Consider the following 47,734-nt stretch of genomic DNA (forward strand, 5'->3'; position numbering starts at 1 on the left):
AGACCCGCCTCCGTGAACAAAGTACGTTCACTTTCAGGCGCCACGAACAAAATACGTTCGGTCTGGGAGACCCGCCTCCGTGAACAAAGTACGTTCACTTTCAGGCGCCACGAACAAAATACGTTCGGTCTGGGAGACCCGCCTCCGTGAACAAAGTACGTTCACTTTCAGGCGCCACGAACAAAATACGTTCGTGGTTATTGACCAATACGGTCAACCGGGTGTATAATGAAATTGACCAGAGTAGTCGGTTTTGTTTGGGAGGTGATTATTTGGAGGATTTATTTAAGGGTTTTGATCCCGAAAAGCGGGATAGGATTGTCAATGCGGCGCTTAAGGAATTTAGTGTGAACACGTTTAAAAAAGCGTCTACCAACAATATCGTCAAAGAGGCCGGTGTGTCAAAAGGACTGCTTTATCATTACTTTCACAGTAAGAAGGAGCTCTACGACCATCTTGAGACCTTTTCCCTAACCACCATGATCGATACCATTTTGGAACATCTGGACTGGGCAGAAAAGGATATTTTTGAAAGAATCAAACAGATCGCGATCATTAAGGCCGGTGTACTGAACAAGTATCCGTACATGGCGGCTTTCACAAAAAATCTCTTCGCGGAGAAGTCCATGGAAGAGATAAAGGCGATCATCGAAGAGCACTCGCCGGATATTAACCATGAAATCTACACTAAAGGAATCGATTTTTCGCTATTTAAAGAAGACGTTCCACCGGACAAGGCGATTAAAATGATTCAGTGGACGATCGAGAAATACGGCGAGGAAAGAGTCGCCGCTATGAACTTAAGTGATCAGGCGCTTGACTTCGACCAGCTGATGAAAGAAGTCGACGAGTATCTTAAAGTGCTAAAACTGGCATTTTACAAATAAAAGGAGGCATGTTTGATGATTAGTGTTAAGAATCTGCATCATTCTTATAGCAAGGATGACAAGTACGCTGTTAAAGATGTAAGTTTTGAAGTAGCCGAGGGAGAGGTATTCGGGTTCTTAGGACCATCAGGCGCCGGTAAGTCGACTACACAAGGAATCCTAACAGGACTTTTGCAACTTCAAAAGGGTCAAGTGTCTGTGGCTGGATACGATGTAAAGAAAATCAAAAACGAAATGTTCAACAAAATCGGCATGTCATTTGAGCAGTCCAACGTCTACAGCAAGATGACCGCAAAAGAAAATCTGGACTTTTATGCAAAGCTATTCGATGTCGAAACGATGGATTCTCAAAAACTTTTAGAGATGGTCGGTCTTGGCGACAAGGCCAACTTGAAAGCCGGCGAATTTTCAAAAGGCATGAAGCACAGACTTACCTTTGCAAGATCGATGATCAACAAACCTACCTTATGGTTTTTAGATGAGCCGACAACCGGATTAGACCCTGCAATCGCAGCTGAAATCAAAGACATCATCAAGGCCAGGCAAAAAGAAGGCGTCACTATCTTCTTGACCACGCACAACATGTATATCGCCGATGAACTTTGCGACAGGGTCGCATTCATCGTCGACGGTGAGATCAAACTGATCGATTCACCTAAAAATCTTAAACTGCAATACGGCGAAAAGTTTGTAGATGTAGAGTATATCAAAGACGACAAGGTTGTCAAAGACACCTTCTCCACCACCTTGGACGAAGACAAGAAAAGACTTCAAGAAGTCATCGGAAGCTACGAGATTGTCACGATGCACACCAAAGAAGCGACTCTTGAAGAGATCTTCATCAAAGTAACCGGAAGGGGGCTTATCTAATATGAAGTTATGGTATAGTTTCACCAAAGAGCTGAAACTATCGTCTAAAAGCTGGTACTTTTATATCGAAATCGGTATGGCGATTGTCTTTTTAGTAATCTTGCTTTTCGTAGTTCCCGAAAATTTCAACGACAAATCCGGTGAGTATATCTACATGGATCTTCCCGATACGTATGTCGAGTATATGTTCGATCAGACAAGAAACGAGGATTTGGATCATCAGGAGCAAATCGTAGAACTCGAGATAAACGACAGGACCGTCACAGCCACACTTTTTATCACCAGCGACAAAGAAATCTATTATTTGGATGATAAGCAAGCGGTTTTCGACTTTGCGGATATCGAAAAGAAGTTCGCTGCTGACATGTATTTGAACGACAAAGGTGAGATAGCCTACACTTACTACCTGCAGGGCTACGAAGCGGACCGCCTAAAAAATCTTTACTTGGTGTTCCACAACAAAGTCGCAAGTCTTGGAGACATCAAGACCCATGTTGAAGCGCAAGAAGTAAGGGTGATGCACGAAGGGTTTAAGGACATGTCCGATAGGGAGAGTTTCATACCTGTCTTCCTGACATTCAACGGCAGTCTGATGGGCCTATTCATCATCGCCGCGTACATCTTCCTGGATAAGCAGGAAGGCATCATCAAAGCTTATGCTGTCACGGCATCCACCGTGTGGCAGTATCTTTTAAGCAAGGTCGGAGTGCTTTCAGTCACTACATTGATCACAAGCCTCATCATGGTGATTCCGATCATAGGATTTGATATCAATTACGGTCTTCTGATCTTGTTTCTGATCACCTCAGGGTTATTCGCATCCTCACTGGGGCTAGTGCTGACAAGTTACTTTAAGGATTTCATGCAATCTTTTGGAGCGCTGTTTATCGTCATTATTTTCTTCATGTTGCCGAATATAGCCTACTTCATTCCTAGCTGGGATCCCGTCTGGATGAAATTCATTCCATCCTACTACATGATCCAGAGCTTCAAGGAAATCATACTCCCATCGACCGATGTGAACTTTGTACTGATGTCTTCTTTAGGTCTGTTTATAGCTGGATCGGTTCTTTTCACCTTTGCAAACTACAGATTTAAAAAAACACTAACAATTTGATGCCAGAAAGGAGGATCAGATGATTAAAAAAATACTTGCGATCTTTACACGAGATCTGAAAGTGAGCCTTAAAGATTTCATCTCACTTTACATCATTATCTTTCCACTCTTATTTGCGATTGTCATCAATGTATTCACCCCTGGCATCAACGATTCCACAGTGAATCTCGCAATGCTAGCATCCGACGATGCCAAGCAGATCGCCTATTTGCAGGATTTTGCCAAAGTCGAACTCTTCAGTTCTGTCAAAGCCATCGAAAACCGAATCGAAAAGCGAGACAATATCATCGGGATCATCCCCGAGGAGGATAGCTATTACCTGCTGCTTCAGGGTAACGAACCGGAAGGTATTGTCGAATTTGCCAAAGCCTTAAGGGCGTTCTACGACTACGGCGTGACCGTGGAGGATTCAGAAGCCACAATATACGATTTCGAACGCTCCACTCCACCACTAAAAAAAGTACTGGTCAGTGCGGCGATCATGTTCATCTCGGTTCTTGGCGGCATGCTGATCGCCATCAATATCGTCGAGGAAAAAGTCGACAACACCATCAGCGCGATCCACGTGACACCGATCTCAAGAATCGGCTACATCATAGGAAAAAGCGCAATCGGCGTCATCGTACCGATCATAGGTACAGCTCTGATGCTTATCTTTACAGGATACACCGAAATCAATTACGCTCAGGTATTCGTCCTACTGCTTACATCTTCAATCATCAGCCTGCTGGTCGGCTTTATCGAAGGACTTACCAATGATGATGTGATGAACGCCGCGGGAAATATTAAAATTTTATTTTTACCGCTTCTCGGCTCAGTAGCAGGGTATGAATTACTTGCAGACAAATGGCAACCGTTTTTCTACTGGATACCATTTTATTGGACTTACAGAGGCAACGATTTGGTTTTATCGAATTCAGGTACATGGGGACAGATTTTAATGTATGCCGGATTCGTTGTAATAATCAGTGCGGTGGTATTTGCGCTACTCGCACCAAAAATTCGAAAAGGTCTAGAATAAGGAGGGTGTTATTATGAACGCATGGCCACTATTAGGTTTACTCTTATTAGCGTATGCAGGACTTGTCGTATGGATCACCGTGAAAAAACCGCCTAAGATTTGGGGCATGGCTAAAATCAAAGGCTTCATCAAGGTAATGGGAGAAAAAGGAACCGAGATATTCTTCTATGTATGGGCAGGGCTCGCAGTAGCGGTAGCCATCTGGCTATTCACACTTTAAACCTATCAGGGTAGACTACAAGTCTACCCTATTTTTCTGCCCTCTCTTCCAACCCACCGTACGGGTAGGCTTTATGTCTACCCTCTCTTCCAACCCACTCAAAAAAAAATAAAAAACCAGTCAATCCGAAGATTAACTGGTTCTAATTCACTTAAATATTAATTATTTAGAAGTGATGTTTTCAGCTTGAGGACCTTTAGGACCTTGAGCCAATGTGAAAGTAACTTCTTCGCCTTCTTCAAGCGTTTTGTAACCTTCTTTGTTGATTTGTGAGAAGTGAGCGAAAACGTCTTTACCGTCTTCTCCAGTGATAAAACCAAAACCTTTTTCGCCGTTAAACCATTTTACTATTCCGTTCATCATAATGTGAACCTCCAAATTTAAATTTCCCTAAGTTCCATGTAAAAACGTTCATCAATCAAAATTTGTTGTTCATAATATGTCTTATCTTAAGAACTGAACTTCAACAATACTCGAATTAATATATTTTACGTGCTTAATTAAGGTACTCCTGAATGATACCATGATAACTATCAAAGTGCAAGGCTTATTCAAAAATAAAACCTTGGTTATTTCAAAAAAACCTTGAACATCCTGCAATCACACAATTCTCTGAATGTATATTTTTATAACTTTCCATACGATCCTACCGTTTACATCAATCCTCACAGAAATCATTTCTCTGACTGCTCCTTTTGATACGTCTCATAAAGGAGACTATAGCAGTTGAGGTCTACAAATTCGCCGTCTTTGATCATATGCTGCCTCTGGATACCCTCGAAGGTCATCCCAAGCTTCTGAAGCACGTGGTTTGAGGCTTCGTTTCGTTGAAACGCCCTACCTATCACCTTGTTAAATCCCAAGTCATCAAAACAGTATCGTATGACCGAGTTCATCGCTTCGGTGGTGATTCCGCGGTTCCAGTAGTTCTTATTAACCATGAAGCCAAGTTCCGCCCACCTATGTCTGAAGCTCCACTGAACAAAACTTGCGGTACCGATCAGTTTATTTGAAGACCGTTCCTCGATCGCCCAGAAATAGTACCCCTTTTCATCTTGGTAATTAGTCGTCACCTTCGTCACAAAATCACCAGCATCCTCCAACGATTTAAAGGTATCCAGCGTGATATGTCTAGTGACATGCGTATCACACCCTATCTCATAAAAGTCCAAGACATCGTCAGGTCTAAAAGCTCTCAAGACAAGTCTTTGTGTACCAAGTACAGGTAATTCCCAAGCTTTACCGCTCATCGTCTTCCCCCTATGTATCCTAAGTTGTTCTTTTTAACCTTAATTTTTCGATGGATCGTCGAAGACTCCCTGATTCCTTGACTTCGATCACACATCTGGCCTTGTTTTTCACCGCAAGATCGATAAACGTCAAAATCTCCAGATCACCTGTGAAGAGTTCCATATGATTCTTTTTAGCCATTCCGTCATGGATATGAAAATGACTGATCTCGTCCATGCGGTTCTTATAATAAGCCTTATCCTTGTAACCGCTAGCGATGTCGTGCCCGATATCATAAGTCAGACCGAAACAGTCCGATTCAAGTAGCAGGTCCGTACACTTTTTGATAAAACCCTTATCGTGTATCCCCGTATTCTCCACACAGATCAGAATTCCAGCATCTCCTATCGCCTCTTCAACACGTTCTCTAAACGATCTGATGTGTTCGAGGTACACGGCTTCATACTTCTCATACAGAAACACCGCTTTTGAAGGCAGCTTAAAATGGATTCCGATGGAGAGGTGCATGTTGATCAGTTTAATATCAAGCGCCTTCGCAATATCGATGGCAGTCATCACATGCTTTTGGTATCCTTCCCTCAGTACAGGATCAAGCGCCCCGACATCGGCACTCTCATTCACATGAAGCGTCAGTTCCACTCCATATCTATGCATCAGATTCTTAGCCGAACCAAGGTCCATCGCCGAGTCGAACATCGGCAGATTCATATTCAGTTCTACAAAATCAAGCCCTAGCTCTTGACACAGCACCATATTTTCTTCTAGAGTCGCGTATTCAATCAAAGACGGCATTCCAAGTTTCATCTCAACAAACCTCCATCAAACATCAAATGGCGCTCGCACCATTTGTGTTACAGTTCTGCGTGTAGCACTAGCTGTTCAAGAAGTCATAGACCTCACTTTTTATCTTATCAAGCTCAAACCTTGCAATTTGCTCATTTGTATACCTCTCCTGCAGGGCGCTCACCCACACGGCACCAAGGTAATACCCTAAGTCGGCAACGCCTTCGAACTTGGTCCAATCACCATAAAAATCTTGCGCGGACTTACCTTCCACAAGTCTCTCTTTGTATACGTTCTTCAGCCTATCAAGGTTTCGTCTGCAGTAGTCAAGCCACTCGCCATCGTCCTGATGGTAATCGCCGTTTCCTTGCAGCAGTTGCTGGTTTTTTTGAGCAAAACCTTCAATGTAGAGTCTCCACGCCCAGGTGTCTTCCATCGTGTCAAAGTCCTTGCTTATGCTTTCACCACGCAGGATACGGTGGGCATCATGGGCAAGTTCGTGACTCACAAGTCCTAGCATCTGATCCTCACCCTGCCAGCCTAGTTCCGCGATCTTGGCAGCTCCGATTAGCATCGCGCCCTCACCATCGATCATAGCGGCCCAGCCCGCCGCATTTGCCAACCCCATATAATAGTATAAGGCCGTATCCTCTTTTCCACCGCAAAGTTCATGAAACGCAGTTTCGATTTTAAAAACCGCCTTCTTAAAATTGACATGCGCTTCTCTCATAGCCGGTAATTTTACAGTCAGTGCCTCATGCATGATCGGAACCACCCTCTCAAGGTCGCCCTCCTCAAGGTCCGATTCGCAGAGATCTCTTATCTTTGGCATGTTCTCCATGTACGTTTTCCACAGTGGCAATAAATTATCGCTGTTTCCGTCATAGGCACTCGCCATCGCCTCTATTCCATCCATCGTATCGATTATTCTCATCGCTTCTCCCATGCTTCCTTTCCAAAGACCACCGCGCTGTAATCATTGATTCTAAGGCCTTTCAGACCATGTTCTTTCAGATAAGTCTCAAAGACCTCTCTTTTTACCGCATAGGATTCCCTATCGTAATGCGGGCATATCCTTTCGTCTACAAGCCCCAGACACTCCACCACTTCGACAACCTGATGATCTTCTGCCACTAGATAATCAAGACCGAAGCAGATCGCACCCGCACTGATACCAGCTAGAATGCTCTTTTTTTCAAGCGCTTCATAGAAGAGGGCGCCCATATCATGCCTGATCAGCTGCTCCATCAAAAGCATTACAGAACCCCCGCCGATGATGATCATATCTGCATCCAGTACGCTTTCTCTGATACGCTTCTCACTCAAATTTCCTTTTATCAATAGCAGCGGTTCCACCACACAGTCGAACCGCCCTTCAAAACTCGCCTTCGCCAACCTGAAATTCTTCTCCTCATCATTACCCGCAGTCGGCAGGTACAGAATCCTCACATAAGCTGATCTGGACATTTCGATCAAGTGCTTTTCTATCTCACCAAACCTATCCAAATCACCAATCCCACCAATCGCAACAATCTTCCCCATAGTCTCCCCCTTTTCACCCCATAAAAAGATGAAACTTCTTCATCGACTTATCTTTTGAGCTCCGATGATTTCAATCTCTTTTTCCATCGGATGCTTCATTGTGACAAATCGAATTTCGTACGTCACTTCACTTTTCCCTTTTTCAATCATGCCTTTGTCAATCACTATTATCTTATTGCCTTCATAAAGTGGTGGTATGCTTTGCATCCTACTCAGGCTACTAAACACCATATCAAGTCTAGCATCATCAAATAGGATGTATACCATCTCACAGACAACAGGCACTTCAAGAACGAATTCGATCTTATCGTATTTTTCGATTACCTCGACCGCTCTTTTGGTTTGAAGCTCTTCACTCGCCTTCATCGTTTCAACCACTTCAGGCTGAAGAGTTAACGCTTCAGTATGGATACTTCGGAGGATAAGTTTATCACTTCCTAGGTTAACAACCTTATCCAGCGGTGTGTTTATCCTATCCCTCAATCGGCTAGGTTTGATTTCAATAAAATCCGTCTCATATTGAAGATGAAAGACCATTCTTTTCAGATCTATGAACTCCCTCGGTAAGCGGTATACCAGTATTTGCTTGCCAGCAGATTCCCAGTTTATCTTTCCGTTTTCCTTGAGCTTCATAAGCTCGGGAACACTCTCAAGCGGTTGAAAAGTCCGTTGCATCACTTTATGGCATACATTATCCAGTCGGTTGACATCTCGCTTATAAAGCGTATCGTTGATCGTCACCGTGATCTTTTGCAAACCAAGCAACTCAATTTTCGGTCCTAAACCTGTCTTCATTTCATCCTCATTTACTAGGAACAGGTCGTTGTTGGAGTAAATTGAGACTTGAAGTTCATTTCTTTTGATTTGCACCTTATCGATAAAACATTCATAACCACCGATGATATAGAATTCAGAAACCATGACCGTCGTGATTTCCTCCTTCTTCCCTGTGCCAAAGAACTTTCCAAAGTCAACCACCTTCACGCCCCCCATTCTTCACCAATCATCAATCACCAATCAATCCTTTTCCCACCATCCGAACTTCCTACCCAACCTATCCGCATTCCCATAAAACACCTCACCTTGCTTCTCCTCAGGTACCACAAGTTTCAATATTCTAAGGGTCTCTGTGATGCTCTCTGTGGGATAGTCTGAACCGAACATGATCTTGTCATAACCTATCTCGTCAAAAACCACTTTGATCTTGTCAATGCCAAAATATGCTTCAAGTTTCGGCATGACACCAGATGTTTCAAAGTACACGTTTTCGTAGTTTAGGTACTCCATGTCATAGAAGTATTTCACGCCACCGAAGTGGGCGATGATAAAGGTCGTCTTATGGAATACCCTAACCACTTTTTCTATCGCTCTCGGGTCGCTATCGTCTTGTAGTCCGGGCGATGATCCCGGGTAGCAATGAATGATCACCGGAATCTTCAGTTCTCCCGCCAACCTATAGATAGGCAAAAGTCGCCAATCGTCCGCCTTCACCCCCAAGTTTTGAGGATGAATCTTGATCCCTTTGAGCCCCTTGCTATGATAGTATTCAATTTCCGATTCCATTTCTTTTATTCCGCGATAAAAGTGCGCCCTTGTGATATCGATATCGATAAATCCGACATAATCCGGATGAGTTTTCACTATTTCAACCAAATAGTCATTCATCGCCTTCACAGGCTGCCAAGAGATATCATTGATCGGCATCAGGCATGCTTTTTCCACATGATATTCCTGTAGACCTTTTGTGACTGTTTCAAAGGTGACATCCACATCTCCCGCGCACATGATTCCGCATTCAAGGCTATGCACGTGCATATCTATAAGTTTATCCTTCATTTGCTTCTCCCTGATTTACAGTTCTGTTCTTATGTGTTTCATTGACACGTCTCAATTTATTCATTTGTATTTGCCCTCTAATTATATAAAAAAACTCCAATTACAGGTGGAGTTTAAGGTAAATGTAATATTACTTGTTTTAGGTTTTCAGCAAGTCGTATCCGGGTATGAGTAAATCATCATTTAGTCGAAAGGAGTGTAGCAATGAATAGGAAGATGCTACTTTTTATCATCGTTATCTTTGTTTTGGTAGCACTGTTTCTGCGATTTTCAGGAACGGACAACCCAGTTCTCAGTACCGATGAACAGATCACTTTGCTGGAATCAAGAATAGAGATGCTCACCATAGAAAACACCAATTTGAAACAACAGATCGACGATAACAATCAAAGGATTCAGTCACAAAGCGATGTGCTGGAGGCACTCAAGGCCCAGATCGAATTGCTGCTTGATAGCGAAAACGGATTGAAAACGGGACAGGATCTTCTGGCCTACCGTTTGAAGAAACAGGTGGAACTTATCACCACAGGATTCGACGCAAAGGATCTTCTGGCTGTCTACAGCGGCGATATCGACAGCTATGAGCCTGTCGTTCTATATTATGTCCAAGAAGAGACAAAACTGAACACGTTGGATAATCTGAACCTTTTGGCACAGATCCTATCTACAGAGCAATTCAACAACCTACCGATCACCATCGTAAAGATCGATGAAGAAAATATTCTTCATGTCGATCTTTCAGAAACGCCAGAAGAGAACAATCCGATCGGCACCTCAAAAACTTGGCAAAACTTTTACTTCCAAGGCTCTACGGGAGGTATGATCACCACAATCACCCTAATGGAAACCTTTTTACAAAAGTCTATGGATTCAGACGACTGGATCGACGGAGTGGTTTTTTCTTACGAGGGGGAGTATGGTTATTTAAGTGACCATGTGGAATATCTTTTTGACGGCGTGCATGTAAGAGAAACAAAATAGACTCCGACTGTTGATAAAGCCTATTTTCTGTGTCATTTTAAAAAGCAGCACGCTTATGTATGTCTATATACGATGCGCCCGCTGCTTTTCTCATTCTCAGAATACTGAACCTAAATTGTTTTTATCATCGTATACTTCTCAAAGTTTACAGGGTAGTCCTTTATGGTTGAAATCACATGGTAACCAAGCCTTTCATATAAGCCCTTCGCCTGAAATGATGTCGTTCCTAAAAAGCTTTTTCCGTACCCTTTACCGGCTGCGTAGTTTTCTACCTTTGCCATAAGTTCAGTAGCGATATTCATTTTTCTATACTTTTCATCAACCCATAAAATAGATATATATAAATAGTTATTACCAAGTGCGGCAATGACTCCACCAACTACGACTGGGCCGTCTAGCGCGACAAACTGTACTGCTTCCTCAATCTTCTCATCTAGTATGGTCAACTGGCTCTCATTTAGCTTTTCATCGAAAAATGCTTTATACGGATCTTCTTTTGTCGTGTAGATAGCTACCTGATAGTTATGTTCAAGCTCTTTTACTTGCATCGAGTCGTCAATCAGCTCATGAGATTCAAACCCTTTCGGGCAATCTGGTATGGCTCCAACAGACCGAAAGCCAAACTCTCTGAATAATCTAATCATTTCAGGATCATGATCCATATGATACATTCCCTTTATACCAGTATCATATCGTTTATAGGTTTCGTTGAGCAGCAGATGGAAAATCGACTCATCCTCAAACCAGATATGGTCGATTCCCGCCCAATTCCAGTAGTAATAGCTATGGGCCGCCCCGACCACTTTTTCATCTTTCAGCAGATACAGATTGAACTGACTGTATTCAAATGTACCGGTAGCCGCATCATTGTGTCTTCCCAAACCTTGCCCGATTAACTCTCTATATTCCAAGCCTTCATTTTTAATATAATCGATTTTCATATAATCCCCCTTATGCAATACGTGCTAGTGTCAACTATATTATATTTGCCAGAAGTTTATCTGTAAATGAAACAGTTGCTTATACTCATTTAATCGCACCGCTTTGAAGAGAACTGGCACAAAGAAAGCGGCTATTCGAGAGCTGGATTGACTATTGCTTGTTTTTCATACTAAAAGAGCTATCCGCATAGCTCTCATACTGGAGACAAAGTCTTCAGGATGGCAGGCTGTAGAGAAAGTTTAAGTTTAAGGAAAAAAAAACCCTGCGGGCGTAGCGTATAGACATACGTAAGCGTGCAGGGTTTTTGAATTGATGCAGAAATTGGACTTTGTCTACGGCCTGAGAGCTACCAGATTAGCTCATTTTTCCTTGCCTGTTTATTTCGGAACTTCAAAAGTGCAGCTTCCAGCATTAGCCTTTGGGAAATCCAATTTGCCCACCAGCTCATCGATGCTGTTGTAGCCGTTTTTCATCATCCAGTTTTCAAGGTCGTTCAACACTTCCTCTGTGACTTTCGGGTTCACAAAGTTTGAAGTACCTATCGAAATCGCACCGGCACCCGCAAGAAGGAATTCCACAGCGTCTCTGTAGTTGGCGATGCCGCCCATCCCTATGATTGGAATCCCGACGACGCTTGCCGCCTCATAGACCATTCTCACAGCAACTGGCTTCACAGCTGGTCCGCTGAGTCCACCGATGCCTCTTGCAAGAATCGGTTTTCTCGAGTCGATATCGATCACCATGCCCGTAAGGGTGTTGATCATGGAAAGGCAGTCCGCACCGCCGGCTTCTGCAGCCAGAGCGATATCCTTGATGTCTTTTACATTAGGAGACAGTTTGACGATCAGATGGTGCCCTGTCGCTTCTCTGACCTCTTTTACCACCCTATAGACCATATCGGGGTCTGTACCGAAAGCAAGACCGCCGGCCTTTACGTTCGGGCAGGAGATATTGAGTTCTAGGGAGTGAACTCCCTTAACAGAAGTAAGCTCAGCAATTCTGCAGTATTCTTCGATATTTGTGCCGTTGATGTTTGCGATGACTTTGGTATTGAACTCACCCAACCACGGCAGGTCGTTTTTTAAGAAGTACTCCACGCCCGGGTTTTGAAGCCCGACTGAATTCAACATGCCCATGGCAGTTTCAGCCACACGTGGTGAATCGTTGCCTAACTTAGGCGCAAGAGTCAAGCCCTTGACCATGATCGCACCGATGTTGTTTAAATCCACATATTCACTATACTCCCTACCAAAACCGAACGTTCCTGACGCTACGGTGATTGGATTGTGGAGCTTTAATCCGTTAAGATCCACACTTAAATCTGGCTTACGCATCAAAAAGCACCTCGCTTCCCCAAAATACCGGTCCGTCTTTACAGACACGTTTGTTCCAATAGCCTTCAGGCATCGTGTCGTCTTTCACCTTGCAGGTGCAGACCATGCACGCACCGATTCCACACGCCATACGCTCTTCCATCAAGAGTTGGACAGGCACGTTTTTAGTCATGCACATTTTAGCGACCTTCTCGATCAGGATATGGGGACCGCAAACATAGACCATGTCAAAGTCGTTTTCTTCAAGCGCCTTGGCTGTCAGATCGGTTACATAACCCTTATGGTCATAATCCACGTTTTCAGACGCGATTTGAAGCACATCCGCCACACCGTCGAATCTTTCCACCAGGTAGGCCTCATTTCTAAATCCGAGTTGCACGGTGATATGGGCGTCCGTATCCCGTTTTAACGCTTCTGATAAGACGGCCTGCGGTGGCACGCCGATACCGCCACCGATAACAAGCACCTTCTTGTGCTCGGGATCAATGCTATATGTGTTCCCCAGCGGTCCTTGCACTTCCACAAGGTCTCCAGCTTTTACCTCGCTGAGTATCTTTGTGCCTTCACCCTTGATGATGATTGTAAAATCAAAGGTTTCTTCATCAAAATTGCTGATACTGATCGGTCTTTTCAGGTAAGGCATGGCCTTCGTATGAAGGTTGAAAAACTGACTCGGCCTGATGTCGCCCATTTGTTGGGGTCTTTTAAGTTTTAGTGTGTAGACATCCTCGTTCAAGAATGTTTTGGACACTACTTCACAATTGAACAGCTGTTTCATAATGCCTCCTATTTGTACCATTTGCCAGCAGCCTTCAAGCTGTCGTTGATGTCTTGTTTCATCTCCTCAACGGCTTGAACAGCCGCTTCTTTATAGTCGTTCGAGTACCTGTCACTCAGGTAGGCGAATGTGATGCCTCTTGAAGAATTGACGATCGCCCCTAGGCCTTTTTCGTCAAAGCAGTTCACGATGTCTTTCCCGCTTGCACCTTGCGCTCCGTAACCTGGCACTAGGAAGTAAGACGTTTTAAGGATCGCTCTTAAGGTATCCGCTTGCTCCGGGTAGGTCGCGCCTACGACAGAACCGATGCTTGAGTAGCCGTACTTTCCGACTCTTTGTGAGGATAAGGCTTCGATGATATGCGCCACCTTCTCGTAGATCGTTACGCCGTCCACTTTTAAGTCCTGCAACTCACCAGAGCTCTTGTTCGAAGTTTTCACAAGGGCGAACATGCCTTTGTCGTGGGTATCGATATTGGTGACAAACTCGTTCAGGCAATCGGTTCCAAGATAAGGATTCACCGTCAGGTAATCCGAATGGAAGGCTTCAAAACTTTCACCTTCGACCTCTGTTAATCCGATGTAGGCGTCCGCATAGGCTTTAGACGTCGATCCGATATCACCGCGCTTGACATCCGCCACTACGATCATGCCTTTCTCTTTTGCATAGTCGCATGTTTCCTTGTAGGCTTTCATACCTGCCAGTCCTAACATCTCATAGAATGCGACCTGTGGTTTCACAGCCGGTACCAGTGTGTGAAGTGCGTCGATAAGACCCTTGTTGAAAGTCAAGATCGCATCCGCTGCCGCATCGACCTTGTTGCTGTATTTCATCTGAGAAGCTTCTATGATTTCTGTAGGAATCTGATTCACTCGTGGGTCGAGACCTACTACGATCGGTGCTTCCATTTCGATTATTCCCTTAATTAAACGATCCATCAACATATCATTACCCCCTGTACACTACTTTGCCGTCATACATCGTCATCACCACATCGCCAGAAACCTGTAATCCTTCAAAGGGTGTGTTCTTGCCTCTTGATACCATATTTTCATTCTTAAGCGTTCTTTCAACCGTCATATCGAAAAGTGCGAGATTCGCCTTTTCGCCTACCTTGACGCATGGGACCGGTAAATTTAACAAGACCCTAGGATTCACTGCCATTTTATCTACAATCGACGTCCAATCAAGCTTTCCTGTTTTTACAAAGTGCGAATAGGTGAATGCGAGCGATAGCTCCACACCCGAAATGCCGAATGGCGCTTTGTAAAAATCCTTGTTCTTTTCTTCAAGCGTATGAGGCGCATGGTCAGTGGCGATGCAAGTGATGGTTCCATCGATCAGCCCTTGTTCGACCGCTTGCCTATGGTCTTCGGACCTTAAAGGCGGATTGACCTTTGCAAGCGTGCCTGCTGTTTTTAGCGTTTCATCCGTCAGCATGAAGTGGTGTGGTCCTGCTTCGGCAGTTACTGCAAGACCCTGCTCTCTAGCCTCTCTGACAGCCTGTACGGCTTCTTTTGTCGAGATGTGCGCGATATGTAGTTTTGCGCCTGTCTCTTTAGCCAGCGCGATGTCGCGTCTTACGATGTTGTACTCGGCCGCTGCCGGTATGCCTGCTATTCCAAGTTCCTTGCTGACTTCACCTTCATGTACAGCACCGCCCTCTACGATATCGTGGTCCTCGGCATGGGAGATCAGCACCATGTCATGTGGCTTTATCGTATTGAAAGCCTCTTTCATGAAGTCCACAGACATGGTGGTCCTTCCGTCGTCCGTCACGGCGACAATTCCCTCTATGATCATCTCTTGAATATCCGACATTTCAAGGCCCTGAAGCCCTTTGGTGATAGAACCCGTAAGTTTCACCTCGACGACCGCCTTCTCATCGATTCTCTTTTTTATATCTCTCACTACCTCGGCGCTCTGCACTGTCGGGTAGGTGTTTGGCATCGCAAGTAGGCCTGTGACTCCGCCGCGCGCAGCTGCAAGCGTACCGCTGTGAATATCTTCCTTGTGCTCATAGCCCGGTTCTCTCAAATGCACGTGCATATCGAAGAGTCCAGGCATCAGTACCTTGCCGGCACCGCCTATCACCGCCATATCGTCCATCATCAGTACCTTTTCGGATACCTCCCTGATGATCCCATCTTCGATAAGTACACTATATACCCCGTCCAGACCCTCCGTAGGATCAACAACACGAACCCCTCTAATCAGAAATCTCATATCCACTCTCCCTCTCATTCCAGGCATCCATCATCCATCATCAATCACTAATCACTAATCACTACTCTTCTAGTCTTCAATTCTTCTATTCTCTACATAACGAAAGCCCGTGAGACTTCCGTCCCACTGGGCTTATGCTTTATTCGTATTTCGTGATTTCGTCGCAGAAACTGCAAAGATACTCTAAGGAATCCTTACTGTATAGAGTAAACTCCGGTTCAACATAGTTATCAAAGTGAGAAATACAACGTGGGTTCTTACACTTGATATACCCTTTGAGCTTCTTTGGAATCACTACTTCTTGTTTTTCAAATAATTTACCGTCTTTGATGATGTTGACTGTGATGTTCTCATCAATCAGTCCAAGGATGTTCAAATCCACATCGAACGTGTTCTCAATCTTAATGATATCTTTTTTTCCCATCGCCTGGCTGCTGACATTCATAAGCAGTACGACAGGATGATCGATCTTACCATCCACAAGTTTATTGAATACAACCAGTCCAAGACCTGCTTTCATGTGGTCAAGAACAATTCCATTTGCAATACCGTTAACCTCTAACATCGATATCCACCCCCAAGAGTTTAGTAATGAGTGCCATACGAACATACACACCAAGTTTTGACTGGTCAAAATACACAGCACGTTTATCGTCATCCACTTCATAAGTGATCTCGTTCACACGAGGGAGCGGATGCATGATGATCATGTCTTCTTTTGCGTTTTCAATACTTTTTAGTGTAAGGATATAGGAATTTTTCAGTTTCAGATAGTCTTCCTCATTGAAGAAACGTTCTTTTTGTATTCTTGTGCAGTAAAGCACATCGATCTGATCTACAACTTCCTCTAGGTGCAGGACTTCTTCGATTACAAGATGTGGGTACTTGTCGAGCAACTGGCGCTTTAAAGAAGAAGGTAGCCTAAGTTCCTCAGGAGAGATCAGAATGAACTTTTTCGTGTTGAATCGAGCAAGTGTCTTGATCAAGGAATGTACCGTTCTACCGTATTTAAGGTCGCCTTGGAATGCGACTACGTGATTTTCAAGTGTTCCTTTGTATTTTTTAATTGTGATAAGGTCTGTGAGTGTCTGTGTCGGGTGCTGGTGACCGCCGTCACCGCCGTTGATGATAGGAATTTCTGAATACTGCGCACATAGTAGCGGAGCACCCTCTTTTGGATGACGCATGACTGCGATGTCCGCATAGTATGAGATCACTCTGATCGTATCAGCAAGTGACTCTCCTTTTTTATCGGATGTTGAATTCGGATCAGCAAAGCCGATAAGGCTTCCGCCCAATCTGAGCATTGCAGAGTCAAAACTGAACTTAGTACGGGTACTTGGCTCGTAGAAGAGTGAAGCAAGAATTTTACCTTCACATACTTTTGCGTATTTCTTTGGGTTCTCATACATTTCAAGGCCTAGGTCGACAAGCTCAACCATCTCCTCGTTTGTTAAATCACCCGGTTCAATCAAGTGCCTTAATTCTGACATAATGTCCTCCTTTTGATCTCGCAGTATCATTTTAAAGGTATACTGTAATTCACATAAAAAATAACCTTTATTGCAAGGCAATAAAGGTTATCTCAAAAGACCGCAGTCTCTATTCACGATAACAATCGATTATCACCTTGTCCACCTCTCGGGCGAACTTAAAGGAATATTCAAGTTTTTTAAATTGTAACATGGGTGATAACAAGTTACAACTTAAACTTTGTTACATTTTTTTTATGATGAAAAGAACACTTTCGATCGGTTGTTTTAGCCCTTCAACCAAAATGCCGCCACTGTGTTTACAGCGGCGGCATTTATTATTCAACCTTCTCGGGTAGAAGGGAATGGTTTACTATTTCATAAATGGCAACAATCCAAGACCGTTAAGTAGTGTCAATAGAATCATGATTGGCGCTACGTATTTGATTAGGAATTTGAATGCCGGTAAGTACTTAGCAGCAGAAGTATCGCCTGTATGGCATTCTTCTTCTACATCTTTCCACTTCATGCCCCAACCGATAAATAGTGAGATCAACAAGCCACCAAGTGGTAACAACTGGTCTGTAAGTGTGATGAACCAGTCCATGATCTGCATCTTACCCATGTTCGGGAAGATCCATTCCACATTGCCAAGAGCGTCGGGAGCATAAGTAAGTGACAGGAATGCGCCAAATGCAGTAATTGCGATTGTAGCGATTAGTGTCGAAATCTTACGGTCCATACCGTGTTCTTCATCGAAGTAGGCAACGACAACTTCAAGAATAGAAATTGAAGAGGTAAGTGCCGCTACTGCAAGTAATGAGAAGAACAGGATCGCGAAGAAGTATCCGCCCGGCATTTGGTTGAATACGTTCGGTAGAGTTACAAATACAAGACCCGGGCCTGATGTAGGGTCGATATTGAACGCGAATACCGCAGGGAAGATTGCAAGACCTGCAAGAAGTGCGATTGCAGTATCTGCAATTGTAACTTGCATGGCAGTCGTTCCAAGATTCTCTTTTTTACCGATATATGAACCATAAGTGATCATGGTACCCATACCAAGCGATAAGGAGAAGAAGGCATGTCCAAGAGCGGACAGGATCGCTTCAGCGCTTAATTTGCTGAAATCAGGGCTAAGTAAGAACGATACGCCAGCACCTGCGCCTGGTAGCGTAACTGCGCGAATGTCCAAAACGATGATGATTAAAAGAAGTAATGGCATAAGGATTTTTGAATATCTTTCGATACCGTCTTTTACTCCACCAAGTACGACACCTGCTGTAAGAGCCATAAAGAGTACTTGCCATCCGATAGGCTGCCATACGCTAGTAATCAGACCACCGAAAGTGTTGCCGATATCGTCAGGTGACATACCTGCAAATGAATTGGCAATCGCCTTAAAGACATAGGCGAGCGTCCAACCTGCTACAACACCGTAGAACGATAAGATAACGAATGCTGTGAATAGGCCGATCCAACCAGTTAGGTACCAAGGTGTGCCAGGAGCGACAGCCTTATAGGCGCCAACTGTATTCTTTTGAGCTCTACGACCGATTAGGAATTCTGATAGCATAACTGGTAAACCGATAAGTGCGATACAAATCAAATAAACTAAAATGAATGCTGCGCCACCATATTTTCCTGTGATGTACGGGAATTTCCAAATGTTACCTAGGCCGATTGCCGACCCTGCTGCTGCTGCGATGATACCGAGTCTAGAACTAAACCCGTCACGAGATTTCATTTTGTTCTCCATACTAAATTTCCCCCTTCATGAAAAAATAGATTATATTTAAACGGTCCCGAACCGCTCAAAACAAAATTGTTGCTAACATGTAACAATTAATAATTATGTTCTAATGTAGCATAACCACCGACCACAAGCAATCTCTTTTTCGATAAAAATAAAACTTTATATGTATTTAGTACTTATTAAATATTTTTAACCCTACTAAAAGTTTAGCACATCCTTGGAGCCTTGACAATTGCTTCTTGCAGTATTTTAAGAATATTCCAACAACTCGACCGATTGAATAAAAAAAACACGTGATTTTGCAGTCAGTTTAGCAAAATCACGTGTTTTACACATTACATAAAACATCAAAAAAAATCAAAATTATTCAGCATTAATGATTAAACATGCATGAAAATTGCATATTAACTCATTAAACGCTCATTTTTTTCAGTAAGAAATCAACTGCTGCAAGTCCATCGACTGCAGATGAAGTGATTCCACCAGCATAGCCGGCTCCCTCACCTATGGGATATAGCCCCTTGGTGCTGACAGAACACATGAACTCATCCCTAACGATACGAACCGGAGAGGAAGATCTTGTTTCGACACCAGTCAATATGGCATCCGCACGATCGAAGCCCTTTACCTGTCTACCCATCACAGGTAGTGCCATTTTAAGGGCATCACAGATATATTGCGGCATCCAGTCGTTGAAATTAGTATAATGCACAAGCGGTGTGATGCTTGGATTCACATTGCCTAGGTTGGTCGTCATCTTATCATTTAAGAAATCCCCCACCGTTTGAATCGGCGCACCATTGTCTTTGCCTATGGAATAAGCCCTGCTTTCAAGCGTTTCCTGCAACTTAAATCCAGCTAGTGGGTGATCCGACTCGAAATCATCCGGAGTGATACTCACAAGCAGCGCGCTGTTGGAGTTCTCAGCATCCCTCTTGTGATAGCTCATTCCGTTGACTACAAGATGCTCCGGTTCGGAACTCGCGTTGACGACATGTCCACCAGGACACATGCAGAAGGAATAGACGCTCCTATCTTCATGTTTGGCCTTTACGCTATACTCCGCCGCTCCAAGTTTTGGATTGTCAGCAGACGCACCGTACTGGCACTTATCGATCATTGTACGAGGGTGCTCGATTCTGAGTCCCATGGCAAATGGCTTGGCGCTCATTTGGATACCTTGCCCATATAGCGCTTTCACGGTAGAACGTGCCGAATGGCCTATCGCAAGAAAGACATGATCCGTTTCGATCGTCTGCTTATCGGTAACCACACCTTTTACCTGATCCTTGTCTATCAGAAGTTTTTCAAAAGTCTCATTGAAATAGAAGCTTCCACCGAGTGTTTTGATCTCTTCCCTAAGATTTTTGACGATACCAGTCAAAAGGTCCGTGCCCACATGCGGCTTCTGGTCGATGAGGATATCCTCGGGAGCTCCTAGTTCAACCAGTTTTTCAAAGATGAACCTCGCCCTCTGGTCTTTGCTTCTTGTCGTCAACTTGCCGTCAGAGAATGTTCCCGCTCCGCCTTCTCCAAACTGTACGTTCGAATTCGGATTGAGCGGTCCGCCTTCCCAGAAGGATTCGACGCTTTTCTTTCTTTCATCCACCATCTCGCCGCGCTCGATGATGATAGGTTTTTGGCCCGAAAGTGCCAGATAGTAAGATGCGAACATACCTGCAGGACCAAAGCCGATGACGACCGGTCTCTTCTCCATAGATACACCTGTGACAGGTTCAAATACGTAATACTCCACTTTCAAAAGCGACTTGTTGGTCTTTAGCAGTCGCGCCTCATCCGAGACTTCAAAATCGATAGTATAGTTGTACATGATCGGTTGTTTCCTAGCATCTATCGACCGCTTGAACACCTTCCATGTTTTAATCTGATCGGTTTTTACTTTCAACTTCGTCGCCAAGCGAACAGGCAACATTTCTATCATTTCGTCAATTGGCATGACGATATTGGTTCTTAACATAAAAAAACCTCCCTTTGGTTACTTCATTATAGGAGAGGTTTAATCTTTTGTCTATGCGCTATTTGATAGAAAGTAAAATATGATAGCCCGCTTTTCTTGCGATCATCTCACAATTGCCGAAGAGCTGCTTCATCTTGTCCATGGAACTCGGCGCGCCCTGTTTTTTTTGTATGACGACAAACAGCTTTCCACCGGGGGATAAATGCTCAAATGCCTGTTCATAGATCGCATGTACCACGTTTTTACCAGCCCTTATCGGAGGATTGGTGACGACGGTGTCATATAAGCCTTCTACCTGCTCGCAGATGTCAGAAACTTGAGCCTTGGCCCTTCCAAACACACCGTTTAAAGATGCGTTTTCATTTGCAAGATTGACAGCCCTCTCGTTGACATCGACCATGGTGACCGTCGCATCAGGTGAAAATACCGCAAGGGTCACCCCGATCGCTCCGTAGCCGCATCCGATATCGAGTGTTTTTCCGATGGAAGGGCTATGCTCCAAAACCGTTTCAATCAGAAAGTGACTGCCAAAATCCACCGCATCTTTTGAAAATACCGCATTGCTTGTGATAAAGCACATCTCCTTATCTAAAATCACATGCCTTATTGTCTTTTTGACCTGCTCCGTCGTTGATTTTTCAGTATAATAATGTTCCATTGCTTCTCTCCAAATAACCCTCTCTACACATCAAACCACAGGGACAATTCACGTTTTGCAGCAGCATCGTCTGCTGATCCGTGTACGGCGTTCATCTGAACCGATGTGCCGAATAGATACCTGATCGTGTTGATTCTGGCCTTTTGAGGATTCGTCGATCCGTTAAGTTCCCTTACAAGATCAACCGCTCCATAACCATGTATCTGAAGAGCGACGACTTGTCCGCTCATCATAAATGCTTCGAGTTCAGGGTAAAAATCTCTCATTAAGTGTTCTTCATAGTGTTTTTGCAATAATTCCTTGTCAGGCCTTACCATTTTTAAATCTTCGATGGTTAAACCGTTAATTTCATAAATTCTAATGATTTCGCCTATCAGGCCTTTACTCACTGCATCCGGTTTAATCAGTACTAAAGTGTCAGACATAGGTACCTCCTTAGCATATCACGGGTATTACTTATTTCATACCCTATGACATACCGCTCAACCAACAGCAATTGCTTTTATCGGCAGAAGATGAGCTTGGCTTTGATAGCTCGAGACATCAAAATGATCATCGTCCAGGTAGCGCTTGGCCATTTCCTTGGTCAGCAGCAGGGGCATTCTATCATGGATCTCCCGTATGGAGGCAGCCGCGTCTATCGTCAAAATGCTGGCCATCGCCTTTTTTTCACAGGCGACCTCATAGACGTTGTAGACTCCCGCCATCCCGATGATGGGCTCGTCTTCGACCCATATCTTGTTTTTCATCTTCTTTGTGTCATTTAACTTTTGCCATTCGAAATAGCCACTGGCGGGAATGACACATCTTCTTTTTTCAATGGCTGTTGCAAAAAGCTTCTTTTGTATAAGGCTTTCGGCTCTTGCATTGATAACCGGTTTTTTCAGATATGGAGTGACAATGCCCCAGCTCATCGGTACCGCCTTTAAAGCGTTTTTACGTTTCACTATGGTAATGACAGCTTGCGTCGGAAAAATCTCGTACCGTTCTTCATAGGCACCCTCAAGCACCTTTAAGTCATACTGGCTTAAAATCTCATCAAAACTGACATCAAGGAAAAACCTGCCACACATCTTACTCCTCCTCTTTGGTCAAAACCTCTTTCAAATCGACCATACCAAGTTCGATCGCCCTTTCTATGACCGCTTCGTCTGAAAGGATCGTCGCATCCCCACCACTTACAAGTCCAGCCCAGCCGAACGAAAAGCAAAAGAATCCGATAAGCGTAAGTACCAGTCCCAGAACCAATCGTTTCACTGAATGTCCTCCTTCACTTTCTGAAGCACAGGCCAGACTGTCTCTCTTTCAAACCCTAGGGACCAGGCAGCGATGCCTGCAAGATTGTATTTGTGAATAAGCTGCGCTTTTCTTCCAACAGCCTCCTCGTCGTCATACCAGAATTTGATCAGCTGATTGTCCTTGAAATAGGCGAAGTAATACTGGCTGTTGGTCGCATCCCATACCCTGACCGGGTCGTAATCGTCGATCAGCTGCTGGGGTGAAGCCATGTAAACCGATTTGGATTTCACCTTCATCTGATTCGGTATTTCAAGCGATGGGGTTTCATACCAGATCCTTGTGTAAAAGGGCACCCCCAGGAGTATTTTTTCGGATGGAATGGTTTTTACAAGCTCTTCAAGATGTCCGTCCACCCATGAATAGCCGGCTACCGGGCCGCTTGTCTGACTTGAAGCCCAGTACTGGTCATAAGCCATCAGCGTAAGGTAGTCGCTCACTTCGGAAAGCCTGTCCCTGTCGTAGACGATCGACCAGTTGTCGGAACCACCTGGCACTGTCACTGCGACACTGAGAATAAGCCCCTTCTCCTTCATACGCGTTGAAAGTTCTGCAACAAACTGGACAAAGAGATCACTATCCTCAAGGAACATGTTCTCAAAATCAATGTTTATTCCTTCAACCTTGTTTATCAGCGCATAATCGATCAGCTGACCGATCATGTTCTCCCTTGCCTCAAGACTGTTCAGCACCGAACTCGTCAGTTCTGGATCGAATGAGTTATTGACTAAAACCCATAGGTCTTTTCCCTGCTTTTTTATGTTTTCATGATACAGCGGCCTGTACAGATCATTGATAGTGCCATCCTCCGCTTTTAGCGACAACCATTTCGGTATGATCACATCAAGACTCTCATGATATTCCTGTTCACTTTTATTTCCGTACAGATCCCAAGCGATCAGTAACGGCTTTAACTGCTGTTCCTCTTCTAAGACTTCCTCTTCAACTGCAAATTCTAGACCGCTTTCTCCTACCCACAAAAGTCCCTTATGATCCGTTAAGACCAAGCTAAATGATTCCTCTTGATCAAGCCATATTCCAGATTCGTTTTCAAGAGTCACCTTCTGCGTCTTTGTGTGGTCCGAATAAGCCTCTCCGCTGACCGTTACCCGTATCGAATCAGGTTCATCAGCTGTCATAAGGGTAAGCGTTTCACTTTTGGAGACTTGATAGCCTAGTCCGGCAAGTACCACCGACGATTCGACAGAGATACTATTGCCGTCGACTGCGGCTTTTCCCCAGCTTGTAGAGTCATGCAGGTTGATCAGTTCATTGTTTTGCACATCAAAACGGTACCATTTTCCGTCTTTTACAAGGCTCAGGCGCATCGACGACTCGTCGAAATCTGCATAGAACTTAAAGTATTCCTCAAGTCTTTCGATATCGGTGAGTGCATCAATGCTCAACTCATACCCGTCCGTTCTTTCACCGCTCCATACCTGTGCGACAATCGGCTCTATGATGGGGACGTCCACCTTTTCAGGTGGCTGTTCCAGAATTGAACATGCGCTTGTCAGCAGTACGATAGCTCCTAGGATGATTCCTACAACTCTTTTCTTCATAATAGCCTCTCTATTCGATAAACACCTTTTCCCCGCATGAGGGACAAGCGTAGTGATATAATTTAGTCTGATAGATGTCGCGTTCGGCCATAAGTACACCGCACTTCTTACAATACGTATCATTTGATATGCCAAAGACGTTACCTATATAGACGTAGTCCAAGTAGGTCTTTGCCAGCCTATATAATTCCTTTAGCAGTTCAACGTCCGTTTCTTTTTCGTGATAATGGTAACTCGGATAGTACCTCGATAAATGCAGCGGTATCATGCCACCCAAACCCTTGAGCCAAGAAAAGACAGACTCCCACTCCTTCAAATGGTCGTTGAATCCTGTCACGATCAAACTCGTCACTTCGACATGGGCATGTCTTGAACATAACTCGATGGTTGACTTTACTGCTTCAAACTCGCCGCCAAGCTGATCATAATCCGAAGAAGAATAGCTTTTCAAATCGATGTTCCAGGCATCCACATAAGGTATCAGGTCCATCAGACAAGTTTCTGAGACCATGCCATTGGTCACAACAACCACAAACCGGCCGGCTTCTTTTGCAAGCCGTGCTGTCTCTATCACAAATTCGATGGAGACTAAGGGTTCATTATAGGTAAAAGCTAGGCCAATCTCTTTTGGATAAGACTGCAAGAGCCTAACCATATCCTCAGGGCTATGGACCGTGTAATCCGCAGACAAGGTTTTGGCGATATGATAATTCTGACAAAACGGACAGTTCATATTACAGCCCATGCTGCCGATTGAAAGTACGCTTGTACCTGGCTTATAATGAAAAATCGGTTTTTTTTCAATCGGATCAAGCGCTACCGCCGTGATATGACCATAGTTTAAGCACACTATAGCCTCATCAGTGGCTTTTCTCACACCACACCTGCCGACTTTACCCACAGATAACCTACATTGATGTGGACAGACTGTACAGATCTTATCCCCATCCACTTCCATAAAGTAATCGGATATCAACATCGCAAACACCTCTTTTTTCAAGACCCCATACTTTTTATCCACATATTGTTGGCGGTTTGTGGATAAGATGACCGATCCATCCCCAAGTTATCCAAAAGCATTTAAAACTAATCCACAAACGACTAACAACTTGTGTACAACCTATCCACTTATAGGTCTGCTTCGTGACGGATTACCTTAAAGCGCATCAGATGATAGGGTTCATCCTCTATGCCGGCTTTTGATTTTGCAATTCTAAGCTGCTCGCCGACCGTCTCTATGCCTTCAAGCATAGGCAGAAGCAATCCTCTTTTAAATCCTGCCTCCACAATCACTCCGTATCTCTGAGGATCAAGATCCTCCTCGGATTCAATCGGTTCGGGAGGCAATAGAATATCCACAGACACACGAAGATCAGCCAGCTCATCCTCATAGATCGGATCAAACCTTGGGTCCTCACTGCATGCCTTGATCGCGTTATCCACTATCTCATCGATTAGCGAATCTCGAGTCGGATGAATCGTACCTATGCACCCTCTAAGACCCGAATCGTTCTTGATCGAAACAAAACACCCGTGAGCTTCCTTATCGATCGCATAATCGTTTGGATCGACCTGTGGTCTGTCTCCCATAAGTACAAAAGTATTGATCACATTTCTAGCCAGCTTCACATAATCGTCTTCAAGCCCTAACCTTCTGGCCTGCTCCGCGCGTGAAAGCTCTATAATAGAAGGAAGTAGGCCTGGCACGATGCCGCCGACCTCCGAAATGCCCGCAACCATATACCCAACACCGAACGGGCCTTCATAGCTAAGCACCTTGCTATCCACAAGCATCCTGTCATGGGCGCCAAAGGCGATGCAAAACGACCTGAATCCGCATTCTCTAGCAGACTCCCTTTTCTTTTGCGGATAGCTGAGAATGCTCAAAAAATCGTGTTTCCCGATGGCTTCGACCACAAACTTATCGAAATTCGCTCCTTCAGGATGGTAGTCGTATGGACCGCTATCCTTTAGCGCATGGGACATATCCCCGCTGGCGATCAGTACCGTATCCCCCGCAAACTGTTTGACAACCGTTCGGATGTTCTGCCCGAGCTCATAAAGCTTGCTCGGTGAAAGCAATCCATAAGCCAGGTGGACAACATCATAGTCCTTATAAAACTGGTCAACAAACCAAAGCGGTACAATCGCACCGTGATCAAGCGTATAGGTGATTCCGAGTTCCTCCGCAAAATCCTCATCGATTTTAGCGACAACGATATCCGATCTGCTCGCTTCTGTTGCCAGCTCATCCACAAAGAACATGTCACATCTCTTTTGAACCTCAATATCCTCATGACCGAATGTCGCAAGGTTACCATAAAGGTCGTGATTATAAAGCGCACCGATCCCATCTGAAAACACCGTACCGTGCGGTGAAATAATCACAATCCTTTTAGGCTTGATCTTAGCGATCTCACGACCGACTTCCATCATTGCATCATACGTATTCTTACACAAGCCATGCCTGTCCCCCGCAACTTCAGGAATCACAATCGGCGGATGCGGCATAAAATAAGTCTTAACAAGTCTTCCCATATTAAAAGCCTCCTTTTGGGCATATTCTTCTGCTCTTATTATACCATGAATTCCCACGAATTTTTTCTATTCGTGGCGCCTGTAAGTGAACGCCTTTTGTTCACTGAGGCGTTCCCCCAGAGACAAGTCTCTCCAAACATATCCTCTCTCCAACCGCCATATCACTCGACCCAAGAGTTTGAAGCACCTGGTTGCGGTGGGCATCCCCCACGAACGTACTTTGTTCGTGGTGCCTGTAAGTGAACGTACTTTGTTCACGGAGGCAGTAGGACCTGAACTACAAGCTCCCTGGCCGGAGGGGCGGTCAAAACGCAAAAAAAAAAAACCATCCAGTGGATGGTTTTTGTTTTGTGTTTTGACTATCTCTTCGAGAACTGAGGAGATCTTCTTGCTGCTTTAAGACCGTATTTCTTTCTTTCTTTCATTCTTGAGTCACGAGTTAAGAATCCTTCAGACTTAAGTGCTGGTCTGAAAGTCTCATCTACGTGTAGTAACGCTCTAGAAATACCGTGACGGATCGCTCCAGCTTGACCTGTGAATCCACCACCGTTAACTCTAACTAATACGTCGTATTTACCTTCAACACCTACAGTTGTAAGTGGTCTTTTTACTTCTCTGATCAAAAGCTCGTAACCGAAGTACTCGTCAAGAGGTCTATTATTGATTGTAACAACGCCTGTACCAGGTACTAAGCGAACACGTGCGATTGAACTTTTTCTTCTACCTGTTCCTTGATATTGAACTGACATGGCTATTCCTCCTTAACTAGAATTTTAATACTTCTGGCTTTTGAGCTTGGTGCTTGTGCTCAGGACCAGCGTATACGTTTAACTTCGTGTACATTTGACGACCTAAAGAGTTTTTAGGAAGCATGCCTTTAATAGCCAAACGAACTACTTCTTCAGGCTTAGTTGCCATCATTTGTCTTGCAGTTCTTTCACGTAAGTGACCTACATAACCTGTATGCCATCTGTACATTTTTTGATCCAATTTTTTACCTGTGAATTTGATTTTATCAGCATTTACGATAATTACAAAGTCACCACAGTCAACGTTTTGAGTGAAAGTTACTTTGTGCTTACCTCTTAATACTGATGCTACTTGTGATGCAAGTCTACCAAGTGTTTGACCTTCTGCATCAACTACAAACCATTGTCTATCCACTTCATGTGGTTTTTGAATGAAAGATTTCATAGTCTTTCCTCCCTATTATTCGAAGTTGTTCTTAAACTCGGGGCAGAGTTTAAATCATTTACCGACCGCGGCCTATGTGTTTTTGTACTTCTTCACCGACACATACGCACAGAACAATAATATTATATAGTTACTATAATAAATTGTCAACATTTTTTTTGTCATTCATAGACGGTTTCCACAAGATAAAGTCCGCAAGCTGGAGCTGTACGCCTAAAATAGCTGCGATTACCGCCTGAAAGCTCAATCGCTACATCCGTTACGTTTTTTATGCCTTCAGAAACATCAAAATAGACACCCATCATGATTCTTACCATGTTGTATAAGAAGCCGCTTCCGGTAACCTTCATCGTCACGATCTCCTCATGAATGTCAAATGTGATGTCATAAATTGTCCGTACTGTGTTTTCCACGCTGCTTCCAGAAGCCATGAAGGCTTTAAAGTCATGTGTGCCTAAGAAGCATCTCGCAGTCTCTCTCATCACATCCAGGTTGACAGGTTTTCCATACTGGTAGATGTAATGCGCATCCATCACAGAGTACTCCTGCGTGGTGCTGAATTTGTACTCATACGTTTTCGACACGGTATGATACCTGCTATGGAACTCCTCGTCCGCGGTTTCAGCAGATCGGACTCTCACATCATCAGGGAAATGCCTATTCATGACCTTGATTATCTTATCAAGCGGTATTTCCTTTTGCGTGTCAAAATGGAAGACCTGTCCTTTTGCATGCACTCCCCTATCGGTTCTCGAGGCGCCGTGTATCGTTATTTCACTGCCATATAATTTTGACAGGGATTCTTCAATCTCTTTCTGAACCGTTCGATGCTTAGGTTGCCTCTGCCAGCCATAAAAACACCTGCCGTCGTATTCGCAGGTGCACTTATAACGCATAAGAGTTCACCATAATGACGCTAAACAGATACAAGGCGATCAAAGCCATGCCGATATAGTCGAAACGGCCTAATTTCAGGAGCTTCATTCTGGTCCTGCCTTCGCCGCCTTTATAACATCTCGACTCCATGGCCATTGCGAGTTCATCCGCCCTTCTAAAAGCGCTGATGAAAAGGGGGACCAGTATTGGAACAAGATTCTTGGCGCGTTTGATAAGTGATCCGGTTTCAAAGTCAGTGCCTCTTGCCATTTGGGCTTTCATGATCTTATCGGTCTCTTCAAGCAGAGTCGGTATGAACCTTAGGGCGATTGTCATCATCATGGCTATTTCATGAGCGGGCACGCCTATTCTCTTAAAGGGATTGAGCAGCTGCTCGATACCGTCTGTGAGCTCGATAGGAGACGTCGTAAAGGTCATCATCGAACTCCCAGTGATTAATAGCATTAGTCTGGAGGCCATAAACACGGCCTGTCTCAGCCCCTCTTTCGTGATCACGATTTTCCAAAAACCAATCAGAGGATCACCAGGGGTAAAGAACAGGTTGATACTTACTGTGAACACGATGATAAAGACAATCGGCTTAAGTCCTCTGAGTACAAAAGAAAGAGGCACTCTGCTAAGCTTTATGATCGAACCTAAAAAAAGAAGAATGGGAATGTAAGCCCAAAGGGTATCGATAATGAATAGTCCAGCCAAAAAAGTAATCGTCCCGATAATCTTAAATCGTGGGTCCAGCTTGTGTACGACACTGGCTGATGGATAATATTGACCAATCGTGATATCTCTTAACATGACACACCACCCAGCTTCTCACCGATCAGCCTACTCAGCACATGGGCGTCATAGACATCTTCAGGCAAGTCGAATCCGTTTTCATTAAGCGACTTGATTATTTTTGTGACTTCAGGTATATCAAGACCTATGCTTGAGAGGATCTCATGATTTTTAAACACATTGCTTGGCGTGTCAAAAAAAATCACCTTTCCCTTGTCCATGACAAGGATACGGTCGACATACTTTGCAACGTCTTCCATGGAATGGCTTACAAATATCGTGGTCCTATTTTGTCTTTCATGTTCTTTTTTGATCAGTTTAAGAATATCTTCACGTCCCGCTGGATCAAGCCCGGCAGTCGGTTCGTCCAAAATCAGAACTTCAGGCTGCATCGCAAGCACACCCGCTATCGCTACTCGTCTTTTCTGCCCGCCGCTGACTTCAAAGGGCGATATGTCCTTAAAGACCTCAGCATCCATCCCGACGGCCATTAGCGCTTCTGAGACCCTACTTTGGATCTCGGCTTTTGCTAGTCCCAGATTAGATGGACCGTAAGCGACATCTTTGACAATGGTTTCTTCAAATAACTGATACTCGGGGTACTGAAACACAAGACCGACACGTTTTCTGACATCTGAAAGTTTTATACCCTTGGTTGTGATGTCATATCCGTTGATAAATATCTCTCCGGTATTCGGTTTTAAAAGTCCGTTCATCATTTGAATCAAGGTGGATTTCCCTGAACCTGTATGACCGATAAGACCTATGAACTCACCACGGTTGATTTCAATCGACACGTCGCTAAGAGCCTTCGTCTCATAAGGTGTTCCTTGATCGTATATAAAATTTACTTGGTTGAGGAGTATTGACATAATGCATTCACCAACTGTTCTCTATCTAAAATTGTCTTTGGGAGTTTGATGCCCATTTTACGAAGTTCGTGTGTGATTCCTACCACTTCCGGCACATCCAGAGATAGGGCTTTAAGCGAGTCCACATCCTGAAAAAGTGTCATCGGAGTTTCATTCTTTACGATTTTGCCTTCATGCATGACAACAACCCGATCCGCCTTCACGGCTTCTTCCATAAAATGCGTGATCAAGACGACTGTGATCCCTTCCTTGTGCAGGCTCATGATGGTGTCCATCACTTCTTTTCTACCAGAAGGGTCCAGCATCGCTGTGGGCTCGTCAAAAATGATGCATGAGGGTTTCATGGCGAGAACGCCGGCAATCGAAATCCGCTGCTTCTGGCCACCACTGAGTAGGTGCGGTGGCTTATGCCTGTATGCTGTCATATCAACCCGCTCGATGGCAAAGTCGACTCTTTTGATGATCTCACTTTGATCAAGACCTAAGTTTTCGGGTCCGAAAGCGACATCTTCCTCAACGATCGTCGCGATAATCTGGTTGTCCGGGTTTTGAAAGACCATTCCAGCAGTCCTTCTGATGTCCCACAAGACTTCATCGTCAGCTGTATTCATCCCATCAACCCACACACTTCCAGTAGTAGGCAGCAGTAGTGCGTTGATCATTTTCGCGAGCGTGCTCTTTCCCGATCCGTTATGACCTAAAATAGCAAGAAACTCGCCTTCTTTTACATGAAGGTCGATTCCTTCGAGGGCGAGATGCTCTGAATGCTCATATTTGAATGTTGTATTCTCAATCTTTATTTTATCCATCAGATAACCTCGAGTTTAGTTTTTAGTTCTATTAGACCTTTTTTACCTCTTCAGAAAGACTTCTGCAAAGGTAAAAAGGGACTAAGCTAACTTAATCCCTAAAAACTCTTAAACTAATTCAATGATCGCCATAGGGGCTGCGTCGCCTCTTCTAGGACCAGTTTTCATAATTCTAGTGTAACCGCCGTTTCTCTCAGCATACTTAGGAGCGATTTCTTCGAAAAGTTGCTTAGCAGCCACTTTATCTCCCAAGAAGCTAACAACTTGTCTTCTAGCATGAATATCACCGCGTTTAGCAAGTGTAATCATTTTATCAGCAAATTTTCTAGCTTCTTTAGCTCTTGTTTCAGTCGTTTCGATACGACCTTTAGTCAAAAGACTTAAAACAAGGTTTCTAAGCATGAGGTTTCTGTGAGCAGATGGACGACCTAACTTACGGTACTTCGCCATTCTCTTCCTCCTTATTCTTACTCTTCAGAAGGTTTCAAGCCAAGTTCTAGCTCTGCTAGCTTGTGCTTAACTTCTTCAAGAGACTTCTTACCAAGGTTTCTAACCTTCATCATGTCTTCTTCAGTCTTAAGTGTCAATTCTTCTACCGTGTTGATACCAGCACGTTTGAGGCAGTTGTATGAACGAACAGACAAGTCAAGTTCCTCGATAGTCATCTCAAGAACTTTTTCTTTCTTATCTTCTTCTTTCTCAACCATAATTTCAACATTTGACATTTCTTCAGTCATGTTGATGAATAGGTTTAAGTGTTCACTCATGATCTTAGCGCCTAGTGATGTTGCTTCATCTGGTTTGATCGTACCATCTGTCCATACTTCAAGTACGAGCTTATCATAATTTGCAACTTGGCCTACACGTGTATTTTCAACTGTGAAGTTTACTTTTTTAACTGGTGTAAAGATTGAATCAACTGGTATGATACCAATTGGCAAGCCCAATTCTTTATTAGCTTCAGCCGGAACATATCCTCTGCCTTTAGAAAGTGCTATCTCCATACTTAAAGATGCGTTTTCTTCTAGTGTGCAGATATACATATCAGAATCGAGTATCTCGACATCTGCATCTGCAATGATATCTCCTGCTGTCACAACGCCTGGTTCATTTGTATCAATACGTAGTATTTTCGTTTCGTCATCAGAATGTATTTTAGCGGCTAAAGCTTTAAGGTTTAGCACGATTTCAATAACATCTTCTTTAACGCCATCAATCGTCGAGAACTCATGTAAAACATTGTCAATTTTGACCCATTTCACAGCAGTACCTGGCAATGAAGCTAAAAGAATTCGACGTAGGCTGTTGCCTAGTGTTGTTCCATAGCCTCTTTCAAGCGGTTCGAGCACGAATTTGCCATACGTATTGTCTTCACTCAATTCCAAACATTCAATGGTTGGCTTTTCTATTTCAATCATTCAACTGACCCTCCTTACATCATATATTTCCCGAGGGTAAAATTATTATACCTATTATCTAGAGTAAAGCTCGATAATCAAGTGCTCTTCGATTGGTAGGTCGATGTCTTCTCTTTCTGGAAGCGCAATAACTTTACCAGCTAATTTTTCAATGTCTGCTTGAATCCACTTAGGAGCAGTTGCTGCTTTTTCTTGGATACCTTTGAACTTATCAGATGAAAGGCTTTTTTCTTTAACTGCTACAACATCACCGACTTTTAAAGTCATTGATGGGATATCAGCTTTTCTGCCGTTCAACGTAAAGTGACCGTGTGTAACCAATTGTCTAGCTTCTTTTCTAGATTGAGCCAAGCCCATTCTAAATACAACATTGTCAAATCTTAGCTCAAGAAGTCTCAACAGGTTTTCACCTGTGATACCTTGCATCTTCTCAGCACGTTCGTAAGTCTGTCTGAATTGACCTTCGATCATACCGTAAGCTCTTTTTACCATTTGTTTTTCTCTTAATTGTAAACCGTAGTTTGACAATTTAGTTCTTCTTGCACCGTGTTGACCTGGTGGCGTTGCTCTCTTTGTTACAGCACATTTATCAGAGTAACATCTATCACCTTTAAGGAAAAGTTTCTTTCCTTCTCGTCTACACAATCTGCATGAAGGTCCTGTATATCTAGCCATTATTCATGCACCTCCTGTAACTATACTCTACGTCTTTTTGGCGGTCTGCAGCCGTTATGTGGAATTGGCGTAACGTCTTGAATAGAGTTGATTTCAAGACCTGCAGCTTGAAGCGAACGAATTGCTGCTTCACGTCCAGAACCTGGTCCTTTTACAAATACCTTTACTGATCTAAGACCGTGTTCCATAGCCGCTTTAGCAGCTGTTTCGCCAGCCATCTGTGCAGCAAATGGAGTAGATTTTCTTGACCCTCTGAAACCAAGGCTTCCTGCAGATGACCATGCAATTGCATTACCTTTTTCGTCAGTCAACGTAACGAGTGTATTGTTAAAAGAAGCTTGAATGTGGGCTTGGCCACGCTCAATATTTTTCTTTTCACGCTTTTTTCTTTTAACTTTCGTCTTTTTAGCAACCATTACTAACCTCCTCGATTATTTTGCGCCTTTTTTCTTAGCGACTGTTCTTCTAGGACCTTTGACTGTACGAGCATTCGTCTTAGTCTTTTGACCTCTTACAGGTAATCTTCTTCTATGACGGATACCTCTACGGCAACCAATCTCTTGAAGACGTTTGATGTTCATAGAGATTTCACGTCTAAGGTCACCCTCAACTGTAAAATCTTCTTCGATAATAGCTCTAAGTGAAGCTACCTCGTCTTCTGTCAAATCTTTGATTCTTGTATTTTCATCAATACTAGCTTTTGCGAGTATATCGCCTGCTGTCTGTCTACCAATACCGAAAATATAAGTTAATCCAATAACGACTCTCTTATCTCTTGGTAAGTCAACACCTGCAATTCTTGCCATTAATCGCACCTCCTGATGACTTGTTCTTTAATAGCATTTTTGATTTATTTGTAGATGTGTAAGTTCTCCTTTGGGAGCAGCCGCACCGACACATCATACTTACAATTAACCTTGCTTTTGCTTATGTTTAGGATTTTCGCAAATGACCATAACGCGGCCTTTACGCTTAATAACTTTACATTTTTCGCAAATCGGTTTAACTGAAGTTCTTACCTTCATTGCCTTACCTCCTTAGATCACTTGCCACGCCATGTGATACGACCTTTTGTCAAATCATATGGCGAGAGTTCCATTGTCACTTTATCCCCTGGTAAGATACGAATGAAGTTCATGCGCAGCTTTCCAGATATATGGGCGAGAATTTCATGATCATTCTCGAGTTTCACTCTAAATGTTGCATTTGGCAGCGCTTCAATAACAACGCCCTTAACTTCTATTGCTTCCTTTTTTGCCATGTATTCAATCCCTCCTATGTTAACCTATTCAGCCGTGAAAGTAAAGCCTTCTAAAGATTTTCTTAACATTTCATTTGAAAGACGCTTGCCTTCCATCAATATCATTTCAATCTCTGTAAGTATCATATGACTGACGTTTAAATGCTTCACTTTCTTAAGTTTAGGTCGTTCAATACGACGTAAGTCGCCATCTGTGACTTTGACATACTCGTGATCCACAATCTCAATGATTACGAATGCACGTCCCTTATCTCTACCTGCTTTCGAGGTCACAACTTGACCTATCTTTAACGCATGTGTATCATTCATGATTCACCTCGTCTCATAAAACAGTTAGCAATTCAGGTCCATCTTTTGTGATGGCCACTGTATGCTCATAGTGCGCAGATAATTTACGATCCAATGTTACGACTGTCCAGTTATCTTCAAGAGTTTCAACATGGTATGAACCAATGTTGATCATCGGTTCAATTGCAAGGACCATACCAACTTGAAGTCTGGGACCCTTCCCTGAAGGTCCGTAATTCGGAACTTGAGGGTCTTCGTGAAGCGCAGTACCAATCCCATGCCCTACAAGATCGCGAACAACGCCATATCCTTTGTTTTCAGAATAACTTTGAACAGCGTGACTGATGTCTGATAACCTATGTCCAACTTCACACATTTTAAGTCCTTCGTAAAAACTTTGACGTGTATCTTCAATAAGCAGTCTTGCCTCTTCAGATACAGTGCCAACCGGATGTGTTTTTGCCGCATCCCCGTAGTAACCATTCAGATTGACGCCAATATCCACACTGATGATATCGCCATCTACTAACTTGCGATGACCCGGAATACCGTGTACGACTTCATCGTTCACAGATGCGCAAATACTTCCTGGAAATCCTCCATACCCTTTAAAGGCTGGAATCCCACCGTTTTCACGAATGACTTTCTCGGCAATGGCATCTAGTTCAAGTGTCGTGATCCCTGGCTCAATTATATTTCGAATCGCTTCATGAGCTAAAGCTACGATACGACCAGCTTGTCGCATCAGTTCAATCTCACGTTGTGATTTCAGATAAATCATTCTACACCTCGAGTGCTTTAACGATGGCTTTAGAAACCAAATCGATAGCTTGTAGTCCATCTATGTCTGAAATCAACGACTCATTTCTATAAAAAGCAATGAGTGGAGCTGTTTCATTCTGATAAACTTCAATACGATTCTTTACCGTTTCAGCTACATCATCCGAACGTTGATAGAGTTCGCCGCCGCACTTATCGCAAACGCCTTCTGTAATAGGGGCGTTAAAGCTGATATGGTACGTAGCACCACACGCTTTACAGATTCTTCTACCCACAGCACGTTCAATCAAAACAGCCGGATCAACAGCGATGTTGATCACTCGGTCAAGACTAATCGAGTTTGAATTCAAAAAGTCTTTTAACTCTTCTGCTTGATTTACCGTTCTCGGAAAACCATCCAACAAGAAACCCTTCTTTGCGTCTTCCTCGCTGAGTCTGTCTGCGACAATCTCGACGACGAGTGAATCAGGAACAAGCTCGCCCGCATCGATATACGATTTGGCCTTTACACCAAGAGGTGTGCCTGCTTTGATATTCGCTCTAAATATGTCTCCTGTAGATATATGAGGAATATTATACTGCGCACTGATGTTCGCAGCTTGTGTGCCTTTACCAGCTCCTGGAGGTCCCAATAAGATAAGTCTCATATCGGCACCTACTTAAGGAATCCTTGGTAGTGTCTCATTGTCATTTGAGCTTCGATCTGTCTGCTTGTTTCAAGTGCTACACCGACTACGATCAGTAGCGACGTTCCACCGAATTGAATCGACAAATCAGTAAAGTTCAAAATAACATTTGGCAGTACAGCGATGAATCCTAGGAATAGAGCACCTACAAGTGTCAATCTGCTAACAGATCTTTGTAAGTATTCCACCGTTGGTTTACCAGGTCTGATGCCCGGTATGAATCCGCCATTCTTCTTCATGTTCTCAGCAATATCAAACGGATTGAATGATACTGATGTATAGAAGTAAGTAAAGAAGATAATCAACAATAGTTGAGAAACTGTCCATGCTACACCATTACTTGCAAACCACTTGCCAATGAAAGTAGCAAACCCGCTATTCGGCATAAATGACGCGATAGTTTGTGGGAAGCTTAAGATCGATATGGCGAAGATAACTGGAATTACACCCGCTTGATTGACTTTTAGAGGAATGTGAGTGTTTTGACCACCGTACATTTTTCTGCCAACCACACGTTTTGCATATTGTACTGGAATTTTTCTAGTACCTTGCTGAATCATGATGACACCTGCAATAATGAAGAGTGCCACTACGATAAAGATCAAGACACTAATAATGTTGATTTCGTTATTCAACATACCGTTGATTGTAGTAAGAATACTATCAGGTAGTCTTGCTACAATACCTGCAAAGATGAATAATGAAATACCATTACCGATACCTTTTTCTGTGATGTGTTCACCAAGATACATCAGGAATGCAGTACCAGCTGTGAGCGTGATAACAGCAATTGCGACAGTAAGCGCGTTAAAGTCGACAAATGCGTTTCTATAAATCCCTATTGAAAAACCAATCCCCTGGATGAGAGCAAGAACTACCGTACCATATCTAGTCATTTGTACGATTTTTTTACGTCCTACTTCTCCCTGCTTAGCTAATTGTTCCAAGCTTGGAATTGCGATCTGTAGTAAGTTCAATATGATTGAAGCCGTAATGTATGGTGAAATACCAAGAGCGAATAAAGTAAAGTTCTTAAACGCACCACCCGACATCAAGTTGAAAATACTGAGTAGCCCATCATCGTTAGAGAATAATGATGCTAACTTGACGCCATCGATTCCTGGAACAGGAATGTTAGCGCCAAGTCTAAAGATAACAAGCATTAATAGCGTATACAAGATTTTATTTCTTAAATCCGGAATCTTCCAAGCATTCTTAATCGTTGAGAACAATTAGATCACCTCTGCCTTTCCTCCAGCCGCTTCTATCTTTTCAATTGCTGACTGTGTGAACTTTTGAGCTTTAACTGTAAAAGGTTTAGTTAAGTCGCCGTTACCGAGTACTTTTAAACCGTTATTCAATTTGCTGATGAGTCCTATTTCAAGTAAAAACTCAGGTGTTATTTCTGTATTTGCGTCAAAACGATTTAAATCTTCAACATTGATTATCGACCAAACCTTAGCGAAAGGCTTGTTGCTAAAACCACGTTTAGGAATTCTTCTGAAAAGTGGCATCTGACCACCTTCAAAACCCGGTCTAACATTACCGCCAGAACGTTGTCCTTGACCATTGTTACCACGGCCAGAAGTCGTTCCGAGGCCAGAACCTGTACCACGACCTACTCTTTTTCTAGTTTTAGTAGAACCAGCTGCCGGTCTTAATTCATGTAGTTTCATCGTTGCACCTCCTATTCTTAAACTTCTTTAACCTCAAGTAAGTGAACAACTTGTTTGATCATGCCTCTGATTTGAGGATTATCATTTTGCTCTACTACTTGGTTAAGCTTTCTAAGTCCTAAAGCTTGAACTGTTTTTCTGTGTTTCGGAATTGCACCGATGGTACTTTTCACAAGTTTGATTTGTAATTTAGCCATGGTCAATACCCCCTAACCTAAAAGCTCTTCAACAGACTTGCCGCGAGCTTTGGCAACGGATTCTTTAGTCTTAAGAGACTGAAGACCTTCCAAAGTTGCAGAAGCCATGTTTTTAGGATTGTTAGAACCTAGTGACTTCGCACGTACATCACTTACACCAGCAAGTTCAAGTACCGCACGAACCGCGCCACCGGCAATAACTCCTGTACCCTCTGAAGCTGGCATGATTAGAACGCGACCTGCGCCGTATCTGCCTCTTACTTCGTGAGGAACCGTTGTACCTACTCTTGGTACAAAGATTAAGTTCTTTTTAGCATCTTCAATTGCTTTTCTTATTGCATCAGGTACTTCTTGTGCTTTACCAGTACCCATGCCAACATGTCCGTTTCCATCTCCAACTACAACTAGTGCAGCAAATCTGAAGTTACGTCCACCTTTTACAACCTTAGTAACACGGTTGATATTAATAACCTGTTCTTTGAGGTCTAATTTTTTGGCATCAATTCTTTGACGGCTCATTCATATACCTCCCTTAAAATTTCAGTCCGTTTGCTCTAGCAGCATCTGCAAGTTCTTTCACGCGACCGTGGAAGATATAGCCACCTCTATCGAAAACTACGTTCTCGATACCTTTAGCAACAGCACGTTTAGCAACTTCTGCACCAACGATTGCAGCCGCTTCTTTGTTGCTACCGTTAGCAACTTTTAATTCTTTATCGATTGTTGACGCTGAAGCTAATGTTACGCCGTTAACGTCATCGATGATTTGTGCATAGATGTTTGTGTTTGATCTATAAACGTTAAGTCTTGGTAACTCAGGAGTACCAGAAACTTTTTTACGTACACGAGCGTGACGTGCCTTACGGCTAACGTTTTTAATAGGCTTCTTAAACATTGCGTTTCACCCCTTTTACTATTTACCAGTCTTACCTTCTTTTCTTCTCACGACTTCGCCAAAGTATCTTACGCCTTTACCTTTGTATGGTTCAGGTTTTCTAAGATCTCTGATCTTAGATGCGTAGTTACCAACAAGTTGCTTGTTGATACCTTTTACTAAGATTTCAGTTTGAGAAGGGCATTCTGTTGTGATACCTTCAGGGTCTTCCATGTTCACTGGGTGAGAGAAACCAAGTTGTAAGTCTAGGACATTACCTTTCTTAGCAGCTCTGTAACCAACGCCTACGATTTGAAGTTTCTTTTCGTAACCTTTTGTAACACCAACAACCATGTTAGCGATCAAGGCTCTAGATAAACCGTGAAGTGATCTGTTTCTTTTTAAATCATTTGGACGAGTTACATTAAGGATATCTCCTTCTTGTGTAACTGCGATCGCTGTGTCAATTTGCTCTGACAATGTACCAAGTGGGCCTTTAACAGTAACTAAGTTAGTCTCATCTACTGTGATTTGAACGCCTTGAGGTACATCAATTGGCATTTTACCGATTCTTGACATAATATTTCCTCCGCTTTCATATCGACTACCAAACGTAGCAGATAACTTCTCCACCTACACCTAGTTTTCTTGCTGCTTTATCAGTAATGATTCCTTGTGATGTAGAAATAACAGCAATACCGAGACCACCTAGAACTCTAGGTACTTCAGTTTTGTTTGCATATACTCTAAGACCAGGCTTAGAAATTCTTTTCAAACCAGTAATAACGCGATCGTTATTGTGGTATTTTAACTCAACTCTGATTAGGCCTTGTTTGCCGTCATCAATTAGATCAAAACTCTTAATGAAACCTTCTTCAGATAATATTTCAGCAAGTCTTTTTTTCATGTTAGACGCTGGAATATCAACGCTGCTGTGTTTAACAGTGTTAGCGTTTCTGATACGAGTTAGCATATCTGCAATTGGATCTGTTAAAGTCATTGTTCGTACCTCCCTTCAATGATTACCAACTAGCTTTTCTTACGCCAGGGATTTGACCTTTGTAAGCCAATTCTCTGAAGCAGATACGGCAAATGCCAAACTTTCTCAAGTAAGCATGTGGTCTGCCGCAAAGCTTGCATCTATTGTATTCGCGAGTAGAATACTTCTGTGTTCTACTTTGTTTTACTTTCATAGCTTTTTTAGCCACTCTATTTCCTCCTTAAACTACTTGCTAAAAGGCATGCCCATTTGAGCAAGCAATTCTTTAGCTTCTTCGTCAGTTTTAGCAGTTGTAACAAATGAGATGTCCATACCTCTTACAGCATCAACGTTATCGTATTCGATTTCCGGGAAAATCAATTGCTCTTTAACGCCTAGCGTGTAGTTACCTCTGCCGTCGAATGAGTTGGCATTTACACCTCTAAAGTCACGAACACGTGGAAGTGCGACAGAGATGAATCTGTCAAGGAATTCATACATTTGGTTACCGCGAAGTGTTACTTTAGCGCCAATTGCCATTCCTTCTCTAACTTTAAAGTTGGCAACAGATTTTTTAGCTTTTGTGACAACCGGCTTTTGACCAGTGATCGTAGCAAGCTCTTCTACTGCCGCTTGGATGTATTTTTGGTTTTCTTTACCTTGACCAAGGCCCATGTTGATTACAACTTTTTCGATTTTTGGAATTTCCATCACGTTTTCGTAACCGAATTTTTCCACTAATGCAGGCTTAACTTTGTCAGCGTATTTTTGTTTTAATCTAGCCACTTCATGTACCTCCTTTCACCAATAGTTTAGTCAATAATTTCGCCAGATTTAACTGCTACTCTTACTTTTTTACCATTAGTTTCTGTGTGACGAACTCTAGTACCAGACTTCGCCTTTTCATCCCAAATCATAACATTTGAAACGTGAACTGGAGCCTCTTTTTGGATGATTCCGCCAGTTTGCATCTTAGGATTTGGTTTTAAGTGCTTTGTTACCATGTTAATGCCTTCGACAATAACACGATCTGCTTTCGGCATAGATACGATTACTTTACCTTTTTTGCCTTTATCCTTACCAGCAATAACTACTACTGTATCGCCTTTCTTAACTAACATATTCTACCTCCTACAGAACTTCCGGAGCCAAAGAAACGATCTTAGTGAATTTCTTGTCTCTAAGTTCTCTTGTTACAGGCCCGAAAATACGAGTTCCGACTGGGTTCAAGTCAGGCTTGATGATTACAGCTGCGTTGTCGTCGAATTTTACAGTAACGCCGTCTTTTCTTCTAACGCCGTGTACAGTTCTAACTACAACCGCTCTAACTACTTCACCTTTTTTTACAACTCCGCCGGGCGTTGCATTTTTGACCGCACAAACGATGATATCACCGACATTTGCGTATTTTCTTTTCGAACCACCGAGTACACGGATAGTTAATAATTCTTTTGCGCCAGAGTTGTCAGCAACTCTTAGACGGGTTTCTTGTTGGATCATCTGAAAGCCTCCTTACGACTACTTAGCTTTTTCAACCACTTCAACAAGTCTCCAACGCTTATCGCGACTTAAAGGTCTTGTTTCCATGATTTTAACTTTGTCGCCGATACCTGCGATGTTGTTCTCATCGTGTGCTTTGAATTTCTTAGTTCTCTTTACTCTTTTGCTGTAAAGAGGATGAGAGATAAAATCTTCAATCACAACTGTGATTGTTTTATCCATTTTGTCGCTTGTTACACGACCTACTTTTACTTTTCTTTTATTTCTTTCCACGTTCGTGAACCTCCTTTAACTAAGCTTGAAGTTCTCTTTCTCTAATGACTGTGCTAACACGCGCGATGTCTCTTTTCACGTGTTTGATCTTAAGCGGGTTATCCAACTGTCCAGTTGCGTGTTGAAACCTTAGGTTGAAAAGTTCCGTTTTAAGATCCACCAATTTGTTGTTCAACTCTTGAGCTGACAAATCTCTAATTTGTTTAGTTATCATTAGATTCACCACCTTCAGCATTTTCACGAAGGATAAATTTACATTTAATTGGCATTTTCATAGCTGCAAGTCTCATAGCTTCTCTAGCTAGTTCTACATCTACACCTGACATTTCAAACATAACTCTACCTGGTTTTACTACTGCTACCCAATATTCCGGAGAACCTTTACCGGCACCCATTCGCGTTTCAGCTGGTTTTTGTGTAACCGGCTTATGCGGGAAAATTTTAATCCAAACTTTACCTGTACGCTTAACTTTTCTAGTCATCGCGATTCTGGCAGCTTCGATTTGATTAGATGTGATCCAAGCTGGTTCCAAAGCTTGCAAACCATATTCACCATAAGTCACAGTGTTGCCTTTGTGGGCAGCACCCTTCATGCGGCCACGGTGAACTCTGCGGCGTTTAACTCTTTTAGGCATTAACATGATTTAGCCTCCTTTGCACTGATTCTGTACTTTGACTATTTGTCATTGTTTCTTGGTCGGTTGCCACCTTGTGGCTTACGACCGCGATTATCGTTGGTCTTTGGTCTTCTATTACCTTGCTTTGTGTTTTTTGGCTTAGCAACTCTAGCTTCTTTTCTTACAAGAATAGTAGCTTCGTCTAATTGAGGAAGCACTTCGCCAGTGTAGATCCAAACTTTTACACCGATTTTACCGTAAGCTGTATTAGCTTCAGCAAAACCGTAATCGATGTTAGCTCTTAAAGTAGATAGTGGCACGTTACCTTCTGAGTAACTTTCTGAACGTGCGATTTCAGCACCGTTAAGACGACCAGATACCATTACTTTAATACCTTTAGCGCCAGATCTCATCGCTCTTTGCATTACTTGCTTCATCGCTCTTCTGAAAGAAACACGTCTTTCAAGTGAGAATGCCACGTTTTCTGCAACTAGTTGTGAATCGCTATCTACGCTAGCTACTTCTGAAATGTCAAGTTTAACTTCTTTACCTGTCATTGTCTCAAGAGTAGTTTTTAATGTCTTGATTGCTTCACCACCACGTCCAACGATCATTCCAGGTTTAGCTGTAAAGATGTTTACGTGTACACGTTCATTAGCAAGTCTATCGATGTATATTCTAGAAATACCTGAAGTGTAAAGTGTCTTTTTAACAAATTCTCTGATTTTGAAATCTTCTACCAAGTAGTCAGCGAAGTTTCTTTTGTTTGCATACCATTTAGAATCCCAGTCTTTAATAATACCTACTCTAAGACCATGCGGGTTAACTTTTTGACCCATGTATACCCTCCTATTCCTTTTCTGCTACCACAACGCCGATGTGTGATGTTCTGTGTAGACGAGGATTCGCTCTACCCATAGAACCAGCTTTCCAACGCTTCATTGTAGGACCTTGGTTCGCGTATACTTCAGCGATGTAAAGGCTTTCAACATCCAATTCAAGGTTGTTTTCAGCATTTGCTACAGCAGACTTCAATACCTTGTTAAGGGCTCTAGCGCCTTTACGTGGTACAAACTGAAGAATTGCCATCGCTTCTTTCGCATTCTTGCCTCTGACAAGGTTGCAGATAGGCTTCATTTTTCTCGGAGAGATTCTGATATATTTCGCAACAGCTTTAGCCATCATTGCAATACCTCCTTATCTTTTTTTACTCGTTTTATCGCCAGCATGTCCTCTAAACGTTCTAGTTGGGACAAACTCGCCTAGTTTGTGTCCGATCATATCTTCAGTAACATAAACTGGGATATGTTTTCTACCGTCATGAACGGCAATAGTGTGGCCGATCATTTGTGGGAAAATTGTAGAAGCACGTGACCAAGTTTTAATCACTTTCTTCTCATCGTTTGCGTTCATTTCTTCGATTTTACGAAGCAACCCTTTGTGAATAAAAGGTCCCTTTTTAAGAGATCTACCCATTTGCTAGTCCTCCCTTCAAATGGTAATGATCACTGGAGCTGAGCTCCAGCCATCATAATTATTTCGCGTGTCTTGATTTAACAACATACTTGTTAGAATGTTTGTTTTTCTTTCTAGTCTTAAGACCAAGAGCAGGTTTACCCCATGGTGTCACTGGATTTGGACGACCGATTGGAGATCTACCTTCACCACCACCGTGTGGGTGATCGTTCGGGTTCATTACAGATCCACGAACTGTTGGGCGAATGCCCATGTGGCGTTTTCTACCAGCTTTACCGATAGTAATGTTGAAGTGGTCTGAGTTACCGACTACGCCGATAGTTGCTCTACACTCTGATCTTACTAAACGAGTTTCGCCTGATGGTAGACGTACAGTTGCATATTCGCCTTCTTTAGCCATTAACTGAGCTGAAAGACCAGCGGATCTAACTAATTGACCACCTTTACCAGGTTTAAGTTCGATATTGTGGATAAGCGTACCATCTGGCATAGAGCTAAGTGGCATTGCGTTTCCGACTTTAATATCATGACCTGTCTCACCACTGATTACTGTGTCACCCACAGAAATTTTTTGCGGTGCAAGGATGTATCTTTTTTCACCATCTGCATAAACAAGAAGTGCGATGTTTGCCGAACGGTTAGGATCGTATTCGATCGCTGAAACTGTTGCAGGCACATTATCTTTTCTACGTTTGAAATCGATGATACGGTACTTCACTCTGTTTCCGCCACCTCTGTGACGAACAGTGATCTTACCTTGGTTATTTCTACCTGAATTCTTCTTGATAGTTTCTACAAGTGATTTTTCAGGAGTTTTTTTAGTGATTTCTTCAAAAGTAGAAACCGTCATCTGTCTTCTTGCAGGTGAAGTAGGTTTAAAGCTTTTGATACCCATGTGTTTCCCTCCTTCTAAGAATGATTACATGCCTTCAAAGAATTCAATTTCTTTGCTGTTGGCAGTAAGCGTGATGACCGCTTTTTTCCATGTTCTTGTTGTACCAACATAACGGCCTTGTCTTTTTGGTTTACCTTTTACAAGTGCAGTGTTCACATTCGCAACTGTAACGCCAAAAATCTCTTCAACCGCTTTTTTAACTTCAGTTCTGTTGCATCTCTGTTCAACTTCAAAAGTATACTTACGTTCTGCGATTTGCATCATTGAACTTTCAGAGATGATAGGCTTTATGATAATATCGTAAGCTGTTTTCATTATGCGTACACCTCCTCGATTTTTTGAACTGCAGATTTAGTAAGGATCAACGTGTTTGTGTTTAAGATGTCATATACGTTAATCTCACCAACGAAAGTAGCTTTGACACCAGCGATGTTTCTTGCTGATTTATAAACATTTTCGTTCATCACTTCAGTTAGAACAAGCGTCTTCTTACCAGCGTTAACATTGTTAAGCGCTTCAACAACTTGCTTAGTTTTGATTCCTTCTAATTGGAACTGATCAAGAATGATCAACTCGTTAGCTTGGAATTTTGCAGACAATGCTGATTTGATAGCAAGTCTTTTTACTTTTTTAGGTAGTGTGTAACTAAAATCTCTTGGTTTTTTAGCAAACACTACACCACCACCAACAAAGTGAGGCGCTCTGATTGTACCTTGTCTAGCATTACCAGTACCTTTTTGTTTGAATGGTTTTCTACCGCCGCCACGTACTTCCGCTCTTGTTTTAGCAGCGTGTGTACCTTGTCTTTGGTTAGCCAAATAGTTTTTAACGACTTCGTGTAAAACGTTTCCGTTAACTTCAGTATCGAAAATTGCTTCGTTTAATTCCAACGATTCAACTGTTTGACCTTGAATGTTTAAAACATTAATAGTAGCCATTGTAATTCCTCCTTTCCTGAGTCAGTTTACTTAGAAGCCTTAACAGCTTCTTGAACTACAACTAGACCACCTTTTGGACCAGGAATTGCGCCCTTAACCAAAAGAAGATTTCTTTCTGCATCAACTCTGACAAGCTCTAGGTTTTGAACAGTTACACGTTCGTTACCCATTCTACCTGCCATTTTCATACCCTTGATAACACGCGCTGGGTAAGAAGCCGCACCAATCGAACCGCCACCTCTATGGTATTTAGAACCATGAGTTTCTGGACCTCTTGATTGATTCCAACGTCTGATAGGACCTTGAGTACCTTTACCTTTTGAAGTACCAGCTACATCAATAAGTGTACCCGCTTCAAAGATAGAGCAGTCGATTTCTTGACCTAGTTCATAGCCTTCAACTGAGTCTAGACGGAATTCTCTTACAACGCGTTTAGCGTCTACGCCCGACTTAGCAAAGTGTCCTCTTTCTGGCTTGATAGTTCTGCTTTCCTTTTTCGGTTCAAAACCTACTTGGATCGCATTGTACCCGTCAGTTTCTACTGTTTTGATTTGAGTCACAAACATTGGACCCGCCTCAATGACAGAGACTGGTATGAAATTACCATTGTCAGCGAAGATTTGAGTCATGCCGACTTTTCTGCCTAGAATACCTTTCATAAATTACCTCCTGTTAATCTTACAGCGGAATGCAAGTTCTACATTCATACTAAGTCGCCAGGGTTATAATAACCTTGATCTTAGCTCGCAAATTAAAGTTTAATCTCTATATCCACACCTGCTGGCAGATCTAGCTTTGTTAATGCATCAACAGTCTTAGGCGTTGGGCTTAAGATGTCGATAAGTCTTTTGTGTGTACGCATTTCGAACTGTTCTCTTGAGTCTTTGTACTTGTGTACCGCTCTAAGAATCGTGATGATTTCTTTCTTAGTAGGTAGTGGTACTGGACCTGCAACATCTGCGCCAGTTCTTTTTGCTGTTTCAACAATTTTAGCTGCTGAAGCATCAAGTACTTTGTGATCAAATGATTTAAGTCTGATTCTGATTTTTTGTGCGTTTGCCATTGTGTTACCTCCTTAAAGTAATAAACGCTATGTTCTTCTAGCTATCGAAAACTCCTCCGTGCGTTCGCAGTATGACCACGAAGCAAATTCGTTGTTTTCTCAGCTCGCCCACTTCACACGAGTGGACTGTTCTCCGCGGAAATTCTCTGAAATTGGCCTATATCAGTAACTTCCCGCTTCATCGCAGTTCAAACACGCCACTATAGTATATACCATGCTACATCCAACTTCAAGCACAATTTCTTTAAGAAGCGCGCTTGAAATGTTAAGCTTTCGCAATACTTTCCCCTACCCCGATACGCCAGGGCGAGTTGACGGTGAATATTTGACATAACTATATTAGTATACAGGGCTTACGCGTATTTGTAAAGCTATTTTTCAATCTTTTTTTTCAATAAAAAAAGCAGAGCCTAAGCCCTGCTTTCATTGTTTTATTCAGTATCCGTATTATTCAACGATTGATGCAACAGCACCAGCGCCTACTGTACGTCCGCCTTCACGGATTGAGAAGTTAAGACCTTGCTCGATCGCGATTGGTGCGATA

At 43.0% G+C, this 47,734-nt stretch carries 68 protein-coding genes; 6 read left to right on the top strand and 62 right to left on the bottom strand.

The window, feature by feature from the left end; all coding sequences use genetic code 11:
* Positions 1-272 precede the first annotated feature (272 nt).
* From DWB64_RS17955 to DWB64_RS17975, 5 genes are read left to right on the top strand one after another with little or no spacing between them, the layout of a single operon-like run.
* Complete coding sequence (locus tag DWB64_RS17955) at positions 273-887, top strand: TetR/AcrR family transcriptional regulator (protein WP_164980490.1); 615 nt, start codon at positions 273-275, stop codon at positions 885-887.
* A 15-nt stretch (positions 888-902) separates the two neighbouring features.
* A complete protein-coding gene (locus DWB64_RS17960; RefSeq protein ID WP_129489602.1) occupies positions 903-1,757 on the top strand; it encodes an ABC transporter ATP-binding protein in 855 nt (284 codons plus the stop codon).
* A 1-nt stretch (position 1,758) separates the two neighbouring features.
* Positions 1,759-2,874: an ABC transporter permease gene (locus DWB64_RS17965; protein ID WP_129489603.1), complete on the top strand. Its 1,116-nt coding sequence runs from the start codon at positions 1,759-1,761 to the stop codon at positions 2,872-2,874.
* 19 nt (positions 2,875-2,893) lie between these two features.
* Entirely contained in the window at positions 2,894-3,895 is a 1,002-nt protein-coding gene (locus DWB64_RS17970; protein ID WP_129489604.1) for an ABC transporter permease, read from the top strand.
* 13 nt (positions 3,896-3,908) lie between these two features.
* Positions 3,909-4,115, top strand: a complete 207-nt coding sequence (locus DWB64_RS17975) for a hypothetical protein (protein ID WP_129489605.1) — start codon at positions 3,909-3,911, stop codon at positions 4,113-4,115.
* Positions 4,116-4,277: 162 nt separating this feature from the next.
* Here the strand turns inward: DWB64_RS17975 and DWB64_RS17980 are convergent, their stop codons facing one another.
* The 7 genes from DWB64_RS17980 to DWB64_RS18010 all read right to left on the bottom strand — a co-directional run bounded on the left by DWB64_RS17980 (position 4,278) and on the right by DWB64_RS18010 (position 9,527).
* Positions 4,278-4,475, bottom strand: coding sequence for a cold shock domain-containing protein (locus DWB64_RS17980; protein WP_129489667.1), 198 nt, complete (start codon positions 4,473-4,475; stop codon positions 4,278-4,280).
* 314 nt (positions 4,476-4,789) lie between these two features.
* Entirely contained in the window at positions 4,790-5,365 is a 576-nt protein-coding gene (locus tag DWB64_RS17985) for a GNAT family N-acetyltransferase (protein WP_129489606.1), read from the bottom strand.
* Positions 5,366-5,384: 19 nt separating this feature from the next.
* Positions 5,385-6,170: a sugar phosphate isomerase/epimerase gene (locus DWB64_RS17990; RefSeq protein WP_129489607.1), complete on the bottom strand. Its 786-nt coding sequence runs from the start codon at positions 6,168-6,170 to the stop codon at positions 5,385-5,387.
* Between the two features lie 67 nt (positions 6,171-6,237).
* Positions 6,238-7,083: a hypothetical protein gene (locus tag DWB64_RS17995; protein ID WP_129489608.1), complete on the bottom strand. Its 846-nt coding sequence runs from the start codon at positions 7,081-7,083 to the stop codon at positions 6,238-6,240.
* Positions 7,080-7,691, bottom strand: a complete 612-nt coding sequence (locus tag DWB64_RS18000; RefSeq protein WP_129489609.1) for a Type 1 glutamine amidotransferase-like domain-containing protein — start codon at positions 7,689-7,691, stop codon at positions 7,080-7,082. Before DWB64_RS18000 ends, DWB64_RS17995 begins: the two co-directional genes overlap by 4 nt.
* A gap of 39 nt (positions 7,692-7,730) precedes the next feature.
* Positions 7,731-8,669, bottom strand: a complete 939-nt coding sequence (locus DWB64_RS18005; RefSeq protein ID WP_129489610.1) for a hypothetical protein — start codon at positions 8,667-8,669, stop codon at positions 7,731-7,733.
* A 39-nt stretch (positions 8,670-8,708) separates the two neighbouring features.
* Positions 8,709-9,527: an amidohydrolase family protein gene (locus tag DWB64_RS18010; RefSeq protein WP_129489611.1), complete on the bottom strand. Its 819-nt coding sequence runs from the start codon at positions 9,525-9,527 to the stop codon at positions 8,709-8,711.
* Positions 9,528-9,731: 204 nt separating this feature from the next.
* Here DWB64_RS18010 and DWB64_RS18015 point away from each other — a divergent pair, with 204 nt between their 5' ends.
* Positions 9,732-10,508 carry a hypothetical protein gene (locus DWB64_RS18015; RefSeq protein ID WP_129489612.1) on the top strand — a complete coding sequence of 259 codons (777 nt, stop codon included), beginning with the start codon at positions 9,732-9,734 and terminating at the stop codon, positions 10,506-10,508.
* A gap of 110 nt (positions 10,509-10,618) precedes the next feature.
* Here the strand turns inward: DWB64_RS18015 and DWB64_RS18020 are convergent, their stop codons facing one another.
* The 55 genes from DWB64_RS18020 to DWB64_RS18290 all read right to left on the bottom strand — a co-directional run.
* Entirely contained in the window at positions 10,619-11,449 is an 831-nt protein-coding gene (locus tag DWB64_RS18020) for a GNAT family N-acetyltransferase (RefSeq protein WP_129489613.1), read from the bottom strand.
* 378 nt (positions 11,450-11,827) lie between these two features.
* Positions 11,828-12,784 carry a dihydroorotate dehydrogenase gene (locus tag DWB64_RS18025; RefSeq protein WP_171831379.1) on the bottom strand — a complete coding sequence of 319 codons (957 nt, stop codon included), beginning with the start codon at positions 12,782-12,784 and terminating at the stop codon, positions 11,828-11,830.
* Positions 12,777-13,562 carry a dihydroorotate dehydrogenase electron transfer subunit gene (locus DWB64_RS18030; RefSeq protein WP_164980491.1) on the bottom strand — a complete coding sequence of 262 codons (786 nt, stop codon included), beginning with the start codon at positions 13,560-13,562 and terminating at the stop codon, positions 12,777-12,779. Before DWB64_RS18030 ends, DWB64_RS18025 begins: the two co-directional genes overlap by 8 nt.
* An 8-nt stretch (positions 13,563-13,570) precedes the next feature.
* Complete coding sequence (pyrF, locus tag DWB64_RS18035) at positions 13,571-14,506, bottom strand: orotidine-5'-phosphate decarboxylase (RefSeq protein WP_129489616.1); 936 nt, start codon at positions 14,504-14,506, stop codon at positions 13,571-13,573.
* A gap of 4 nt (positions 14,507-14,510) precedes the next feature.
* The gene (locus DWB64_RS18040; RefSeq protein ID WP_164980492.1) at positions 14,511-15,788 is read right to left on the bottom strand and encodes a dihydroorotase; all 1,278 of its coding nucleotides are present in this window, start codon (positions 15,786-15,788) and stop codon (positions 14,511-14,513) included.
* A gap of 139 nt (positions 15,789-15,927) precedes the next feature.
* Positions 15,928-16,353, bottom strand: coding sequence for an aspartate carbamoyltransferase regulatory subunit (locus DWB64_RS18045; RefSeq protein WP_129489618.1), 426 nt, complete (start codon positions 16,351-16,353; stop codon positions 15,928-15,930).
* A complete protein-coding gene (gene pyrB / locus DWB64_RS18050) occupies positions 16,340-17,284 on the bottom strand; it encodes an aspartate carbamoyltransferase (RefSeq protein WP_348983865.1) in 945 nt (314 codons plus the stop codon). Before pyrB ends, DWB64_RS18045 begins: the two co-directional genes overlap by 14 nt.
* Before the next feature lie 349 nt (positions 17,285-17,633).
* The gene (locus tag DWB64_RS18055) at positions 17,634-19,019 is read right to left on the bottom strand and encodes a sodium-dependent transporter (protein WP_129489620.1); all 1,386 of its coding nucleotides are present in this window, start codon (positions 19,017-19,019) and stop codon (positions 17,634-17,636) included.
* Positions 19,020-19,428: 409 nt separating this feature from the next.
* A complete protein-coding gene (locus DWB64_RS18060; RefSeq protein ID WP_129489621.1) occupies positions 19,429-20,994 on the bottom strand; it encodes an NAD(P)/FAD-dependent oxidoreductase in 1,566 nt (521 codons plus the stop codon).
* A 58-nt stretch (positions 20,995-21,052) separates the two neighbouring features.
* Positions 21,053-21,652 (bottom strand): class I SAM-dependent methyltransferase, encoded by a 600-nt coding sequence (locus tag DWB64_RS18065; protein ID WP_129489622.1) that lies wholly within the window; start codon positions 21,650-21,652, stop codon positions 21,053-21,055.
* 23 nt (positions 21,653-21,675) lie between these two features.
* The gene (locus DWB64_RS18070; protein WP_129489623.1) at positions 21,676-22,077 is read right to left on the bottom strand and encodes a nucleoside-diphosphate kinase; all 402 of its coding nucleotides are present in this window, start codon (positions 22,075-22,077) and stop codon (positions 21,676-21,678) included.
* Positions 22,078-22,134: 57 nt separating this feature from the next.
* Positions 22,135-22,725 carry an SOS response-associated peptidase gene (locus DWB64_RS18075; protein WP_129489624.1) on the bottom strand — a complete coding sequence of 197 codons (591 nt, stop codon included), beginning with the start codon at positions 22,723-22,725 and terminating at the stop codon, positions 22,135-22,137.
* A 1-nt stretch (position 22,726) separates the two neighbouring features.
* Positions 22,727-22,909, bottom strand: coding sequence for a hypothetical protein (locus DWB64_RS18080; RefSeq protein ID WP_129489625.1), 183 nt, complete (start codon positions 22,907-22,909; stop codon positions 22,727-22,729).
* Positions 22,906-24,510, bottom strand: a complete 1,605-nt coding sequence (locus tag DWB64_RS18085; RefSeq protein ID WP_164980493.1) for a glycosyl hydrolase family 18 protein — start codon at positions 24,508-24,510, stop codon at positions 22,906-22,908. The genes DWB64_RS18080 and DWB64_RS18085 overlap by 4 nt, the downstream gene beginning before the upstream one ends.
* A 10-nt stretch (positions 24,511-24,520) precedes the next feature.
* Positions 24,521-25,489 carry an AmmeMemoRadiSam system radical SAM enzyme gene (gene amrS, locus DWB64_RS18090; protein ID WP_129489627.1) on the bottom strand — a complete coding sequence of 323 codons (969 nt, stop codon included), beginning with the start codon at positions 25,487-25,489 and terminating at the stop codon, positions 24,521-24,523.
* Between the two features lie 149 nt (positions 25,490-25,638).
* Positions 25,639-27,048 carry an AmmeMemoRadiSam system protein A gene (gene amrA, locus DWB64_RS18095; protein ID WP_129489628.1) on the bottom strand — a complete coding sequence of 470 codons (1,410 nt, stop codon included), beginning with the start codon at positions 27,046-27,048 and terminating at the stop codon, positions 25,639-25,641.
* Positions 27,049-27,407: 359 nt separating this feature from the next.
* On the bottom strand, positions 27,408-27,797 hold the full coding sequence (gene rpsI, locus DWB64_RS18100; RefSeq protein WP_129489629.1) for a 30S ribosomal protein S9: 390 nt from the start codon (positions 27,795-27,797) through the stop codon (positions 27,408-27,410).
* Between the two features lie 16 nt (positions 27,798-27,813).
* Positions 27,814-28,242 (bottom strand): 50S ribosomal protein L13, encoded by a 429-nt coding sequence (rplM, locus tag DWB64_RS18105; protein ID WP_129489630.1) that lies wholly within the window; start codon positions 28,240-28,242, stop codon positions 27,814-27,816.
* A 161-nt stretch (positions 28,243-28,403) separates the two neighbouring features.
* Positions 28,404-29,138: a tRNA pseudouridine(38-40) synthase TruA gene (truA, locus tag DWB64_RS18110; RefSeq protein WP_129489631.1), complete on the bottom strand. Its 735-nt coding sequence runs from the start codon at positions 29,136-29,138 to the stop codon at positions 28,404-28,406.
* Entirely contained in the window at positions 29,128-29,931 is an 804-nt protein-coding gene (locus DWB64_RS18115) for an energy-coupling factor transporter transmembrane protein EcfT (protein ID WP_129489632.1), read from the bottom strand. Before DWB64_RS18115 ends, truA begins: the two co-directional genes overlap by 11 nt.
* Complete coding sequence (locus DWB64_RS18120) at positions 29,925-30,785, bottom strand: energy-coupling factor transporter ATPase (RefSeq protein WP_129489633.1); 861 nt, start codon at positions 30,783-30,785, stop codon at positions 29,925-29,927. The genes DWB64_RS18115 and DWB64_RS18120 overlap by 7 nt, the downstream gene beginning before the upstream one ends.
* Positions 30,761-31,594, bottom strand: a complete 834-nt coding sequence (locus DWB64_RS18125) for an energy-coupling factor transporter ATPase (RefSeq protein WP_129489634.1) — start codon at positions 31,592-31,594, stop codon at positions 30,761-30,763. Before DWB64_RS18125 ends, DWB64_RS18120 begins: the two co-directional genes overlap by 25 nt.
* 108 nt (positions 31,595-31,702) lie before the next feature.
* Complete coding sequence (gene rplQ, locus DWB64_RS18130; RefSeq protein ID WP_129489635.1) at positions 31,703-32,044, bottom strand: 50S ribosomal protein L17; 342 nt, start codon at positions 32,042-32,044, stop codon at positions 31,703-31,705.
* 17 nt (positions 32,045-32,061) lie between these two features.
* Positions 32,062-33,012 carry a DNA-directed RNA polymerase subunit alpha gene (locus DWB64_RS18135; RefSeq protein ID WP_129489636.1) on the bottom strand — a complete coding sequence of 317 codons (951 nt, stop codon included), beginning with the start codon at positions 33,010-33,012 and terminating at the stop codon, positions 32,062-32,064.
* A 54-nt stretch (positions 33,013-33,066) separates the two neighbouring features.
* Positions 33,067-33,687 (bottom strand): 30S ribosomal protein S4, encoded by a 621-nt coding sequence (rpsD, locus tag DWB64_RS18140; protein ID WP_129489637.1) that lies wholly within the window; start codon positions 33,685-33,687, stop codon positions 33,067-33,069.
* A 20-nt stretch (positions 33,688-33,707) separates the two neighbouring features.
* Positions 33,708-34,103 carry a 30S ribosomal protein S11 gene (gene rpsK, locus DWB64_RS18145; RefSeq protein WP_129489638.1) on the bottom strand — a complete coding sequence of 132 codons (396 nt, stop codon included), beginning with the start codon at positions 34,101-34,103 and terminating at the stop codon, positions 33,708-33,710.
* A gap of 15 nt (positions 34,104-34,118) precedes the next feature.
* Positions 34,119-34,493 (bottom strand): 30S ribosomal protein S13, encoded by a 375-nt coding sequence (rpsM, locus tag DWB64_RS18150; RefSeq protein WP_129489639.1) that lies wholly within the window; start codon positions 34,491-34,493, stop codon positions 34,119-34,121.
* A gap of 105 nt (positions 34,494-34,598) precedes the next feature.
* On the bottom strand, positions 34,599-34,712 hold the full coding sequence (gene rpmJ / locus DWB64_RS18155; RefSeq protein ID WP_129489640.1) for a 50S ribosomal protein L36: 114 nt from the start codon (positions 34,710-34,712) through the stop codon (positions 34,599-34,601).
* 17 nt (positions 34,713-34,729) lie between these two features.
* Positions 34,730-34,948, bottom strand: coding sequence for a translation initiation factor IF-1 (infA, locus tag DWB64_RS18160; RefSeq protein WP_129489641.1), 219 nt, complete (start codon positions 34,946-34,948; stop codon positions 34,730-34,732).
* A 24-nt stretch (positions 34,949-34,972) separates the two neighbouring features.
* Complete coding sequence (locus tag DWB64_RS18165; protein ID WP_129489642.1) at positions 34,973-35,257, bottom strand: KOW domain-containing RNA-binding protein; 285 nt, start codon at positions 35,255-35,257, stop codon at positions 34,973-34,975.
* Between the two features lie 13 nt (positions 35,258-35,270).
* A complete protein-coding gene (map, locus tag DWB64_RS18170) occupies positions 35,271-36,017 on the bottom strand; it encodes a type I methionyl aminopeptidase (RefSeq protein ID WP_129489643.1) in 747 nt (248 codons plus the stop codon).
* Between the two features lies 1 nt (position 36,018).
* Positions 36,019-36,663 carry an adenylate kinase gene (locus DWB64_RS18175; RefSeq protein ID WP_129489644.1) on the bottom strand — a complete coding sequence of 215 codons (645 nt, stop codon included), beginning with the start codon at positions 36,661-36,663 and terminating at the stop codon, positions 36,019-36,021.
* Between the two features lie 8 nt (positions 36,664-36,671).
* Entirely contained in the window at positions 36,672-37,934 is a 1,263-nt protein-coding gene (gene secY / locus DWB64_RS18180; protein WP_129489645.1) for a preprotein translocase subunit SecY, read from the bottom strand.
* Positions 37,935-38,378: a 50S ribosomal protein L15 gene (gene rplO, locus DWB64_RS18185; RefSeq protein WP_129489646.1), complete on the bottom strand. Its 444-nt coding sequence runs from the start codon at positions 38,376-38,378 to the stop codon at positions 37,935-37,937.
* Between the two features lie 17 nt (positions 38,379-38,395).
* Positions 38,396-38,575 (bottom strand): 50S ribosomal protein L30, encoded by a 180-nt coding sequence (gene rpmD / locus DWB64_RS18190; protein ID WP_129489647.1) that lies wholly within the window; start codon positions 38,573-38,575, stop codon positions 38,396-38,398.
* Between the two features lie 12 nt (positions 38,576-38,587).
* Positions 38,588-39,094 (bottom strand): 30S ribosomal protein S5, encoded by a 507-nt coding sequence (rpsE, locus tag DWB64_RS18195; protein WP_129489648.1) that lies wholly within the window; start codon positions 39,092-39,094, stop codon positions 38,588-38,590.
* A 13-nt stretch (positions 39,095-39,107) separates the two neighbouring features.
* Positions 39,108-39,470 (bottom strand): 50S ribosomal protein L18, encoded by a 363-nt coding sequence (gene rplR / locus DWB64_RS18200; protein WP_129489649.1) that lies wholly within the window; start codon positions 39,468-39,470, stop codon positions 39,108-39,110.
* Positions 39,471-39,488: 18 nt separating this feature from the next.
* Positions 39,489-40,028: a 50S ribosomal protein L6 gene (gene rplF / locus DWB64_RS18205; RefSeq protein WP_129489650.1), complete on the bottom strand. Its 540-nt coding sequence runs from the start codon at positions 40,026-40,028 to the stop codon at positions 39,489-39,491.
* Positions 40,029-40,053: 25 nt separating this feature from the next.
* Positions 40,054-40,449 carry a 30S ribosomal protein S8 gene (gene rpsH / locus DWB64_RS18210; protein ID WP_129489651.1) on the bottom strand — a complete coding sequence of 132 codons (396 nt, stop codon included), beginning with the start codon at positions 40,447-40,449 and terminating at the stop codon, positions 40,054-40,056.
* 22 nt (positions 40,450-40,471) lie between these two features.
* On the bottom strand, positions 40,472-40,657 hold the full coding sequence (locus DWB64_RS18215) for a type Z 30S ribosomal protein S14 (RefSeq protein ID WP_129489652.1): 186 nt from the start codon (positions 40,655-40,657) through the stop codon (positions 40,472-40,474).
* Positions 40,658-40,674: 17 nt separating this feature from the next.
* Positions 40,675-41,214 carry a 50S ribosomal protein L5 gene (gene rplE / locus DWB64_RS18220; protein ID WP_129489653.1) on the bottom strand — a complete coding sequence of 180 codons (540 nt, stop codon included), beginning with the start codon at positions 41,212-41,214 and terminating at the stop codon, positions 40,675-40,677.
* A gap of 26 nt (positions 41,215-41,240) precedes the next feature.
* Positions 41,241-41,549 carry a 50S ribosomal protein L24 gene (rplX, locus tag DWB64_RS18225; protein WP_129489654.1) on the bottom strand — a complete coding sequence of 103 codons (309 nt, stop codon included), beginning with the start codon at positions 41,547-41,549 and terminating at the stop codon, positions 41,241-41,243.
* 10 nt (positions 41,550-41,559) lie between these two features.
* A complete protein-coding gene (gene rplN, locus DWB64_RS18230; protein WP_129489655.1) occupies positions 41,560-41,928 on the bottom strand; it encodes a 50S ribosomal protein L14 in 369 nt (122 codons plus the stop codon).
* A gap of 18 nt (positions 41,929-41,946) precedes the next feature.
* On the bottom strand, positions 41,947-42,201 hold the full coding sequence (gene rpsQ / locus DWB64_RS18235) for a 30S ribosomal protein S17 (protein ID WP_129489656.1): 255 nt from the start codon (positions 42,199-42,201) through the stop codon (positions 41,947-41,949).
* A gap of 19 nt (positions 42,202-42,220) precedes the next feature.
* The gene (gene rpmC / locus DWB64_RS18240) at positions 42,221-42,415 is read right to left on the bottom strand and encodes a 50S ribosomal protein L29 (protein WP_129489657.1); all 195 of its coding nucleotides are present in this window, start codon (positions 42,413-42,415) and stop codon (positions 42,221-42,223) included.
* Positions 42,405-42,842, bottom strand: coding sequence for a 50S ribosomal protein L16 (gene rplP, locus DWB64_RS18245; RefSeq protein WP_129489658.1), 438 nt, complete (start codon positions 42,840-42,842; stop codon positions 42,405-42,407). Before rplP ends, rpmC begins: the two co-directional genes overlap by 11 nt.
* A gap of 35 nt (positions 42,843-42,877) precedes the next feature.
* Positions 42,878-43,657: a 30S ribosomal protein S3 gene (gene rpsC, locus DWB64_RS18250; protein WP_129489659.1), complete on the bottom strand. Its 780-nt coding sequence runs from the start codon at positions 43,655-43,657 to the stop codon at positions 42,878-42,880.
* Positions 43,658-43,667: 10 nt separating this feature from the next.
* Positions 43,668-44,003 (bottom strand): 50S ribosomal protein L22, encoded by a 336-nt coding sequence (rplV, locus tag DWB64_RS18255; protein ID WP_129489660.1) that lies wholly within the window; start codon positions 44,001-44,003, stop codon positions 43,668-43,670.
* 12 nt (positions 44,004-44,015) lie between these two features.
* Entirely contained in the window at positions 44,016-44,294 is a 279-nt protein-coding gene (rpsS, locus tag DWB64_RS18260; RefSeq protein WP_129489661.1) for a 30S ribosomal protein S19, read from the bottom strand.
* A 58-nt stretch (positions 44,295-44,352) separates the two neighbouring features.
* Entirely contained in the window at positions 44,353-45,189 is an 837-nt protein-coding gene (rplB, locus tag DWB64_RS18265; RefSeq protein ID WP_129489662.1) for a 50S ribosomal protein L2, read from the bottom strand.
* A gap of 24 nt (positions 45,190-45,213) precedes the next feature.
* Positions 45,214-45,504 carry a 50S ribosomal protein L23 gene (gene rplW / locus DWB64_RS18270; protein WP_129489663.1) on the bottom strand — a complete coding sequence of 97 codons (291 nt, stop codon included), beginning with the start codon at positions 45,502-45,504 and terminating at the stop codon, positions 45,214-45,216.
* Entirely contained in the window at positions 45,504-46,127 is a 624-nt protein-coding gene (gene rplD / locus DWB64_RS18275) for a 50S ribosomal protein L4 (protein ID WP_129489664.1), read from the bottom strand. The genes rplW and rplD overlap by 1 nt, the downstream gene beginning before the upstream one ends.
* Before the next feature lie 26 nt (positions 46,128-46,153).
* Positions 46,154-46,786, bottom strand: coding sequence for a 50S ribosomal protein L3 (rplC, locus tag DWB64_RS18280; protein ID WP_129489665.1), 633 nt, complete (start codon positions 46,784-46,786; stop codon positions 46,154-46,156).
* Positions 46,787-46,878: 92 nt separating this feature from the next.
* Complete coding sequence (rpsJ, locus tag DWB64_RS18285; RefSeq protein ID WP_129489666.1) at positions 46,879-47,190, bottom strand: 30S ribosomal protein S10; 312 nt, start codon at positions 47,188-47,190, stop codon at positions 46,879-46,881.
* Positions 47,191-47,637: 447 nt separating this feature from the next.
* Positions 47,638-47,734 (bottom strand): hypothetical protein (locus DWB64_RS18290; RefSeq protein WP_348983872.1); only part of this gene is annotated, 97 nt, incomplete at its 5' end.

Origin of the sequence: Fusibacter sp. A1, assembly GCF_004125825.1 — a bacterium.
Taxonomy (GTDB): Bacteria; Bacillota; Clostridia; order Peptostreptococcales; family Acidaminobacteraceae; genus QQWI01.

What these genes read in the sequence shown, in the direction of transcription:
- truA (WP_129489631.1), bottom strand. Translation starts at nt 29,138, where the DNA reads ATGCGTTATAAGTGCACCTGCGAATACGACGGCAGGTGTTTTTATGGC.
- rplQ (WP_129489635.1), bottom strand. Translation starts at nt 32,044, where the DNA reads ATGGCGAAGTACCGTAAGTTAGGTCGTCCATCTGCTCACAGAAACCTC.
- rplP (WP_129489658.1), bottom strand. Translation starts at nt 42,842, where the DNA reads ATGTTAATGCCTAAAAGAGTTAAACGCCGCAGAGTTCACCGTGGCCGC.
- DWB64_RS18065 (WP_129489622.1), bottom strand. Translation starts at nt 21,652, where the DNA reads ATGGAACATTATTATACTGAAAAATCAACGACGGAGCAGGTCAAAAAG.
- DWB64_RS17975 (WP_129489605.1), top strand. Translation starts at nt 3,909, where the DNA reads ATGAACGCATGGCCACTATTAGGTTTACTCTTATTAGCGTATGCAGGA.
- DWB64_RS17980 (WP_129489667.1), bottom strand. Translation starts at nt 4,475, where the DNA reads ATGAACGGAATAGTAAAATGGTTTAACGGCGAAAAAGGTTTTGGTTTT.
- DWB64_RS17990 (WP_129489607.1), bottom strand. Translation starts at nt 6,170, where the DNA reads ATGAAACTTGGAATGCCGTCTTTGATTGAATACGCGACTCTAGAAGAA.
- DWB64_RS18075 (WP_129489624.1), bottom strand. Translation starts at nt 22,725, where the DNA reads ATGTGTGGCAGGTTTTTCCTTGATGTCAGTTTTGATGAGATTTTAAGC.
- rpsC (WP_129489659.1), bottom strand. Translation starts at nt 43,657, where the DNA reads ATGGGTCAAAAAGTTAACCCGCATGGTCTTAGAGTAGGTATTATTAAA.
- DWB64_RS18060 (WP_129489621.1), bottom strand. Translation starts at nt 20,994, where the DNA reads ATGTTAAGAACCAATATCGTCATGCCAATTGACGAAATGATAGAAATG.
- DWB64_RS18175 (WP_129489644.1), bottom strand. Translation starts at nt 36,663, where the DNA reads ATGAGACTTATCTTATTGGGACCTCCAGGAGCTGGTAAAGGCACACAA.
- DWB64_RS18165 (WP_129489642.1), bottom strand. Translation starts at nt 35,257, where the DNA reads ATGAATGATACACATGCGTTAAAGATAGGTCAAGTTGTGACCTCGAAA.
- rplM (WP_129489630.1), bottom strand. Translation starts at nt 28,242, where the DNA reads ATGAAATCTTTCATTCAAAAACCACATGAAGTGGATAGACAATGGTTT.
- rplC (WP_129489665.1), bottom strand. Translation starts at nt 46,786, where the DNA reads ATGAAAGGTATTCTAGGCAGAAAAGTCGGCATGACTCAAATCTTCGCT.
- DWB64_RS17995 (WP_129489608.1), bottom strand. Translation starts at nt 7,083, where the DNA reads ATGAGAATAATCGATACGATGGATGGAATAGAGGCGATGGCGAGTGCC.
- rplR (WP_129489649.1), bottom strand. Translation starts at nt 39,470, where the DNA reads ATGTTTAAGAAGCCTATTAAAAACGTTAGCCGTAAGGCACGTCACGCT.
- rpsE (WP_129489648.1), bottom strand. Translation starts at nt 39,094, where the DNA reads ATGAGCCGTCAAAGAATTGATGCCAAAAAATTAGACCTCAAAGAACAG.
- infA (WP_129489641.1), bottom strand. Translation starts at nt 34,948, where the DNA reads ATGGCAAAAAAGGAAGCAATAGAAGTTAAGGGCGTTGTTATTGAAGCG.
- rpmC (WP_129489657.1), bottom strand. Translation starts at nt 42,415, where the DNA reads ATGATAACTAAACAAATTAGAGATTTGTCAGCTCAAGAGTTGAACAAC.
- amrA (WP_129489628.1), bottom strand. Translation starts at nt 27,048, where the DNA reads ATGGGAAGACTTGTTAAGACTTATTTTATGCCGCATCCGCCGATTGTG.
- rplW (WP_129489663.1), bottom strand. Translation starts at nt 45,504, where the DNA reads ATGAAAACAGCTTACGATATTATCATAAAGCCTATCATCTCTGAAAGT.
- rpsS (WP_129489661.1), bottom strand. Translation starts at nt 44,294, where the DNA reads ATGGGTAGATCTCTTAAAAAGGGACCTTTTATTCACAAAGGGTTGCTT.
- rpmJ (WP_129489640.1), bottom strand. Translation starts at nt 34,712, where the DNA reads ATGAAGGTAAGAACTTCAGTTAAACCGATTTGCGAAAAATGTAAAGTT.
- rplX (WP_129489654.1), bottom strand. Translation starts at nt 41,549, where the DNA reads ATGTTAGTTAAGAAAGGCGATACAGTAGTAGTTATTGCTGGTAAGGAT.
- rpmD (WP_129489647.1), bottom strand. Translation starts at nt 38,575, where the DNA reads ATGGCTAAATTACAAATCAAACTTGTGAAAAGTACCATCGGTGCAATT.
- amrS (WP_129489627.1), bottom strand. Translation starts at nt 25,489, where the DNA reads ATGTTGATATCCGATTACTTTATGGAAGTGGATGGGGATAAGATCTGT.
- rplO (WP_129489646.1), bottom strand. Translation starts at nt 38,378, where the DNA reads ATGAAACTACATGAATTAAGACCGGCAGCTGGTTCTACTAAAACTAGA.
- DWB64_RS17960 (WP_129489602.1), top strand. Translation starts at nt 903, where the DNA reads ATGATTAGTGTTAAGAATCTGCATCATTCTTATAGCAAGGATGACAAG.
- DWB64_RS18025 (WP_171831379.1), bottom strand. Translation starts at nt 12,784, where the DNA reads ATGCGTAAGCCAGATTTAAGTGTGGATCTTAACGGATTAAAGCTCCAC.
- rplB (WP_129489662.1), bottom strand. Translation starts at nt 45,189, where the DNA reads ATGGGTATCAAAAGCTTTAAACCTACTTCACCTGCAAGAAGACAGATG.
- rpsJ (WP_129489666.1), bottom strand. Translation starts at nt 47,190, where the DNA reads ATGGCAAACGCACAAAAAATCAGAATCAGACTTAAATCATTTGATCAC.
- rpsM (WP_129489639.1), bottom strand. Translation starts at nt 34,493, where the DNA reads ATGGCAAGAATTGCAGGTGTTGACTTACCAAGAGATAAGAGAGTCGTT.
- rplV (WP_129489660.1), bottom strand. Translation starts at nt 44,003, where the DNA reads ATGATGGCTAAAGCTGTTGCGAAATATATCAGAATCTCTCCGAGAAAA.
- DWB64_RS18070 (WP_129489623.1), bottom strand. Translation starts at nt 22,077, where the DNA reads ATGTCTGACACTTTAGTACTGATTAAACCGGATGCAGTGAGTAAAGGC.
- rplD (WP_129489664.1), bottom strand. Translation starts at nt 46,127, where the DNA reads ATGGCTACTATTAATGTTTTAAACATTCAAGGTCAAACAGTTGAATCG.
- map (WP_129489643.1), bottom strand. Translation starts at nt 36,017, where the DNA reads ATGATTTATCTGAAATCACAACGTGAGATTGAACTGATGCGACAAGCT.
- rplN (WP_129489655.1), bottom strand. Translation starts at nt 41,928, where the DNA reads ATGATCCAACAAGAAACCCGTCTAAGAGTTGCTGACAACTCTGGCGCA.
- DWB64_RS18055 (WP_129489620.1), bottom strand. Translation starts at nt 19,019, where the DNA reads ATGGAGAACAAAATGAAATCTCGTGACGGGTTTAGTTCTAGACTCGGT.
- DWB64_RS18135 (WP_129489636.1), bottom strand. Translation starts at nt 33,012, where the DNA reads ATGATTGAAATAGAAAAGCCAACCATTGAATGTTTGGAATTGAGTGAA.
- rpsH (WP_129489651.1), bottom strand. Translation starts at nt 40,449, where the DNA reads ATGACTTTAACAGATCCAATTGCAGATATGCTAACTCGTATCAGAAAC.
- pyrF (WP_129489616.1), bottom strand. Translation starts at nt 14,506, where the DNA reads ATGTTGATGGATCGTTTAATTAAGGGAATAATCGAAATGGAAGCACCG.
- DWB64_RS17970 (WP_129489604.1), top strand. Translation starts at nt 2,894, where the DNA reads ATGATTAAAAAAATACTTGCGATCTTTACACGAGATCTGAAAGTGAGC.
- DWB64_RS18120 (WP_129489633.1), bottom strand. Translation starts at nt 30,785, where the DNA reads ATGTCAATACTCCTCAACCAAGTAAATTTTATATACGATCAAGGAACA.
- DWB64_RS18125 (WP_129489634.1), bottom strand. Translation starts at nt 31,594, where the DNA reads ATGGATAAAATAAAGATTGAGAATACAACATTCAAATATGAGCATTCA.
- rpsI (WP_129489629.1), bottom strand. Translation starts at nt 27,797, where the DNA reads ATGTCAGTTCAATATCAAGGAACAGGTAGAAGAAAAAGTTCAATCGCA.
- DWB64_RS18115 (WP_129489632.1), bottom strand. Translation starts at nt 29,931, where the DNA reads ATGTTAAGAGATATCACGATTGGTCAATATTATCCATCAGCCAGTGTC.
- DWB64_RS18040 (WP_164980492.1), bottom strand. Translation starts at nt 15,788, where the DNA reads ATGAGATTTCTGATTAGAGGGGTTCGTGTTGTTGATCCTACGGAGGGT.
- DWB64_RS18000 (WP_129489609.1), bottom strand. Translation starts at nt 7,691, where the DNA reads ATGGGGAAGATTGTTGCGATTGGTGGGATTGGTGATTTGGATAGGTTT.
- DWB64_RS18030 (WP_164980491.1), bottom strand. Translation starts at nt 13,562, where the DNA reads ATGAAACAGCTGTTCAATTGTGAAGTAGTGTCCAAAACATTCTTGAAC.
- DWB64_RS18045 (WP_129489618.1), bottom strand. Translation starts at nt 16,353, where the DNA reads ATGTTAGAGGTTAACGGTATTGCAAATGGAATTGTTCTTGACCACATG.
- DWB64_RS18015 (WP_129489612.1), top strand. Translation starts at nt 9,732, where the DNA reads ATGAATAGGAAGATGCTACTTTTTATCATCGTTATCTTTGTTTTGGTA.
- rplF (WP_129489650.1), bottom strand. Translation starts at nt 40,028, where the DNA reads ATGTCAAGAATCGGTAAAATGCCAATTGATGTACCTCAAGGCGTTCAA.
- DWB64_RS17965 (WP_129489603.1), top strand. Translation starts at nt 1,759, where the DNA reads ATGAAGTTATGGTATAGTTTCACCAAAGAGCTGAAACTATCGTCTAAA.
- rpsD (WP_129489637.1), bottom strand. Translation starts at nt 33,687, where the DNA reads ATGGCTAGATATACAGGACCTTCATGCAGATTGTGTAGACGAGAAGGA.
- DWB64_RS18010 (WP_129489611.1), bottom strand. Translation starts at nt 9,527, where the DNA reads ATGAAGGATAAACTTATAGATATGCACGTGCATAGCCTTGAATGCGGA.
- DWB64_RS18085 (WP_164980493.1), bottom strand. Translation starts at nt 24,510, where the DNA reads ATGAAGAAAAGAGTTGTAGGAATCATCCTAGGAGCTATCGTACTGCTG.
- DWB64_RS18020 (WP_129489613.1), bottom strand. Translation starts at nt 11,449, where the DNA reads ATGAAAATCGATTATATTAAAAATGAAGGCTTGGAATATAGAGAGTTA.
- DWB64_RS17985 (WP_129489606.1), bottom strand. Translation starts at nt 5,365, where the DNA reads ATGAGCGGTAAAGCTTGGGAATTACCTGTACTTGGTACACAAAGACTT.
- rpsK (WP_129489638.1), bottom strand. Translation starts at nt 34,103, where the DNA reads ATGGTTGCTAAAAAGACGAAAGTTAAAAGAAAAAAGCGTGAAAAGAAA.